Below are 56,112 nucleotides of genomic sequence, written 5' to 3' on the forward strand. Positions count from 1 at the left end.
AGTTTGTGGCGGGCCGCCTCGCGGACGAACCAGGTGAAGTCCTCGAGGGTGCCCAGCCGGGGGTGGACGGTGTCGTGGCCGCCCTCGGGGGAGCCGATGGCCCAGGGCACGCCGACGTCGTCGGGGCCGGCGTCGAGGGTGTTGTTGGGGCCCTTGCGGAAGGTGGTGCCGATGGGATGGATCGGGGGGAGGTAGACGACGTCGAAGCCCATCGCGGCGATCGCGGGCAGCCGGCGGGCGGCGGTGCGGAAGGTGCCGTGCGGTTGGTCCGCGGTGCCCTCGGAGCGGGGGAAGAACTCGTACCAGGACCCGAACAGGGCACGCTCGCGCTCCACCAGCAGCGGCAGTGGCTCACTGGCGGTGACCAGCTCCCGCAGCGGGTACCGGGCCAGCACCGCGTCCACCTCCGGCGTCAGCCCCGCCGCCAGCCGGGTGTCGCTCGGAAGGGAGTCGTCCCGGAGTGTCTTCGCCGCCGCGAGCACGACGGAGCGGCCGTCGCCCTTGGGCACTCCGGCCGCAGCCCGCTCGAACAGGTCGCCGCCCTCCTCCAGCACCAGACCCGTGTCCATCCCCGCGGGCACCTTGATCCGCGCGTGGTGCCGCCAGGTGCTGACCGGGTCTCCCCACGCCTCGACGCGGTAGGTCCACCGGCCCACCGCGTCCGGGGTGATCTCCGCGCCCCACCGGTCGCTGCCGGGCGCCAGCTCCCGCATCGGCGTGAACGGTCCCCGCCGGCCCTCCGGATCCTTGAGGACGACATTGGCGGCCACCGCGTCGTGCCCCTCACGGAACACGGTCGCCGACACCTCGAACGACTCCCCGACGACCGCCTTCGCCGGCCGTCTGCCGCATTCGACGGCCGGCCGGACATCCCGTACGGGGATGCGTCCGACGGTCCGGGTCGCCTTCATGGATCTGTACCTCCGCCGTGCTCGACGCCGGGCCGCGCCCGGTCGTGGGACGAAATGGAGGCGGGAAGGTCCTTTACCCTCCCGCCGGGGACCGCCGCTCGGCCGTCGGCGGACCCCGCCTGACCGCGGTGACCGGACGGGGCCGGTCGTTCTGTTCCTGCGGGTAAGTGGCGGGAGTGGTGCGCAGGTACCGTTCGGCCGCGTCGGCCGCCTCCCGCGCGCAGCGCTTGCCCATCAGCACACAGAGGGTGTGGCCCGAGTCCTCGAACGTCGTCCGTACCGTGCGGTCGGTGGGGGCGGCGAGCATCACGCGTTCCCAGGCCCGGTAGCAACGCAACTGCCGGGCGACTTCGGCTCTGGCGGGTAGCAGCACGGCGCCGTTCACCTCTCCGTGGCTCGTTGGGGACGTTTCTTCCGGCGGTCGGGCGGCGGCCGTGCGCGTGGAGGGCACGGTCCCGCGACGGCGGTCGAGGGTTCTTCACACATGGTGCACGATCAGTAACTGTGCGTCCTGTTGGACCTTGGTCCGGTACGGCGGGCCGGGTGGCGTCCGAGGCCGGTGCGAACTGTGCCCGTCCGGCGCAGCGGCCACCCCGGCAGTGCGCTCGTGTTGCACGGATGGGCCAACCCGGTCACGCTGATGGTGACTCAGAAGCGCCAGCCGCTCACATTTCGTGTTCGGGGCTCGTCCCGCAGGGGCGAGGGGAAATCGGGAGCTTCGCGGTGAGGAGCCAACGACGATGAAGACCGCAGTGCCCTGCTACTACCACCTCGACGTGGAAGTCGGCCCGGAGCGCGTGGAACAGGTCGGCCGCATCCTGGCCGCCCACCTCCGGCACTGGGACCTGGAGAACCTGATGGAGCCCGTCTGCCGCGGCACCGAGATGCTGCTGCGCGCCATCGACGAGCACGCCACCGACAAGAACACGTCGATCGAGATGTGGTGGAACGGCCAGCACCTCATCACCGCCATCGGGGGCCACGACCGCGCTCTGCGCCCCGACCAGGAACTGCGCGGCTGCCTGGAACACATCGCCGCCAGCAGTGACGGCTGGGGCTGCTGCGCCACCGCGACCGGCAGCAAGGTCATCTGGTTCTCGCAGCGGGCCCGCGCCGATGAACGCGTCCCGCTCGTGCCCACCGCGCCGGACCCGAGGGTGAGCGAGGGCCTGGACCTGCCCCGCGTGGTCACCCTCGCTCAGCTGGCCGGCCTGGTGCGTACCCCCGCCGGCCTCTTGGAGGCAGCCCGGTGACCCGGAGGAACAACAGACAAGGGGCGCCCGCGTGGAGCGGGCGCCCCTATCCGCTGGGCGCGGTCCATGACGGCGAGGGCACCAACTTCGCGCTGTTCAGCGAGGTCGCCGAAGGTGTCGAACTCGTCCTGGTGGACGACTTCGGCCGCCACACCACCGTCCCGCTGACCGAGGCCGACGGATTCGTGTGGCACGGCTACCTGCCCGGAGTCGGCCCGGGCCGGCGTTACGGCTACCGGGTGCACGGGCCGTGGGCACCGACCGCCGGGCACCGCTGCAACCCGGCGAAGCTGCTCCTCGACCCGTACGCCACGGCCGTCGACGGGCAGATCGACAACCACCCCTCGCTCTACGAGCGCCGGCCCGACGGCCCCGACCCGGCCGACAGCGCCGGACACACCATGCTGGGCGTGGTGACCGACCCGGCGTTCGACTGGGGCGACGACAACAGCCCCGGCCGTCCGTACGCCGACACGGTGATCTACGAGGCCCACGTCAAGGGTATGACCCGCACCCACCCGGACGTCCCCGCCGAACTGCGTGGCACCTACGCCGGACTGGCGCACCCGGCGGTGGTCGGCCACCTGACCTCGCTGGGCGTCACCGCGGTGGAGCTGATGCCGGTGCACCAGTTCGTCCAGGACGGTGTGCTGCAGGGCCGGGGCCTGGCCAACTACTGGGGCTACAACACCATCGGCTACTTCGCCCCGCACAACGCCTACGCCGCCCACGGCGCCCGGGGACAGCAGGTCACCGAGTTCAAGACGATGGTCCGGACCCTGCACGCGGCGGGGCTCGAGGTCATCCTGGACGTCGTCTACAACCACACCGCCGAGGGCAACGAGAAGGGTCCCACCCTCTCCTTCCGCGGCATCGACAACTCCGCGTACTACCGGCTGGTGGACGGCGACTGGTCGCATTACTACGACACCACCGGCACCGGCAACAGCCTGCTGATGCGCCACCCCTACGTACTCCAGCTGATCATGGACTCGCTGCGGTACTGGGTCACCGAGATGCGTGTCGACGGCTTCCGCTTCGACCTCGCGGCCACACTGGCCCGGCAGTTCCACGAAGTGGACCGGCTCTCCGCGTTCTTCGACCTCATTCAGCAGGACCCCGTGATCAGCCGCGTCAAGCTCATCGCCGAACCGTGGGACGTCGGCGAGGGCGGCTACCAGGTGGGCAACTTCCCGCAGCTGTGGTCGGAGTGGAACGGTAAATACCGGGATGCAGTAAGGGATTTCTGGCGCGCCGAGCCGCACACGCTCGGTGAGTTCGCCTCCCGCCTCACCGGTTCCTCCGACCTGTACGCACACAGCAGGCGACGGCCCCGCGCCAGCGTCAACTTCGTCACCGCGCACGACGGTTTCACCCTGCGCGACCTCGTCTCGTACAACGACAAGCACAACAAGGCCAACGGCGAGGGCAACCGGGACGGCGAGAGCCACAACCGGTCCTGGAACAGCGGGGCGGAGGGCGACACCGACGACCCGTCCGTGCTCGAACTGCGAGCCCGCCGACAACGCAACTTCCTTGCCACACTGCTCCTTTCCCAGGGCATTCCGATGCTCTCGCACGGCGACGAAGTGGGCCGCAGCCAGCGCGGCAACAACAACGCCTACTGCCAGGACAACGAGATCTCCTGGACAGACTGGAAGCTGACCGAGGAGCAGCGCGCCCTGCTGGACTTCACCCGGCGGGTCATCTCCCTGCGGGTCGCCCACCCCGTGCTGCGGCGCCGCCGCTTCTTCCACGGCGGGCCGGCCTCCCGTGCGGGCCGGGGCCTGCCCGATCTGGTGTGGCTGCTGCCGAACGCCGAGGAGATGACCGACGCCGACTGGCGGCGCCCGGACGCGCACAGCGTCGGCGTCTTCCTCAACGGCGACGCCATCGCCGAACCGGATCCGCGGGGCCGGCGCCTGGTCGACGACTCCTTCCTGCTGCTGCTCAACAGCCATTGGGAGCCGGTGGACTTCCGCCTTCCGGCCGCTGCCTACGGCGAGCGCTGGACGGCGCTGATCGACACCGCCGACCCGGACGGCCTCCCCGACGAATCGGAGTACAAGGCCGGTACCGGGCTGACGGTGGGCTCGCGCAGCCTGGTGCTGCTGTCCCGCCCGTCGCAGACCGGGAAGTGAGGGACCGCGGTCCTTTCGGGGAGAGGCGCCCGAAAGGACCGCCGGCGTCCGGCCGGGAGGGTCAGCGGCCGCGGCGCGCGGTCACCGTGAACAGGGCGCCCTCGTTGTCGCGCAGCACGGCCTCGTCGTCGCGCAGGGCCACCACACTGCCCCCGTGCCGCTCGGCGGCGGTGGCGCAGGCGTCCACGTCCGTCACGGTGAAGTGCACCTGCCAGTGCGGCCGGATCGTCGGATCGGGCGCCGATCCCAGTGCCCCCGACTGGATGCAGGCGAGTACGTACCCGTCCCCGCGCAGCACCACCTCGTCGCCCTCGTAGACGACCTCCGTGCGGCTCGTCCCCGTCGCACCCCAGTCGAAGACCTCGCCGTAGAAGATGGCGGCGTCGAAGGCGTCCCGGGTGTGCAGCCGGACGAAGGAGGGCTGGGACCGCTGCCAGCTGAGCCAGTCGGTGGACAGCTCGCCCTCCCACACCCCGAAGGTCGCGCCGTCCCGGTCGGCCAGCAGCGCCGCGCGCCCCGGTGGCAGCGAGATCGGACCGACCGCCAGCGTGCCGCCGCGCTCCTGCACCCGCGACACCGCCTCGTCCGCGCTGCGCGCGGCGAAGTACGGGGTCCAGGCCACGGCCATCCGCCACATGTCGGCGACCGCGGCGACGCCCGCCACCGGCGTGCCGTCCTTCAGGGCGATCCGGAACCGCTCGCCCAGCCGGGCCGGGCGCCACCGCCAGCCGAGGACGGCTCCGTAGAACTCCTCGGTCGTCCCGAGGTCGCGGCTGGTCAGACTCACCCAGCAGGGCGTCCCGTAGACGGAGTGCGTCGAGAAGACGTCCGTCGCGCCGGAGGGGGAGGGCATGTCGTGGTTCGTCACAGTCGCGTCCCGATCGCTGATCTCGTCGGCCTGGCAGGCACTCGTGGAATCCAGTGTCCGGCCTGTGCGGCTCCGGGCGCCTGCCGAGTACCCCGGCGGTGGTACCCGGACCGGCGGGGCGGCGCCCGCGAACACCCCCGGTGGCACAGGACGGGACGAGTGACGACGATGGAGGAGCCGGACACTCGCTGAAGGCGCCCGAACACGGGTGCGTGCGGCGCGGGAGCGGCACACCGGACCCGGAGGTGACCATGCCCACGGACGGGGAAACGGACCGGATCCTTCAGCTGGAGGAAGAGGTGCAGCAGCTGAAGGAGGCGGTCGTCTCGCACGCGGTGGTGGACCAGGCGATCGGCGTGATCGTCGTCCTCGGGCGGGTGTCGCCCGATCAGGGGTGGACCGTGCTGAGGGAGGTCTCCCAGCACACCAACGTCAAGCTCCGCGACATCGCCGGGACGATCGTGGCCTGGGGGCGCACCGGTGTGGTGCCGCCCGGGATCCGGGCGGAGCTGGAGAAGACCTTGGACCGGTTCAGCCGGCCTCCGTCCGCAGTTCCTCGCGCACCTGGGCGAAACAGCTGCTGAGCAGCCGGGACACATGCATCTGCGAGATGCCGAGCAGCTCCGCGATGCTGCTCTGCGTCATGCCCCGGAAGAACCGCAGATAGAGGATGAGCCGCTCACGTTCCGGAAGCGCCTCGAGGCAGGGGCGGACCGCCACCCGGTCGACGACCGTGTCGTAGGCAGGGTCCGGACCGCCGAGCGAGTCCCCGAGCGCGTAACCGTCCGTGCCCGGCATCTCCGCCTCCAGCGACAGCGCGGTGAAGCATTCCAGGGCCTCCGTGCCGGTGCGCACCTCGTCCTCGGTCAGCTGGGCGTACGCGGCGATCTCGGCGGTCGTCGGGGCCCGGCCGGGAGTGGTCTGCGCCAGCTCCTTGGCGGCGTGCCGCACCCGGTTGCGCAGGTCCTGGACCCGGCGCGGCACGTGCAGGGTCCACATGTGGTCACGGAAGTGGCGCTTGACCTCCCCGGTGACGGTCGGCACGGCGTACGCCTCGAAGGCGGTGCCGCGTGCCGGATCGTAGTGGTCGACGGCTTTGACCAGGCCCAGGGCCGCCACCTGGTACAGATCCTCCAGCGCCTCGCCGCGCCCGCGGAAGCGGACGGCGATCCGCTCGGCCATGGGCAGCCAGGAACGGACGAGCCCGTCCCGCAGCGCTTTGCGCTCCGGGCCCTCCGGGAGCCGGGCGAGGCGGACGAAGTCCTGGGCGGTGTCCGGGGCGTCGTGGTGAGGATGCGGCTTCGTGGTACTGCCGGCGATACGCATGTCGCGCACCTCCCTGAGCAGGTGCCGGGTGGACGGGCACCGTGGGAGCGCGGACTCGGACCACACGGAGGAGACCCGGGGGCGGCGAGCCGGTTCCCACGGTCGTGCCTCCGGTCCGAAGCACTGGAACCTCTTATTCCCCCGAGCCGCCGTGGTGAAACGGTTTCCCGGATTCGATGCGGGGAGCGGGGCGGGGATTTCGGGAATCGCACGCTGTGGAATCGGGGGAACTCGGCGCGTGACACCCCGGAGGGCGACCGGGGCCGTGGCGCCGGTGGGAATGCGCCGCGAACCGGCGGCACGGGTCGCGCCCGCCCGGCCCGGTGATCGCCGGCCCGGGTGCGGCGATCACCGCGGACGACGTGATGTGCGGCACGCCGCCGAGCGGGCCGGGCGGCCGGTCCGGCGGATCGTGCCAGCGCAGCGCTTGATCGGCGGGCGGCGGGGACGAAGTGCCTGACCACGGCGCATTCCGCTCATTTGACAGCGCGCCGAGCCCACAGATAGGAAGCAGCGACAGAAGTCGAGAGGGTGCACCGTGTACGAGCCGAACGTGGTCGGGGACTGGCAGGAGTACGACGAACATGCCGGTCTGCGGGTCCGCGTCCACCGTCTGGAATCGGGCGAGCCGCCCCGGGGACGGGACGACGCCGCTGCAGGGCTGACGTACTTCAGTGTCCGCGTGACCGTCGAGAACCGCGGCGAGCGGAACGTCGGAATTCATCTCGAGGACGGTCAGATCGATGTACGGATCGGCCCCGACGGGGAGAGCGCCTTCCTCGACTGGCGCAACTCGCAGTTCATCGAGGGATTCGACGTCCATCCGTTGCGCCGCGCCACCGCCGTGCTCTACGCGGCCGCCCCCGAGGCGTCCCTGAGCCATGTAGACGTCCAGGTGCAGCTGCGGGTCGACGAGGAGTGGACCGGCCGCCGCCTGTGGTCCGGCGGCATCGGCGCGTACGAGGGGACCGCGGGGACCCCGTCGGGCGGGGTCCGGGAAGGCCTTGCGCAGCAGATCGGCGTGTTCCTCCAGAAGCAGGCCGAGGAGGGCGGCGCCTGAACCGGCGTCAGTGCGGGATGCCGTCGATGATCTCGCGGGCTCCCTGACGCAGCAGGGCAACGGCGACCGAGGTGCCGAGCGTCGCCGGATCCAGCCGGCCGGCCCACTCGTGGGCGTTCAGCCGCACCTTGCCGTCCGGGGTGAAGACACAGGCCCGCAGAGACAGTTCGCCGCTCCGGTCGGCCCGCGCGTACCCGGCGATCGGGCTGTTGCAGTGTCCCTGCAGCACATGCAGGAACATGCGTTCGGCGGTGGCCTCCCGATGTGTGTCCGGATGGCCGAGGGCGCTGACCGCGTCGATGAGGGACGTGTCGTCCTGACGGCACTGGAGCGCGAGGATGCCCGCGCCGATGGGCGGCATCATCGTCTCGGGGGAGAGGACCTCGCTGATCACGTCGCGGCGGTCGATGCGCTCCAGGCCGGAGACCGCGAGCAGCAGCGCGTCGGCCTCACCCGCGGCGAGCTTCGCCAGCCGCCGGTTGGCGTTTCCGCGGAACGGTACGCACTCGAGGTGCGGATGGGAGACGGCCAGCTGCGCGACGCGGCGCACCGAGGAGGTGCCGATCCGGGTCCCGGCCGGCAGCTCGTCCAGGGTGAGTCCGTCCAGGTGCACGAGGGCGTCACGGACGTCGTCCCGCTCCAGGAACGCGGCGAACACGGTGCCCGCGGGGAGCGGGCGGTCGGCGGGCACGTCCTTGACGCAGTGCACCGCGAGGTCCGCCTCGCCGGCCAGCAGTGCGGCGTCGACCTCCTTGGTGAACGCGCCCTTGCCCTCCACCTGCGACAGGTCGCCCAGCCACTTGTCGCCGGTGGTCCGTACGGGGACGACCTCGGTGCGCACGCCGGGCAGAGCGTCAGCCAACTCGGCCCGGACGCGCTCCACTTGGGCGAGCGCCATGGGCGAGTCGCGGGAGACGATACGGATCAGTTCGGGGACGGACATGGCGACACGATAGACCCTTTGGCCCGAGCGCCGGTGCAGGGCGGGCGGGTTCGGGAGTCCGGACGACGGATTCGTCCGGACTTCCGGTGACGGACGGTCGGATGTTCGGGCGGGAGAGGGCTCCGGGGTCAGGCGTTCGGGTCGAAGGGAATGCCGGACGGCTTCGCCGCGGCGAGATGGGAGGCGAAACTCCCGTCCTTGAGACCGAAGTTCGCACTGCCGAAGTTGTACTGGACGAGCTTGTCGCGCAGCCCGGCCGGATAGCCGTTCCAGCCGACCAGCGGCGGGTACTGCCAGGTGCCCTTGTGGTTCTCCGGCGGTTCGTCGCCCGCGCTCGCGAGCCGGAAGCAGTGCGTGCTGATGCCGTCCTTGTGATACACGATCTTCGGGTGCGTCCCGTCGAAGCGGACCGCCGACCTCGCGTGGATCGAGAACGAGCCGTGGTTGGAGGTCGAGACGTACTGGGCCGTGTCGTTCTGCACCCACACCACGACATGCTCCCAGTCGTGGCGGTGGCCGCCGAGGCTGACGCCCGGCAGTGCCTGGTCCTTCTCGAAGTACAGGGCGTAGACGACGGCGCACCATCCGTTGTTGCACTTCGAGCGCGAGTAGCCGTTGGTGCTGTCCAGGTCCGGGGCGTCACGGCAGTTGCCGTTGAGGGCGCCCGTCGGGTTGAGTCCGGGGTTGATCGCGCCGTCCGGGCCGATCGCGGGTGTGGGGTAGCACCCGTCGGTGTCGTAGTCGTAGGCGGGCTGGAACGTCCGGTCGAGGGAGTCGGCGTTGGCCGGCAGGGCCGGCGGCGGTGCTGCGAAGGCGGTGGCGGGGAAGGCGATGACGAAGGCGAAGGCACCGGCGAGACCGGTCAGCCATCTCCTGCGGTGCGTTCGGAACGTGCTCGACGACACTGCGTCCTCCTCGGAATGCGGGCGCATCCCAACGACTGTGGGGGGCATGGGCGTTCAGCATCGCGATTGGATGCGTCCATGCCAAGTCTGCGTGGGCGTACCGATGGTGAAGTGCTGCCCAACACTCGTGGAGCCGCCGCCGGATCGCTCCATGTCGTCCGGGATGCCGCCATCCGAAATGCCGGCCGCCGCCTCCTCGGGGGAGAGGTCCGGCAGGATCCGCGGCCGGTGTGGCCGGTGCGGCGTGCCGTGTCGGGTGCTGTGGCGCACCTGGCCGGCCGGTGGCGGCGCCATCCGGTGCGCGCCCGCGGATTGATTGAGTTACGCAATGAGATGGTAAAGTGGGTGCATGCACGCATCCTCGGTCCCCGACGTCCCCGCCTCACCGGAAGTGGCCGAGATCGAGCGGGCGCTCATGCGCATCACCTATCTGGGCTCCCGCGCCCGTCAGCACGAACGTCTGATGGCCCTGGCGGGTGTCCCCCTGGACCGCGCCGCCGTCGCGCTGCTGCGGCAGGCGGCCGACACCGAACCGTTGCGGCCGGGCGAGCTGGCCGCCCGCCTGGGCGTGGAGGCGTCACACGTCACCCGCACCGTGCAGCAACTGCAGAAGTCCGGCCACGTCACCCGGGTCCCGGACCCCGACGACCGCCGCGCCCACCGCGTCGAACTCACCGGGACGGGCCGGGAGGCCATCACCCGCATCCGTGCGGTCGGGGCGCAGGCCATGCAGGTGGCCCTGTCGGACTGGTCTCCGGCGGAACTGCGTCAGCTCGCCACGCTCTTCCACCGCATGGTCGACGACTTCCTCGCCCACGCCGCCGAAGAGGAAACGGAACCGCGCGGCGGCACCCCCGCCGGAGCCGCCTGACGCATCCCCGCCCTGGTGGCCTCCGTACTTACCGTCCGGTAATGTCGCGTGGCAGGCCACTGGAGGAGGAACCGTGTCACGGTCCGATCGCTCACCCCTGCTGCTCGCCGGTCTGCTGGCCGCCGCGGGCACCGCCCATCTCGCCGCCCCGCGCCAGTTCGACCACATCGTGCCGCGCTCCCTGCCGGGCTCGCCCCGGGCCTGGACCTATGTCAGCGGCGCCGCCGAGCTCGCGCTGGCCGCCGGAGTGGCGCTGCCGCAGACCCGCAGGGTCGCCGCGCTGGCCACGGCCGCCTTCTTCGTCGGGGTGTTCCCCGCCAATGTGAAGATGGCCGTCGACTGGCGCCGCCGCCCCGCGCCGCAGCAGGCCGCCGCCTGGGGGCGGCTGCCCCTGCAACTGCCGCTGGTGCTGTGGGCGCGGGGCGTCGCCAAGGGCGCGGAGGGCGCGTCGTGAGCGGGAGCCCGGGCAAGGGCGACACGGTCGAGGACTTCGTCCTGCCGGACGGGACGGGCACTGTCCGCAAGCTGTCGGAGCTGCTCGCCGAGGGGCCCGTGGTCCTGTTCTTCTACCCGGCCGCACTGACCGCCGGCTGCACCGCGCAGGCCTGCCACTTCCGTGACCTGGCCGCCGAGTTCGCCGCGGTCGGCGCACGGCCGGTGGGCATCAGCGGTGACACCGTGGAACGGCAGGCGGAGTTCGCCGGGCGGCACTCGCTCGGCATGCCCCTGCTGTCCGACGCCGACGGCGTCGTCCGTGAGCGGTTCGGGGTGAAGCGGGGCATCTCCCTGGCGCCGACCAAGCGTGTCACCTTCGTCATCGGGCAGGACCGCACCGTCCTCGAGGTCGTGCGCAGCGAGCTGCGGATGAACGTGCACGCCGACCGCGCGCTCGCCGCACTCCGCGACCACCGGGCATGACCCGCACCTGACGGGCGACGGGCGCACGGCCCGCGGCCGGACCGCGCGTGCGGCCGCGGACCACGGGCCCGTCGGGAGGCGGTGGTCAGAACTCCTCGTGCACCTCCGGATCCCCGCCGATCCGCCGGTGAGCCCGGTCCGCGATGGTGTGCATCTGGGCGTCGTCCAGCGTGAAACCGAAGACGTCGAGGTTGGCGCGCTGCCGCGCGGGGTCGGCCGACTTGGGCACGGGCAGCGCCCCGAGCTGGATGTGCCAGCGCAGCACCGCCTGGGCCGGGGTGACCCCGTGGGCCTCGGCGACGGCGGCCACGGCCAGGTCGTCCAGGAGCTGCGAACCCCGGCCCAGCGGGCTCCAGCTCTCGACGAGCACACCCTTGTCCGCGTGGTGGGAGCGCAACTCCTCCTGGGGGAAGAACGGGTGCAGCTCGATCTGGTTGACCGAGGGCAGCACCCCGGTCTCCTTCTCCAGCCGCTCGATGTGGGCCGCCGTGAAGTTGGAGACGCCGATCGACCGTACGAGACCGTCCTGGCGCAGCTTGATCATGGCCTTCCAGGAGTCGACGTACTTGTCGACCCGGGGGAGCGGCCAGTGGATCAGATACAGGTCGACGTACTCCAGGCCGAGACGCGCGCGGGACTCCTCGAAGGAGGCGAGGGTCTCCTCGTAGCCGTGGTGGCGGCCGGGGAGCTTCGTCGTCACGACGACCTCCTCGCGCGGGACGCCGGCGCGGGCCACGGCACGGCCGACACCCGTCTCGTTGCGGTAGTTCGTCGCCGTGTCGACAAGGCGGTAACCCGTCTCCAGGGCCGCGGCCACGGACTGCTCGGCCTGCGCGTCGTCCATCGGCCAGGTGCCGAGACCGAGGGCGGGGATCGTCGTGCCGTCATTGAGCGTGTGGTTCGGGATGCTGATCACGAGGGGACCTTCCTGATCGACAGTGTCGTTCTCCTCCAGCCTCACCGACCGGGCGGTCAACGATCAACCTGACGGGCGGGCCGGACGGACGACACGGACGTATCCGAACCGGTGCCGGCCGGGGACGGACCGGCGGAGGGGGAACACATGACGACGGGCGGGAGCGACATGGACGGCACGAAGGGCGTCGGGCGGGGCACGGGAGGGGAGCGTCGCACGGGGGTGGCGCCCGACACGGGTACGGATGTCGAGGTGCGTCCGGTCGCCGGGCACATCGGCGCCGAGATCACCGGTGTCGACCTCGCCGACGGGCCCGGCGACGCCGTGATCGCCGCCATCCGGGCGGCGGTGCTGCGCTGGAAGGTGGTGTTCTTCCGGGGGCAGCGCCTGGATCACGCCGGGCATGTGGCACTGGCCCGGCGGTTCGGCGAGCCGGTCGTCCTGCCCCGGCGGGGCAAGGCGTCGCCGCCCGGCTTCCCGGAGGTCGAGACGACCGCAGACCGGCTGGAGCTCGGCGGGCGGTTCGGCATGGAACACGACGAATGGCTGCGGCGCCGCCGCCACACCCTGCTGCGCGGCTGGCACTGCGACCACGGCGCCCGGGTCGACCCGCCCGCCGCGACGATCCTGCGCGCGGAGGCCGTCCCGCCCTACGGCGGCGACACCACCTGGTCGAACCTGGCTGCCGCCTACGCCGGACTGTCCGCCCCGGTGAGGGAGTTCGCCGAGCGGCTGCGCGCCGAACACCGGCTGGGGGTCGGCTACCAGCCCCGGTCGGGCGACGACGCCTATGTGCGCCACCTGCTGGACCACCAGACCGCCACCGAGCACCCCCTGGTGCGGGTCCACCCGGAGACGGGGGAGCGGGTGCTGTTCGTCAACGGCTACTACGTCGAGCAGATCACCGGCCTGTCCCGGGCCGAGAGCCGGGCGGTCCTGGAGATGCTGCTCGAGCAGGCGACCCGGCCCGAGTACACGGTGCGTTTCAGGTGGGAGCCGGGCAGCGTGGCGTTCTGGGACAACCGCGCCACCATCCACCTCGCCCCCGGCGACACCGCCCACCTCGACCACCCGCGGATCATGCACCGGGTGATGCTCGCCGGTGACGTACCGGTCGGAACCGACGGCCGCCCCTCGGAGCCGATCACCGGGACCGCCCCCGGACACTGGTGACCGACCGGCCCTGCCCGGCGGCTCGCGCCGGAGGGCCGGTCACGTCAGCGGGATGGTCACCTCGTCCTCGACCGGCGGGGCGACCTCCTGGGCGAGGTTGCCGGTGGCGGCGTGGCAGCGCAGCCGGATCGCGTCCGGGCCCACGTCCAGCCGCAGGAAGCACTTGAAGAACGGCGGTGTGTAGGTCGCCGAGCCGGGCGAGAGCAACTGCGTGTAGGCCTTGCGCACGGGCAGCCTGAACCGCTTGCCCCGGTCGGGCCGCCGGCCGGTCCCGAGCAGCCCGGCGACCAGCCGCACGCGCCGGGTGACCCGGGCCGGCCTGCTCGGCACACGGGTCGGACCGATGCCGAGACGTTCGGCGATCACGGCCGTCGCCTCGGCCTCGCTCAGGGTGAAGAAACGGCGCAGCCGCGTCCGGCGCGCGTAGAGCGCGCTGTAGAAGGCGAGGGAGTCGCCGCGCAGCGGGTAGCAGCGGAAGTCCTGCTCGGTGACGCCGGCGACGTCGACGCGCGGGATGGTGTGGGTGGCGTGCGTGAAGGCGCCGCCACCGCCCGCCACCACGTACTGGAGGGTGCGGCCGTCGTCCAGGTGGACCGGATAGCGCTGGTAGTTGTGGATGTCACCGCCGATCGCGGCCACATAGTGGTGGTCCGGGTCACGGACGATGTCGTCGACCGTTCCCCCGCCCTCGACGGGACAGGGATGGTGCGCGCCGTCCACGTACAGCGGCGAGCCGGTCACGAGGATCTTCGGGCGCGGCCCCCGGGACACCTCACGCAGCCAGGCTCCCTGTTCGGCGTCGACGGTTCCCAGCAGGCCGGTGTCGATGCCTATGATCCGCACCGGTCCCGCGTCGATCGCCCAGTACGGGCCCGGCTGCACCGCCTGCTGCTCCGGGCCGGACCGCATCTCCCGTGCCTCGGCGAGGCGTTGGCCGTCACCGGGTCGAGGCCGGTGCCACAGCAGGGAGCGCAGCCAGGCCCGGGTGAGGGGGCGCGGTGCGGGCTCGGGCGGCAGGGGAGGGGCGTCGTCGCAGAAGACGCGCATGAACCCGCCGAGGTCCTCGTACCAGTCGTGGTTGCCGGGTACCGCGTAGATGGGCGCCCTGTAGTCCTGGTACGGGCGGAAGAACTTGCCCCCGTAGCCGTCGGCGCTGCCCACGGGATAGATCACGTCGCTGGCCAGCACGGTGAACGCGGTGTCCCGGCCCTCCTTCAACAGCCCCGGTACGACGGCGTACTGGGGCTCGCCGCCCTCGCCGGTGTCGCCGATGACGAGGAAGGAGAACCGGTCCGGACCGTCGTGCCGGATCACCTTGTCGGCGGGCGCGCCGGCCGCCGCCCGCTGGGCCACCCACCGGCTGCGGGTGCGGCCCGTCGGGTCCCCGAGCCAGGAGGCCAGAACCCCGTTGCGGGCGGCCCACAGCATGCGCGGGTCGAACCAGGAGATCTTTTCGGCCCCGGACGGCAACAGCCGCCGGTACTCGCCCCGTTGACCGGTACCCCAGCCGGCGCCCTCGGCCGTGTCGCGTGAAGAGTCTGACATCGGAGCACCGTAACAACGGTGCCGTGGGAGGCCGGAGAGCGGGTACGGGCAGCGGGTGTGGTCGGTGGCATGCCGAAGCGGAGCTGTACCGTGCGGAATTGAAGGCACCGCTCGTATGGTGCGCCTCGACAGGGCTCTCGGAAGGCGCGGCGGGGCAGGTCCGTCAGAAGGTGCGGTTCAGCAGGTCCAGCAGCGCGGTCCAGTGACGCTCGTCCGCCTCCTTGTCGTACGCGGCGGTGTCCGCCTGGGTGTAACCGTGCCGGGCCCCGGTGTAGACCTCGCATCGGTGCCGGACCCCGGCCGCGGTGAGCGCCTGCTCCAGCCGCTCGATCTGCTCCTCGGGCATCGACGGGTCCTGGTCCGCGTGACCGAAGTACAGCTCCGCGGTGATCCTGTCCGCCAGCAGATGAGGACTGTCCGGCATCTCGGGCGCCAGCCGGGCCCCGTGGAAGCCGGCCGCGGCCGCCACCCGGTCCGGATAGGTGCCCGCCGTATGGAGGGAGAGCACCGCCCCCATGCAGTAGCCGGTCACCGCCACGGGACCGTCGGTCGCCGAGGGATGGCCGGCCAGCCACCGCAGATACGCGCCGGCATCGCGCATGGCGAGTTCCGGCGTCAGTTCCCGCATGATCGGTTCGAGGCGCCCGAAGATCTCCGGCCGTGCCCTCGGATCGATGAATTCGGGCAGTTCGACCACCGGACTGCGGCCATGACGGTAGAACACGTTCGGCACCAGGACCGCGTACCCGGCCTCCGCCAGCCGGTCGGCCATGGTCCGCAGCCGCGGCCGCAGTCCGAAGACGTCCATGTAGAACAGGACCGCCGGCCGGGGACCCCCGTCGGCGGGATGCGTCAGATACGCGTCGGCGGTGCCGTCCTCGGTCGTGATGTCAACGGTGCTTCCCTGGACGGCGGTCATGGCCGGCGGACACCTCTCCGTGGGACGTCGAAGGGGGACCCGCGCCCGCGGCGAGCGGGGCGGATCATGCCCCATCGTGACATGCCCGGACCCGGCACTTCGGCCCTGTCCGGTTCAACACGGCGCAAGGGGCGCTTCTTTGGGACATCCTGCGCCCGCCCGGCGCGCGTCACCGCTCCCGTGGACCCTGGTGGCCCGTATCGGGGCGGTTCACCGTCTCGCCGTTACTCGAACCGCGAGGTGTCGCCCGCGCCCCGCCGTACGATTTCGGCCTCGCCGCCCGAGAAGTCGATCACCGTGGTCGGTTCGGTGCCGCAGTCCCCGGAGTCGAGCACCGCGTCCACCACGTGGTCGAGCCGGTCCTTGATCTCCCAGCCCTGGGTCATCGGTTCGTCCTCGCCGGGCAGCAGCAGGGTGCTGGACAGCAAGGGCTCGCCCAGCTCCGCGAGCAGTGCCTGGGTGACCACGTGCTCGGGGATGCGCACGCCGACGGTCTTCTTCTTCGGATGCTGGAGCATGCGCGGCACCTCCTTCGTCGCGGGCAGGATGAACGTGTAGCTGCCCGGCGTGGACGCCTTGACCGCGCGGAACACGTCGTTGTCGATGTGTACGAACTGGCCGAGCTGAGCGAAGTCCCGGCACACCAGGGTGAAGTGGTGCCGGTCGTCCAGCTTGCGGATGGTACGGATCCGGGCGATGCCCTCCCGGCTGCCGAGCCGGCAGCCGAGCGCGTAACAGGAGTCCGTGGGGTACGCGATCAGAGCGTCGTCGCGAATGCTCGCGGCGACCTGGGAGATGGTGCGCGGCTGGGGATTGTCGGGGTGCACGTCGAAGTACTTCGCCATTCACCGAGCTTATGCCGCCCGCACGGCAGGACCGCGCACGCCCGGCCGTACCCGGCCCGGCCCCGGCCGTGGGCGGCCCAGGTGCCGGCGGTGTGCCCGCGGTGTGCCGACGCCGTACAGGGCCTTCCCCTCCACCCCGTCCGCCCGGGATGAGCTTGTCGCATCCGTGGGGTAACGTCCGGGGCCGGGCCGAAGAGGTCCGGCACACGAGGGGAAGACCGAGGTGGCAGCCCGTAAGGACGGAATCCCGGAGCCGGAGACGGCGGCCGGGGAACAGCCCGGGTGGGCGCAGGAACTGCTGGAACACCTGCGGCCGGCGGGACGCGACGTCCGCAGGGTCGTCGACTGGCTCGCCGTCACCGTGCACGGGGCGGTGGCCCTCCGGGACGACACCGGCATGCTCGTCGCCGGGACCGGGCTGGCGCTGGACGAGAACCTCGTCGCCGACGTCACCTCCGGCCGGATCGCCTCCGCCGCCTGGGAGGAGGGCGAGCGGCACCTGCGCCTGGTGAAGGTCGGGCACCCCGCCCGGACCTGGGCACTGGCCGTCTCCCTGGACACCCCGTTCGACCGGCACAGCGCCGATGTCGTCACCCACACCGCCCAGGTGATCGAGCTGCTGCTGACCGCGGGCGAGACCACCGCGGCCGGGCAGCGGCTGCGCCGTGCCAGTGCCGATCTGCGGCTGGCGATCCTCCAGCTGCTCATGGTCGAGGACACCGTCGCCGCCCGCAGGGTGGCCGCCGGGCTCTGGCCGGGCCTGCTCGACGCCGACACCGCGTGCGTCTACGTCGTCGAGTCCGAGCCCGCCCGCCGCGACCGCCTCGCCGAGGAGTGCCTGGACACCACCGAGGAGGAGGCGCTGGTCGTGCGGTGCCCGGCGATGGACGGGCACGTGATCGTCGTCAGCCCTCGCGAGGCGACCGCCGGCGATCTGAAGTCCCTGGTCGAACGGCACCCGGACACCTTCCTCGGCGGCAGCGTCCGGCAGAGCCTCGCCCGGACCGCCACCGCGTACGGGCAGGCCGTCAGCGCCCTCGCCGTGGCGCGTTTCCGCCCGGACAAGACGGCGGTGTACGCCGAACGCACCCATCCCGAGCGGCTGATGGACCCGGCGGCGCTCCGTGACTGGACGGCCCGGCTGCTGCGGCCCCTGGACACCGTGCCGCACCACACCCGTGCCGAACTCCTCGCCACCACCCGACTCGGCCTGGAGTTCACCGCCGTCAACACGGCGAAGATCCTCGGCGTGAGCCGCAACACGGTGCGTGCCCGCATGGAACGCGTCGAGAACATGCTGGGCACCGACTTCGACGACGTCACGGCCCGTGCCGTCGTGCACCTGGCGCTGCACACCCAGTTCAACCTCCAGGACACGCAGGCGGACAGCGCCTCCGAGGCGCCGTCCGCCCCCGTTCTCGCACACCTGGTGTCCGGGCCCGCCGTCCGCGCCTGGGCGGGGGGACTGCTGGAACGCCTGGACCAGGACGCCCGCCCCCTGCGCCGTACCCTGCGCACCTGGATCACCGCCGGCGGCAACGCCGAGCGGGCCGCGCAGCTCCTGGGCATCCACGCGCAGACCGTGCGTGAGCACGTGCGCAGCGCCGAGCCGGTCCTGGAGCGCCAGCTGCTGGCCGCCGGCACCGACCTGTACGAGGTCGTGCTCGCCCATCTGGCCCTGGGAGATCTGGAAACACCGGTGTTCGCGGGTCCGGTGTCCACGTCCCCACCAGGGTGAAGGGCGGTCCGCCGCCCCTGTTGCGGCCGGCTCGCGCGGGGTGAAACGGGTCGTATCGGACTCAGTTGTGCACGGCTGAGTCCCGCGGCCGTCGCAGCGGGCACCGGTGCTATACACAGCCGCGTCGCCATTCACATAGGTTCGTCGTGCCGCGGGAGCACGACCGGAACGGGGGACCGGTCGCGCTCCCGCGCGCCGGGTACGCCCACGGTGGCTGCCGGGCCGGCTCCGCCGTCCGTGACGCCTCCGCCGCGATGACGGCGTCCAGGAGCGTGCGGGAGCGCCGCAGGTCCTCGACCGTGCGGTCGATGCGGTCCCGCCCCACCGTCAGCCCGCTCATCAGGAGAGCGTCCGCCGCCACGGACGGGCCTCCGCCGCTCCGAGCCGCTGCTTCGAGTCGCCGGTCCGGGTGATGCACGGCAGCATGGCCCTCGTACGCATGCTGCGGCGGGAGGTGCGCGAGGCGCACGGTCTCCGCCGTCCGGCGGCGGACGTTTCAGTGAGCGGGCCACCGACGCGTGAGCGACCACGCGGTCCCCGGGAAACCGGGGACACCGGGACAGGGCCACGGGCTGCCGGGACGCCGGAGCACCGCGCCGTCCACGGCGACCGGCCCGCGGCCGCGCGCCACCGTGCCCCGGCCCGCCACCAGTCATGAGCAGCCGAAGGAGTCCACGATCATGACGGACGTTTCGAACCGGGGTTCCGCTCCGGGCGACGACCGCAAGGTACTCACCAACCGGCAGGGTCATCCGGTCCACGACAACCAGAACCAGCGCACGGTCGGCGCCCGCGGGCCCGCCACGCTGGAGAACTACCAGTTCCTGGAGAAGGTCAGCCACTTCGACCGGGAACGCATCCCCGAGCGAGTGGTGCACGCCCGCGGGGTGACCGCGTTCGGTCATTTCGAGGCGTACGGGACCTGGGGCGACGAGCCGATCAGCCGCTACACCCGGGCCAAGCTGTTCCAGGAGCGCGGCAAGCGCACGGACCTGGCCGTCCGGTTCTCCACCGTCATCGGCGGCCGCGACTCCGCCGAGACGGCCCGCGACCCGCGCGGCTTCGCCGTGAAGTTCTACACCGAGGAGGGCAACTGGGACCTCGTCGGCAACAACCTCGGTGTCTTCTTCATCCGGGACGCGATCAAGTTCCCCGACGTGATCCACGCCCTCAAGCCCGACCCGGTCACCTTCGAGCAGAAGCCGCGGCGCATCTTCGACTTCATGTCGCAGACACCCGAGTCCATGCACATGCTCATCAACCTGTTCAGTCCGCGTGGGATCCCCGCCGACTACCGGCACATGCAGGGTTTCGGCGTGAACACGTACAAGTGGGTCAACGCCGAGGGCGAGACCAAACTGGTCAAGTACCACTGGATGCCGAAACTGGGCGTCCGTTCCATGACCGAGGAGGACGCCGCGAACGTCCAGGCCGGCTCCCTCGGCCACGCCACCAAGGACCTCTACGAGGCGGTGGGGCGCGGCGAGCACCCCGAATGGGAACTGCTCGTCCAGATGATGGACGACCACGACCACCCGGAGCTGGACTTCGACCCGCTCGACGACACCAAGACCTGGCCCGAGCAGGACTTCCCGCCGAAGCCGGTCGGCAAGATGGTGCTCGACCGGATGCCGGAGAACTACTTCGCCGAGAACGAGCAGATCTCCTTCGGCACCGGTGTCCTCGTCGACGGCCTGGACTTCTCCGACGACAAGATGCTCGTCGGCCGGACCTTCTCCTACAGCGACACCCAGCGCCACCGCGTAGGCCCGAACTACCTCCAGTTGCCCGTCAACCGGGCCAAGGCCGCCGAGGTACGCACCAACCAGCGGGACGGTCAGATGACCTACCACGTGGACGCGGCCGGGGAGAACCCCGAGGTCAACTACGAACCGTCGATCACCGGCGGCCTGCGCGAGGCCCTGGAGCCGTCGCACGACGAGCAGGGGCCGGAGATCCGGGGCTGGCTCACCCGCAAGCGCATCCCGCGCGCCAACGACTACCTGCAGGCGGGCCAGCGTTATCTGCTCCTCGAGGACTGGGAGCGCGACGACCTGGTGAAGAACTTCGTCGACCTGATCTCCCAGTGCGACCGGGCGGTGCAGGAGCGCATGGTGTGGCACTTCCTGCTCGTCGAGAACGATCTCGGCCGCAGGGTCGGCGACGGCCTCGGCATCGCACCGAAGGACGTCGCCGGCCTGAAGCCCCTCGCGGACCAGGATCTCACCGACGAGGACCGCGAGCGGCTCGCCAACCTGGGCGACAACCCGCCGCGCGACGTGCGGGGACTCACCATGACCCACTGCGTCCCCGACGAACGGCACGTGGTGACCCGCTGAGCATCCCTGGATCGGGAGGTACGGCGGTACGGCGTGCACCGGTGACGGAACGTGCCGGTGCGCGCCGGCGTGTTCCCGCCTGCCGTCGGCGAGGGGCGCGACCGCCCGTGGGCCGTGGGCCGTGGGCCGTGGGCGAGCGGCGCGGCCTCGTGGCGGCCGTCCCGGTGCGCCCCCTCCGAGCCCCGGCATGTGCCCCGACTCGTCACGCGGGACGGTGAAAACGCCCGGCCCACCGATCGAAAGGACCGGTGGGCGGGGACCACTCGGGTCATGACCAGCGCATCGTTCTCCAGCACCCTCACCCTGCCCGCCTCCGTGTGCGACCAGGCCGCACAGCACCTGGAGCAGGCAGCCAAGCGGACCGTCGACGGGGCCGGGATCCCGTTGAAGGCGTTCCGCGCGGCGGCCGACAGCGACTACACCTTCCCCGTCGCCGTGGTGGAACAGGCCGCCGCCTGCCTGCTCGTCCTGGCCACCGAAACGGCACAGACGGTACGGCCGTCGGCGCTGCGCGCCACCATCAGCGTCGCCCTGAGCCTGCGCGACGCCGTCCAGGCGGTGCACCGGCCCGCGCTCACCACCCGCTTCTGGTGAGGCCGCCGGACGGGCGACGCGGAGCAGGGTGTCAGAGGCGCTGCCACAGGGCCGGCGTGCCGGCGGGCGCCCACGCTCCCTGGGCCTGGTGCGTCTGCAGGCACTGGTAGCGCACGCCGTCGCGGGTCACCGTGACCCCGGCCGGGTAGACGCGGCCCGCGGTCCACGGGCCCTCGGCGCCGTCCTGCGGATCCGGCGCCGCGGTCTGCGCGGGGGCCGTGGTCAGGGTCAGGCCGAAGTCGGCGAGGATCGGGTTGACCGGCTGGTAGAACGTGGTTCCGCCGCGCGTGCAGTCACCGGAGCCGCCGGAGGTGACGCCCTGCGCCTGGGAGCCCGCGACGAAGGGACCGCCGGAGTCGCCCGGCTCGGCGCAGACCGTCGTTTGGGTCACTCCGTCGACTGTGCCCTCGGCGTAGCTGACGCTGGTGTCGTGCTGCCGGATGGTCCCGCAGTGCCATCCGGTGGTCGAGCCGGACCGGCACACCGCCGCCCCGACGAGCGCCTCCACCGAGCCGGTGACCTGAACCTCCTGGCCGCCCTGCGCCTTGACACCCGGCGTGGCCGTCCACACGTCGTTGGTGCCCACCCACGCCATGTCCCTGCCGGGGAAGACGGAGTCCTGGAAGGTGCCCTGCGCACTCAGGTCGAACCCGGTGGTCGTGTCACCCCGGTCGCCGCAGTGGCCGGCGGTGGCGAAGCCCTGCTGCGCGTCCCTGGTCACGGAGAAACCGACCGAACAACGGGCGGTGCCGTTGACGTAGTAGGCGTCGCCGCCGGTGATGTCCTGCAGCAGCCGAGGCCGGACCGTGGACACGCGGATGGTCACGTCCTGCTCGTCGACCCCGGCGGCCTCGACGAAGGCGGCACCGGCCGACACCGTCCGCGCCTGGACCACGAGCCGGTTCGCCGGTACGTCCACGTACCACAGCGGCGTACCGGCGGTGTCGCGGGCGGCGGCCGCCGCGTCCAGCCTGTCCTTGGCGGCCCGGAGACCGGCCGGCGCGCGGGTGACGACGACGGCCTCGGCGCCCTGTGCCTCGATGGCCGTTACGTCCTTGGCGTCGGTGGTCGCGACGCTGAGTTCGTCGGAGGCCGCTCCGCGCACCCATGCGCCGGCGAACCGGTCGCCCAGGGCGTTGCGCAGGATGCCCGCGCGGGTGCCTGCCTCCGCCTCGTTGGCCAGCCGTTCGGACGCCTGCGCCGGGGTCAGGCCCAGGTCACGCTGGAGTGCGCCGAGCATCGGCGCCGACACGCGGTCGGCGCCGAGGGCCCGGGCCGTGCCGGCCACGGGCTCCGGAGGGGGCGCGGACCCGGCCACCGCAGCGGAGGGGAGGACGGTCAGGACGAGACCGCCGAGCGCGGCCAGGGCCGTTCGGCGTGCGGTCCGGGCATGTCTGAGGGCCATTCGGTGCGTCTCCTCCGCCTGGGGCGCCATAGCTGCCGTGTGGCTGTCCGGCGGTGTGGCTGTGGTCGGCCCCCGGGCTCCCGCCGGCCCCGGGGCGCCCGGTACCGCACTTCGCGGCGGTACCGGGCACGACCGGCACGTCCTCTTGTCCGAGGACGCTCCTCCGTCTGGTGACCGAGCGCGCCGGACACGCGGGCCGAACCGGATCGAACAGCCGGACAGGCCATAGGCCTTGCCCGCGCCGTCCGACGCGATGTCAGAAGCGGCACGCTTTCGCGCTTTGGTGAGTCCGCGGGCGCCATGTGCAGTACCCGGGCGCGACGGCGGACATCTGGCATGGTCGGACATGCCCCTGGCCAGGGCAGGGGCGGGCACCCGGTTCGCGCCGGCCCGGCGGCGGGCCCGGGGCGGACAGCCGAAGACCCCTGGGGGAACGGGAGCACCCCTGGCGCACAGGAGAAGCAGTCCGGTGACTTCCGTATGAAAATGGGACAAAAGTAGGGGCGTTCGTCGGTGCCCCTCGAGGATGCGTCCGTGGAGGACGGCATGAACCAGCACGCGTCTCGTTCGTCGGAGCTTCCGCAGCCCCTGCGGGCCGTTGCCTCGGGACTGCGCCACGTGCCGGGCGCGGGCCATGTGGGCAGGGCCGCCGGTGGCGCGCTGGACGCGATCGGCGCGGTGTCCCCGCGCGGTCGCCGGATGGCCGTCCACGCCGGGGCCGGAGCACTCGGCGTGGCGGGTGTCGTCGAGTGGCCGGTGGCCCTGACCGGCGCTGCCGCGGCCTGGCTCACCCAGCCGCGCCCCGGCGGGCACCCGGTCATCGCATCACCGAACGGTGGCGCCCCGGCCGACGGGAACGAACAGCACCGCACACGCACCAAGGCCGCAACCGGCGACGACCGCGGCCCCGTGTCCGAACCGTCCGCGGGCCAGGGACCCGGCGACCGGCTGAACCCCTCCCGTCACCGGCCCGAACCGGCAAAGCCCCCCGTCCGCGAACAGCCCGCCAAGGAGGGCGGCAGCGCGACGGCGTCCGCACTCAGGCAGGTCGCCGAGGCCACCGCGCGGCGGGCGCCGCCGCCCTCCTCGTCACACACGACACGCGCGAGGCCGCCGAGGCCGTCCTCGCCGGATCCCCCAAGGCGGCACGCCACGGCCCCGCCGCCTTCCACGCGGCCCTCGGCACCTTCCTCGCCCGGTCCGGGATGCTCGTACGGAGCGGGGGGCGGCTGCGACAACTCGAGACCGCCGACGCCCTGGCCCCGTACGCCGGCCTCTCCGCGCACCCGCTGCCCGGCACGATCACCGACGAGGACGCCGTACTGCCGGCCGGCATCCTCCCCACCGCCCACGAAGCGGGCGTGCAGCTCGGCGGCGTGTGTCCCGGGGACACCGTCGTCGTGGTCGGCGCCGGTCCCGTCGGCCTCGCCGCGATCGTCACGGCCCGGCTGTCCGCACCCGAACGCGCCGTCGCCGTCGATGTGGCCGCGGCCGCCTCGAGGCCGCCGGGGCACTGGGCGCCGACGCGGTGGCCGAGGCCGGCGAAGACCCCGGGCAACCGGCCGCGGACCTCACGGAGAGGGCCGGCGTGGACGTGGTCGTCGAAGCGGTGGGCCGTTCCGAGAGCTTCGGGCTGTGCACCCGCATGGTGGGATCCGGCGGACACGTGGCCAGTGCGGGCGTGCACGGCGGCCCCGCCCCGCTGCACCTCGAGGACCTGTGGAGCGGGAACGTCACGCTCACCACCGGGCTGGTCGACACCCGCTCCACCCCGACCCCGCTGAGGACGGCGGTGGCCGACCCGATGCCAGGCAGACAGCTGAACCACCCGCACCTTCCCGCTCGACCGCGTGCAGGAGGCGTACGACGTCTTCGGCAACGCCGCCGGGACCGGTGCGCGCAAGGTCGTTCTCGGCGGCGAGCGGCGCGAGATCGTCCCGGCGTACACGGTCCGACGGTCCGGCGTCGGAGGGCGAGGCCCGACGGCCGCCGCGGTCCCGGGCCGTTTTGGACTCCGGGCCGGGACCGTTCGGCCCATGCGCCGGGCGGCCGGGCGACGGACCCTGGAGAGGTGGCGTGCAAGGAGGTGACATCCCATGGGGAGGACGCGTGGTGCGCGGCCCCGCAGGGTGTGGCTGTGGCGCTGGCGGAGCAACCCGCTGCGGCGCCGCAGCGACCTGGTCGAAGCCTGGCTGCTGCTCGCCACCCTCCTTCTCACCCTGTTCGCCGGGGCGGTCACCGGCCTGGCGACGGCGGGGGCGGTGGACCGGTTCCTCGCGGAGCGCCGTGCCCAGTCCCGCACCGCCCCCGCCGTGCTCGTCGAGGACGCGGCCGACGCGTCGCCCTCGCCGGTGACCGAGGACGGCAGCGGAGACGGCCGCGTATGGGTGAAGGTGCGGTGGACGGCCCCCGACGGCACCGGCCGCGCGGGCCGGGCCGAGGCCGGCCCCGGGGACAAGGCGGGCAGCGTGGTCACCGTGTGGACGGACGACGCGGGGCGCCTCGTCTCCGAGCCGCCCAGTGGGGCGGACGCGCGCTTCCAGACCGTCATGGCCGGCCTCACGGTCACCGCGGCCACCGGGGTAATGGTCGTGCTCGGCGGAGGGCTCGTCCGGTCCCGGATACAGCAGCGGCGCTCAAAGGAGTGGGAGGCCGAGTGGCGGCTGGTCGAGCCGGCGTGGCGCAAGCGGATGACGGGGTGAGGGCCGGCGGGTGAGGCGCGGTGCGGTCGGCGGAGGGCGGACGCCGGCTCGCCGGAGCCGTGCCTACGGGGCCTGGGGGTCCTCGCCGCCCTCGCGCCTGCAGTGCAGGAAGAGGTGGGGTTCCGGCGAGGCCTCGGGGTGGGTCGGGGTGAACATCACGCTCTTCTCGGACAGCACCGTCAGCCCCGCATCGCGCACCAGGCCGATCACGTCCTGGGCGGCGAAGCTGGTGACCCGCACGTTCTGCCCCATGAAGACACCGTCGAAGCCCTCCACGTCCAGGGGCACGGTCGCCAGCGCGAACAGGCTCCCCGGCCGCAGCAGCCGGGTCAGCCGCCGCAGCAGGCCGGACTGCTCGGCACGCGACATCTGGAGCAGGGTGAAATACAGGCATACGGCGTCGAACGAGCCCTCCTCGAGAGGTAGTTCGCGGATGTCACCGCAGCGGAACTCGGCGTCGGGCACCTGCCGGGTCGCGATCTCCACCATCACCGGCGACACGTCGACCCCCAGCACCCGGTGACCGGCCGCGGCGAGCGTCGAGGCCGTGGGCCGGCCCGTCCCGCTGCCCACGTCCAGTACCCGGCCGGCGGGCGGGAGCCGTTCCAGCAGCCACTCCAGGGAGGCCCGGTGCGTCTCGGAGGCGGCGAACGCCTTCTCGTAGTCGCTGCCCAGCGCGTCGAACACCGCTGCCGCTGGTGACCTGCGATTCTCGTCGACCAAGACGCACCCCCGTCTCCATGCACCGATGCCGCGCATCGTGCCATTCCCGGCGGGCCCCCACAACCGTTCGCCGCTCCCCCCGGTGCGTCGGACCGGCTTGCGGGGACACCGGCCGGCACGGCAGGGTCGGGGTGTGCCGACTCTGTTGATCGTTCATCACACGCCCTCTCCCCACTGCCAGGCGATGTTCGAAGCGGTTCTCTCCGGTGCCACGGCCCCGGAGATCGAGGACGTCCGAGTGGTACGGCGGGCGGCCCTGTCCGCCACCGCCGGCGACGTCCTGGAAGCCGACGGCTATCTTCTCGGCACCCCGGCGAACCTCGGCTACATGTCGGGGGCGCTCAAGCACTTCTTCGACCAGGTCTACTACCCGTGCCTGGACACCACCCGGGGCCGGCCCTTCGGCTACTACGTGCACGGCGGCAGCGACGTCACCGGGGCGGTACGGGGCATCGAATCCGTCACGAAGGGCCTCGGCTGGCAGCGCGCCGCGGACGCCGTGACCGTCACGGGCGAACCCGACAAGGCCGCCGTCGAACGGTGCTGGGAACTGGGCGCCACGCTTGCCGCCGGCCTCATGGACTGACGTCCGGGCCGCGCCGGCCCTCCCCGCCGCGCTCACCGCGCACGGAGTGGCCGGAGACCGGCGGCGAGATTGTGGGAGCGCTCCCATTCGGTGCAGGATGCCGGGCATGACCTCGCCTCCCTCGATTCGTCCGTACCGCCGCGAGGACCGGCCGGCCCTCGACGACATCTGCGTCCGCACCGCGCACAACGGGCGGGACAGCCGCCCCTTCTACCGGGACCCGAGCATCCTCCCGGCCGTCTTCGCCGCCCCCTACGTGCATCTGGAGCCCGGACTGGCCTTCGTCCTGGACGACGGGCAGGGGCGTGCGGTCGGCTACATCCTCGGGGTCGCCGACACGGAGCGCTTCGCCCGGGAATTCCGGACCGAGTGGCTGCCCCTGGTCGCCGACCGCTATCCCGAGCCGTCCGGGCCGCCGGCCGCTTTGGACGAGGAGACGGCCTGGCTCCTGCACCACCCCGAGCGGATGTCCGTCCCCGAACTGGCCGCCCATCCGGCTCATCTGCACATCGACCTGCTCCCCGACTGGCAGGGCCTCGGCCACGGCCGGGAGCTGATGCGGGCGCTCCTCGAAGCGCTGGACGACCGCGGGGTGCCGGCGGTCCATCTCGTCATGGCGAAGGCCAACAAGCCCGCCAGGGCGTTCTACGACCGGATGGGCTTCCATGAGATCGAGGCACGCGTCGGCGATTCCGTCACCTGCCTCGGCCGCTCGACCCGGGACCGCGGCCGGCTGTGACGGAGAGGTCGCGGCCGGCTTCGGGCGGCCGTGACCTCTCCGTGCGTCGAACGGTGTCGAACACGCCATGGCCGCTGCGGAAGTGGCGCAAACGGGTGTTGCCGCTCCGCTTCATGGGGCGCAGCCTGTGGTTCTGGGAGCGCTCCCACGAGTGTTCCCGTATGCGCTCCGGCGCGCATGCCTCCGCGCCCGCGCCTCCGCACGCGGCACTTCGGTGTCCGTGCGTCCCCCCACCAGGAAGAAGGAGATCATGAATTGGCATGGTCATGACCTACGTGTACGTATCGCATCGCGTCCCTCGCTCGTCCTGAGCGTCCTCGTCGCCACGCTGCTGTGCCTGGTCCCCTGGAGCGGCACCGCGGCCGCGCACGGCTCGGTCGTCGACCCGGCGTCCCGCAACTACGGTTGCTGGCTGCGCTGGGGAAGCGACTTCCAGAACCCGGCCATGGCGGACGAGGACCCCATGTGCTGGCAGGCGTGGCAGGACAACCCCAACGCCATGTGGAACTGGAACGGCCTCTACCGCAACGGCTCCGCCGGTAACTTCGAAGCCGTGATCCCGGACGGGCAGCTGTGCAGCGGCGGACGGACCGAGGGCGGCCGCTACGACTCCATGGACACGGTGGGCGACTGGCAGGCCGGCGATGTGGACGACAATTTCACCGTCCAGTTGTACGACCAGGCGAGCCACGGCGCGGACTACTTCCGCGTCTACGTCACCCGGCAGGGCTTCGACCCCACCACCCAGCCGCTGACCTGGGACGACCTCGAACTGGTGGCCACCACCGGCTCATACGGTCCGAGCCAGAACTACTCGATCCCGGTGAGCACGTCCGGCTACAGCGGCCGCCACGTCGTCTACACGGTCTGGCAGGCCTCGCACATGGACCAGACGTACTTCCTGTGCAGTGACGTGAACTTCGGCTGACCAGCCGTTCCTCGCACTGCCCGGCCCCCGGAGTCCCCGCCGTACACGCCGAGTCGGGCGGGACCCGGGGGCTCGGGTGTGCCCGGGGGTTCCTGAGATTCTTCGAAGAAACCGTGAGGCACTTGAACACGGCGCGGAGCACCTACGTATGAGGCGTGGGAATTTCATGCCCCCCCCCGCGACTGAAGCGTAGGAGTACTGCCTTGGCACGCAACACACGCAGACGCCCCCGAGGGCCCCAGCGCGCGACCTTCGCGGCGGTCGCGCTGATCCTGGGCGGAGGGGGGTTGATGGCGGCCAATGTCTACGCTTCCGCGACGGAGGACGACGCCGACGGAGCCGGTCGGACGCGGGTTCTCGGTGGCGCCACCATCGACTGCCCCGACGTGGGGACCAACCTGACCACGGTCCCCGAGAAGGCGCGGCCGGCCGTCGACAAGGAACTCGCGGCGCTGGACGAGCAGATCGCCCAGGCCTATCAGCGCCTGGCGGAGTCCGCCCCGGCCATTCAGCAGGACCCCGGCGTCGCCGGCGAGAAGGTGATGGGCCCGCTCGAGGAGGAGCGCACCGCGACCCTCGACCGCATCTCGGGCGCCATGGAGCAGGAGGGCGACCGCCCCGAGGGCCTCGGTGAACTCGCCGACTGCTCCGTGGTCGACTCCGGCAACGCGTCCGCCCAGCCCGGTGGGGGCCAGGGCGGGAACGGCCAGGACGGGAACGGTCAGGAGGGCGGACAGGGAGAAGAGGGCGCGGAGGGCGAACAGGGCGGCGACGAGGGCGCCGGCCAGGAGCAGGGCGGCGGAAACGGCGGCCAGGCGGGCAACGGGCCCGTCGCCGCGGACTTCGTGGACATCCAGAGCATCCAGCCCAACGTGGCCAAGCCCGCCGACTCGGCCGACGCCTCGAAGGGCACCTTCGTCAGCAGCTGCGGCGTCAACGAGAACGGCCTGTTCAACTCGGACAACGTGATCGCCGCCCCGGGTGTCACCAACGGCGCGCACCACTTCCACGACTACATCGGCAACCAGGCCACCAACGCCTTCTCCAGCGACGAGGAGCTGGCGGCGGCCGACACCACCTGTGAGGACCAGGGCGACAAGTCGTCGTACTACTGGCCCGTGCTGCGACTGCAGAACGGCACCGAGGAGCAGGACGCCGATTCCCCCGGTGGCGGCATCGAGGGCAACGCCGGCGAGATCGTGACCCCCAAGGAGGTCACGCTGACCTTCGTGGGCAACCCGCAGGGCGAGGTCACGGCCATGCCGAGGCTGCTGCGCATCATCACCGGTGACGCCAAGTCCTTCGTCAACGGCCCCGCCAACGCCAACGCGTCCTGGAGCTGCACCGGCTTCGAGGACCGGCAGCTGGCGGACAAGTACCCGCTGTGCCCGCAGGGCAGTGACGTGGTCCGCACCTTCGACTTCCAGAGCTGCTGGGACGGCCGCAACATCGACAGCGCCAACCACCGTACGCACATGGCGTTCGTGGACGCCCAGGGCAACTGCCCGTCCGGCTTCACACCCGTGCCGCAGTTGGTCCAGCGCATCGTCTACGACGTCGACGCGCCGAGCCTGGACGACGGCGGAGCGACGACCCCGCTGTTCGCCGTGGACTCCTTCCCGGAGCAGCTGCACAAGCCGGGCACCGACCACGGCGACTTCATCAACGTCTTCGAAGAGGATCTGATGCAGGAGATGGTCGACTGCATCAACAGCGGCCGCGCCTGCGGCGCCGGCGGCGGCGAGCAGCCGGGTGAGAACCCGGACGGGGAGCCCACCGAGGCGCCCGAAGCCCCCGACGAGGGCGGTGACGACAACGGAGGCAATGACAACAGCGGTGACGACGGTGCCGGGCAGCCGGGCGACAACGGCGGTAACGACAACGGCGGTAACGACAACGGCGGCGACCAGCAGGAGAATCCCTCGGAGCCCCCGGCCGACACCCCGGCCACCGAGGAGCCCCCGGGTGACGGCGCCACCGTGCCGCCCGGCGACGAGCAGCCCGAGGTCCGGGCCTCGGCCAACGGCGACGACGCGGCAGGCACTGGCCGGAACGACGACGGAGCCGGCCAGGCGACCCCGGGCGTGGGCACGGCGACCAACGACGGCGGACAGCAGGCCGCTGCCGCGGACGCCACCGGGCCGCAGGCCGTGAACGGTGGTCTGGCCGACACCGGAGCACAGCTCTGGCCGGCGGCGGTGGGCGCGGCCCTGCTCGTCGCGGGCGTCGTGCTTCTGCGTCGCGTGCGACGCACCTGATCATCCACACCACGGCTCGGCCGATCCGGCACGGTGGGGCCGAACCCGGACGTCCCGCCGGGTGAGGTGAGGGCGCGGTACGACGGCGGCAGGTCCCCGGGAACCTGCCGCCGTCGCATGCCCGGCACCCGGGTGTCGGTGCCGCCCGGCCCCGCCCACTGCCCGGGCGTCCGGGACGGCGCCGGCAGGTCCTCGCCCTCCGTATCGATGTGCGGCAGGACCCGGTCCAGCCGGACGAGGCGCTCCGGGGCCTGTGGTCCGTGAGGTCAGGGCCCCGCCGCCCGGCGATACGCCGTGAGCAGCAGCGCCACGTCGTCCGGCCGGTCCTTTGCCCTGCGGGCCGTCCTGACCAGCTTGTCGGCGAGCTCCTCCACCGAGTCCGTACCGCTGTGCGCGAGCGTGCGGCGAACCGCCTCGATCCCGGTCCCGATGTCGCTGCCGGGCTGCTCCACCAGCCCGTCGGTGTACAGCACGAGGACGCTGCCGGGCGCCAGGGTGAGCGCCGTGACCGGATAGAGCGCGCTCGCCTCGACGCCCAGCATCACGCCGCCGACGAGATCCAGGGTCTCGGTCCGGCCGTCGGGGTGGCGCAGCAGCGGCGGCGGATGGCCGGCGCGGACCGCGAAGGCACGGCCGGTGTCCGGATCGAGTTCGACGTAGCAGCAGGTGGCGAAGGCGTCCGCCTCCAGATCGGCCAGCAGCCGGTTGGTGTGCGTGATGACCTCCTGCGGCGGGTTCCCGCTGGCCGCGAAGGCGTGCACGGCACTGCGCAGCTGCCCCATGACGGCCGCGGCCTGGACGCTGTGCCCCTCCACGTCCCCGATCACCAGCGCCACCCCGCGCTCGGTCCTGATCACGTCGTACCAGTCGCCGCCGATGGCCATGCCCTGGGTCCCCGGCAGATAACGGCCGGCGCTGACCAGCCCTTCGATCGAGGGCAGCCGGTGCGGCAGCAGCCCCTCCTGCAGGCCCCGCGCTACGGCGGACTCCTCGTCGTACAGCCGGGCCCGCTCCAGCGCCTGGGCTGCCAGCCCGCTCAGCGCGGTCAGCGCGGACCGCTCGTCGGCAGTGAACCGGTGAGGGGTCTCCCAGCCGAGGATGCACGAGCCGACCGGACGGCCGGACGCGACCAGCGGCAGGAACGACCAGGCTGCCATCCGGTCCAGGGAGATCCCCGGATACGCGCTGCTCAGCGCCTCCGGGGAGTCGAAGAACAGCGGGAGCCGCGTGGTCAGGGCATGCACGCCGGGCAGCTCCGTTTCGAGGGGGACGCCCTCGAACGCGTTGAGGAAATCCTTCGGATAGCCGGACTCCCACAACAGGTACATCCGTTCGTCGCGGACCGTGTACAGAGCCAGCTCGCGGGCCCCGAACGCGGGTAGCAACTGCTCGGCCACCGCCCGGCACACGTCCCTGACGGTGACGGCCTCGGTGAGCACACTGGCCATCTGCACGACGTGGTACAGCGCCCCCGCGCGGGGTGCGGCGACCGCCCCCGGCACCGGTGCGGCGGGATCCGCGCCGGGCGGGGCGTCCCCCGCCGCACCGCCGGAGGCCCGCCCCAGGGCTGTTCCGGGGTCCGCTGCGGCTTCGGACACCGGCCCGGCCGCGGTTCCGGCGGGCGGTCCGGTGCGGAAGACACGGCCGGTCAGACCGTGCACCCCGGGGTAGAGGACGAAGCCCAGCCAGGCACCGTCCGGGTCCCGTACCGGATAGGACACCGGCTCCTGCGACAGCATCGCCGCGCGGTAACGGTCCTCGTAGTCCGGGTCGCGCAGCCAGGTGATCACCTGCCAGGGATAGTGGCCGAGCAATTCGTCCCGACCGCGGCCCAGCAGCTCCACACAGCGCTGATTGACATAAGCGACCCGGCCGTCCTGGTCGAGCGAGAACAGCCCGTCGGGCAGCCGCTCGGCGGCCTCCACCGCGGTGACCCCGCCCGCCGCGTCGACGAGCGCCCCCACCAGGAGCCCGCCCGCCGGCCCCGCCCGTACGACATGCCCCCACAGCTCCACCGGCCGGTAGCGGAACCGGCCGTCCTCCGCGCTCTCGTCCAGCACCCGGAAGTGCCGTGACCTGATCCGCAGACCCGCCCTCGCGTCGCTCCGGCACGCCCTCAGCTCGTGCAGGTCGTCCGGGGACACCTGGGCCTCGATGTCCGCCGTGGTGCCGCCGAAGTCCTCCCGGGCGAGCCCGAGCAGCGCCAGCGCCTCGTCGTCCGCCCACCACCGGTCACTGTCCAGATCCCACTCGACCATGCCGAGCCGCAGAGTGTGGGCCGGCGGGGTGGGCAGCCGCACGCTGACCGGCTGGTCGTCGTACTCGGTCCGGTACGCCACGGCTTCCGCGGCCGCCGACGTGCCGGTGTCCGCGTCCGTGGGGGCGGGGGCGGGGGCGGGGACACGCCGGACGAACTCGGTCAGACGCTCCTCCATGCTCCGTCCCGCATCGTGCAGTACGCGCGCCACCGCCGCCGCGCCCATCGGTTCCCGCGTCGCCGACCGCAGCACGACTAGGACTCCGACGGTCTCCCCGTCCACCGCCACCGGCTGGTAGGCGGAGGCGAACGAATACGGCAGCGCGGCGGTGAACTGCGGGAAGCGCAGCATCGTCGCCCGCTCGTCCGGCAGCCACAGCCGCCCGCCCGAGCGGTACGCCTCGGCCATCGGCAGCGCGCCACCCACCGGCACCCGCCACCAGGGTTTCAGCAGAGACCGCGGCACTCCGGCCACCACGCACAGCACCAGCGAACGCCGGTCGGGCGACCGCAGGTACACCAGGCCGCCATACCCGCCGAGGGCCTCGACCGCCGCCACCACGGGCTGCGCGAGCACGTCCTCGATCCGCTCCGCGTCGCCGGCCCCGCCCGGAGCCGGGCCGGGACCGGGCCGGTCTCCGGCCGGTACGGCGGCTGCCTCTTCCATCTCGCGTCCTCCCGGTGCGGACGCACAGGACGTCATTCGCTCCCCACCAGGATGTGCCATGCCCGGTGCTCCGGCGCGGCGGGGAACGGCCCCGGGCCCGTCCCCAAGGCGCCCGGCACGAACCGGACGCGCTGTGGACGTGCCCCGGGTGTGAACGGTATCCGGCCCGAAGAGCGCAACCTTTGGGCGAACCCGGTCGTCTCACCTGATATCAGCAGGATGCAACCCCTGGGGGTATAAAATCATGCAAACCAGAACCACCTGCGTGACCCTGGCGCTCGTGGGCGCCGCGCTGAGTGCGGCGGTGGTCCCCGCCGTCGCCGCCCCGGCCGTCGCTCCGGCGGCGACAGCCTCGTCCGCGGTGTGCCCCACCGGCTGGGGCAGCCAGGCCAAGAGCGACACGGCCGACACCGCCACGACCACAGTGGTGCGCGATGTCAGGACCGGCCGCCACGACTGCTACGACCGGATGGTCGTCGATCTGCCGGGCGCGGGCGGCAGCGACAGCGCCGTCGGGTACACGGTCCGGTACGTCGGCCGGCTGTACCAGGACGGATCCGGCATCCACGTCCCCGTCGCCGGCGGCGCCGTCCTCGAAGTGCGGGTGGCCGCACCGTCCTACGACCCCGAGACCGGCGATCCCACCTATCCGGCACGCGCGGGACAGCCGCTGCCGGGAGTGAACCCGGCCGGGTACCGCACCTTCAGGGACGCCCGGTTCGGCGCCAGCTTCGAGGGCGACACCCAGATCGGGCTCGGCGTGCGCGCCCGGCTGCCGTTCCGGGTGCTGCAGCTCCAGGACCGTCTTGTCATCGACGTCGCCCACAACTGGACGGGCGCCCGCTGACTCGCCGCACCGCCCGGCCGGAGCGGACGCGGGGCAGGTCCACAAGCCATGCCTCCGCTCCGGTACGGGCGGCGATTGTCAGTGGTGGATGCCACCCTGCCGGTATGGACGAGCTGGAGTTCATGCGCGGCCGGGTCTACGGGGCGGACCACGACGATCCGGGACCGCGCGACGGGCGGTTGTACGTGGAGCTGGCCGGCGGGCCGCTGGACGGCCTGCTGCTGGACATCACCGACCGTTCCGAGACGGAACTGCGCGGCGGTGTCGGGCTGCCCACCGAGATAGGCCGCTACGGCGCGGGCGGCCGTGCCCTGTACGTGCCCCGCGCCGGGAGCGGGAGTGTGTTCGACTGGAGGGGGGACGTCCCGTGAGGCTCGAGACCCGAGGTGCGGAGGGAAGACATGAGGCGTGCGCCGTGATGTCGCGGCTCGCGGGTACCGGAGGGGGAGCGGGGCAGACGTAGGGGCAGGCGACGTCGTGGGGCGTCGGCCGGTCGTGCGCCGGCCGGTCGTGCGCCGGTCGGCGGTCGCGGGCGCAAGGAGGCGGTGCGAGCCATGGGACTCCTCTCGGACAACGGCCGCGTGCTGCGCGACCGGATCGGTGATGCGATCTTCTCCCGGGTGGCGGGACCGGACGGCCCCGAGAACCGGGCCCGTATCCACGGCACGCCCGGCCCGCGCTGGTTCGGTCCCGAGCGCCCGGTCCGGCAGGTGCACGGGGACGCCTCGATGTTCATCGGAGGGCTGTCCGCGCTGCTGCTCCAGTCGCTCCATCCCCTGGCCATGGCCGCTGTCGCGGGGCACTCGGGGTTCCGCGGCGACCCCTGGGGGCGCCTCCAGCGGACCAGCACCTTCCTCGCCATGACCACCTACGGTCCGGCCGACAGCGCCCAGCGGGCCGTCGACCGGGTACGTGCCGTGCACGAGACCGTGCACGGCATCACCCCCGACGGTCAGGAGTACTGCGCCGCCGACCCCCATCTGCTGTGCTGGGTCCACATCGCGGAGGTCGACTCCTTTCTCCGTGCCCACCAGCGCTTCGGCGCCCGGCCGCTGGACGCCGCCGGCTGCGACGCGTACGTCGAGGACATGGCATGCGTCGCCACCGCGCTCGGCGTACCCGACCCACCGACGAACCGAGCCGAGCTCACCGACCGGCTCGCCGCCTACCGGGGCGAACTGCGCGCGACCCCCGAGGCACGCAGTACGGCGCGCTTCCTGCTGCTCAACCCGCCCGTGCCCGTCCTCGCGCGGCTGCCGTACGGCGCCCTCGCAGCGGGCGCGGTGTCCCTGCTGCCGGTCTGGGCCTCGCGCGCGCTGCGGCTGCCCCGGGTACCGCCCGCCGAGGACGTGCTCGTCCGCCCGCTCGGCACCGCCGTCACCGCCGGCATCCGCTGGGCCCTGGCGTCCGGTGAGCGCGCACGGAGCGGGCAGGAGGGCCGACTGCCGGGACCGTGGCAGGGCACCGCCGGTTGACATGCCCGACCGTGGGCACTCGGTGCCGGCCGGTGCGCCGAGGGCTCACACGTCCGGCGCGTTCGTGCGGTTCTGCCCCCGGGAGGTCGTCGTGGCGGTTCGTCATCGTCTGATCAGAACGACCCCGCAGACCGTCTGGGAGGCCCTCGCGGACGGCAGGCGCCATGCGGACTGGGTGGTGGGAACCTCGTCGTCCGAGCCCGTGCGGGGGCAGTGGCCCCAGCTCGGGTCTGCGATCCGCTACGAGACCCGGACCGGGCCCCTCCGCCTGGCCGGCGAGACGGTCGTCCGGCGCTGCGAGCGGGGCGAGGCACTGGAACTCGAAGCGTGGGAGGGCCCGCTCGGCACGGCGCGGATCGCCGTCCGGCTGCGGCCCTGGGGGAACGAGTGCCTGGTGACCGTCGACAGGCATCCTTTGCGGGGTGCCGACGGCGGACTGCGCCGTGCGGCCGCGAAGGCGCTGATCCAGATCCGCTACGGCGCCATGCTCGCCAGGCTGGCAAAGGCCTGCGAGGCCGACGCCGCCGAGTGGGAACGCCGCCGCCCGCTCGGCCAGGTCGTCGTGCCGGAGCCCGGCCGCACCGGCGCCTGAGCCCGGGACGCGCCCCCTGGTGCCCTGACGCCCTGGTGCTTCGGCCGGCCGGGCCTTCGAACTGCCGGGCCGCCACCGCTCAGAGCGGAGGCGATGAAGGCGACGGTGTCGCGTCCTGGACGGCGCGGTGGACGGCGCGTGCCAGCCGTGCGCCCCACGGGGAGCGGGGTCCGGCGAAGGCGTGCGGCGTCTCGCCGGGAGAGGGAGTGCGGGCGGCGACGCACACCGCGTCGGTGGGGGTGCCCGAACAGTCGTGACCGGCCTCCACCAGGGCCTGCACCTTCGCCTCCGTCGCGGTGGCCACCGCGTTGACCAGGGCGGCGTCGGTGAGGGGCACCGGCAGGGCCACCACGATGTTGATCGTGCCCGGCGCGTGCGCGTCCTCCGTGCCGTCCTCCCCGGTCGCCCTCCCGGCCTCGGGGACCGCCGCCCAGCCCCGTACGTCGACGCCCGACGTGACGATCGCCTCCGCGCCCCCGTCGTGCGCGTGGGCGTAGGACGCGACGTCGGCGGCCGTCATCAGACCGACCCCCAAACCGAGCGCTCCCGCGCCGGTGGCGAGGTCGGCGAGGTGACGGTCGGGGTCGGTGCGGCGGTAACCGTGGGAGACCTGGGCGTTGAGGACCCAGGACCGCTCGCCGATGCCGCCGCCCAGGACCGCGCTGCTGATCATCCTCATGCCAGGCCCGGGGATCCACAACAGGGCGTGCAGTGGTCCGCCGTCCTCGACACGGGTCAGGCGGCGCGGGCACAGCAGGCCGGTGGAGGTGGGGGGCGGGAGGACGGCGGTCACCGGACGGAACTCCTCGGGCGGATCGGGGTCGGCCGATCGTACGTCGGGGTGACCGCCCCGCCCACAGGAGGCCCGCTCAGCGCTCCGCTTCCGTCTCCGGTGCCCCCTGTGGCCGCGGCCCCCGGAAGCAGGCGGTGACGGACTTGCCGTGCGGGCAGGGGCGGGTCTCCCACTCGTCGGCCAGGGCGTCGACGAGAAGCATGCCGCGTCCCCCGGTGCCCTCCGTCCCCGGGCTGCGACGGGCCGGCAGCTCGGCCGAGGTGTCATGGACGGAGATGTGCAGACAACGGTCGTCGCGGGACAGGGTCAACTGGGCGTTGCTGTGGGCGTGCCGGTGCGCGTTGGTGACCAGCTCCGACACGGTCAGCAGCACGGCGTCCGCCGTCTCGGGCGCCGTGGTGGTCCAGCCCAGGGTGTCGAGGTACTCACGGGCCCAGTCGCGCGCCGCCTTCACCTCGGCGCCCAGCGGCAGAGTACGCGCCCAGCCCACTGCGCGTACCGACGATCCGTCCATGAGAGTCCTTCCTGATCACGCCCGCGCGGCTCGGACCTTCCCGGCCACCGGACCGCGCCGACGGCGGCGGAGCCGGTCAGCGGCGACCGCCGCGGAGCTTGCCCAGCAGCCGCTGCGCCTGCGCCCGGCGCCGGGGATCGGCCGCGGCACGCCGTGCCTGTTCGGTCGCGCGCCGCCCCTGAGGGCTTTTGGCGAACCGCCTGATGCGCTCCACGATGCCGGCCATGAGGGCTCCTTCCACGGGACCGCGCTCCGGTGGCCAGGTCGGCCGTCCGGTGATTGCTCGGCGGTCCCTTCTCGGTCTCTTGTCTCGTCTTCGTCCTTGCCGGTTCCTTCCCCTTCACCTACCCGCTGAAGGCGTACTCAGCCCTGCGGACGGCGGGACGGTCTCACGTCTGCTTCAGCGGCTCGTACACCTCGGACGCCAGCCCGAACGTCCACGCCACTCCCTCCCGCGCGGTCCGTGTCGTCGGCGGCACCCGGAGCCAGTACGTGCGGTGGGTGCCGTCGGGCTCCGGCGTGGAGTTGACGACCTCCACCATCACGACCGCCTCGTCGCCGTCGAGTTCGACCCGCCAGAGGGTGCCCGTCTCGTCCCGGTGGACGGGCTGCGCCCCGGAATCGGTCAGGTAGCGGTCGTAGCCGTAGTACTCGAGCATCACCCTGCGCAGTTCGGCGTTCTCCTCGGCCCGGATCCGCTCCGGCGTGAGGGCGCGCAGTTCCTCCAGGAAGGCACGCTCCACCGGCATGCCGCGCCAGGCACACAGGGCGAACCCGTCGGGGAACTCCAGCGCTGGGCCGTCCCCGTGGTCCAGCCTGCCCGCCTCGTCACGGTGCAGGGCGACCGGGCGCTCGCACACCACCGCCACCTTCTCGAACGGCCACCACCAGCCGGCGCTGCGGCACACCTGGGCCGGACCGTCGAGCGGGGACGGGCCGTCGGCGTCCAGGGCGGCCAGCCACGGCGCGTCGTGCTGCCCGAGCAGCGCGTCCAGCAGAATCAGTCGTATCTCCGTACGGGCGTCTGCGTCGTCGGCCGCGAGATCGTCGAGCACCCCGGTGCGGATCCGGTCCACCAGCGTCTGCGTGGAGTCCCAGAGGGCACCGCCGGTCGCCGACCAGTGGCGCGCCCAGCCGGCCGCGCCCAGCCGGGCGTGCAGACGCGCGCGTTCGGCGGCCCAGGGCGCCGTGCGCACCGCCTCGCGCACGCTCGCCCCGAAGTCCGTGCCCTGCCGCACCAGCGTCACGCCCTCGCGCGGCGAGCCGGCCCAGACCACCCGCTCCGGCTCCGGCAGCCCGGCCCGCCGGTACGCCAGCCGGACGCCCTCCTCGGCCGCGGTCCGGTCGGCGCGCACCGCGCTCGCGGCCCACACCCGCCAGCGCCCCGGGCCGCCCTCCGCGCGGTCCCCGCCCGCCGCCGGTGCAAGGCCGCCGGTCACGGCCGCCACCCCGTTCTTCCGCTCCGTCGTCGTCATTCCCAACGTCCCCTGTCGCGCTGCTCGTTCGGTCCGTGCTTCTTGGTACCGCTTGTCCGGTGCTTGTCGTCCCTGCCGCTCAGTCGGCGACGATCCGTACCGAACCGGGGATGTACTCGCGCTGCCGGATCACGCGGTACCACCCCTTCGGCAGCGGGATCGTCGCGTGCTCCTCGTGCACCACCCGGCCGCCCTCGGGCAGATGCAGCAGCAGCGGTCCGAAGGGGCCCGGCTCGCTGACCAGTTCGCCCTTGCCGACGACCGCGTGCGCATGCCCGGTGACCTCTCCCAGGGCCAGCACGAGCCGGCCCCGGACATCGCGCGGCTCCTTGGGCGCGTCGGGGACGTGCGCGGGTACCGCCTCGTCCGCGACGGGCACGATCAGCACGTCTCCCTGCCGGTACATGGATCTCCCCTCCACCCCGGCGCACGGTGCCCCGGAGTCCATGCGAGGACCGTACGAGCCACCACTGACAACGCACCTTCCGAGGCCCTCCGCCGGGTCTTGTCAGTCGCTGTTGGTAGAACTGCTGCACGCACCGTCAAAGGGCCGCTCCCGGCCCGGGTTCCGTGACGGCGCCGGACCTTCCACCAGCACTCGTCCCTCACCCGCATCACACGTCAGGAGCGGCTCGCATGACCATCGGTGGCAACCTCGAGAAGCTGTACGGCCTGCCCGCCTTCTCCTTCCCCGGACCGTCCGGGACGACGACGGGGCTGCCCGAGCCCGACGCGGTGGCCTGGCGGATCGCCACCGGCTCGTACGACGCCGAGGAGGCGTGGGAGGCGGCCTTCGCCCGGTTCTGCGCCCACGTCGACACGACCAGGGTGCGGGCGCTGATCGTCGGCGCCTGGGAGGACGCGTACGACTCGGCCCCGTCCGGGATCATCCAGGCGCTGCTGGCCGCGCGTGACCGCCTGCCCGCCCTGCGGTCGGTGTTCCTCGGGGACATCACGTTCGAGGAGTGCGAGATCTCCTGGATCAACCAGACCGACGTCACCCCCCTGCTGGCCGGCTTCCCCGCCCTGGAGGAGTTCGGGGTGCGGGGCGGCCAGGGGCTGGGGTTCCCCGCTCTGCGCCACGAGGCGCTGCGCTCGCTGACCATGGAGACCGGCGGTCTCCCGGTGGAGGTCGTCCGGGGCGTCGGGGCCAGTGAACTGCCCGCGCTGGAGCACCTCGATCTGTGGCTCGGCACCTCGTGGTACGGCGCAGACAGCGAGGCCGCCGATCTGGAGCCGATTCTGTCCGGTGACCGCTTCCCGCGCCTGCGCCACCTCGCCCTGCGCAACAGCGAGATCCAGGACGAGGTCGCCGCCGCCGTGGCGTCCGCCCCGGTGGTCGCCCGCCTCGAGGTGCTCGACCTGTCCATGGGCACCCTCAGCGACGACGGCGCCGTCGCTCTCCTCGGCGGTCAGCCACTGACGCATCTGAAGAAGCTCGACCTGCACCACAACTACCTCAGCGAGCCCCTCCGGCAACGCCTGAGCGAGACCTTCGCCGCCGCGGGCGTCGAGGTCGACCTCGACCCGGACGACGCCGAGGCGGACGAGGACGACGACGGCACCGTCCACCGCTACGTGTCCGTCGGGGAGTGACGACCGCGTGACGCAGGCCCAGCCGCCTGTCCCGGTACCCGTCCAGGCCGGGGCGCCCGTCTCGGCGGCCGGCCCACCCGTGCGCTTCGCCGTCGTGGGCAACCCGGAGAACCGCAGGGTCGCCCTCTTCGCCGAGGGCGTACGCGCGGCCGGCTTGCCCGCCCCGCGCATCGTGCCCTGGGCCGACGTCCTGCGTGCGGACGGGGCGGACTTCGCGGCCGACGAGATCGTCCGGCTCGACTCGCCCGGCGAGAACCCGGAGGTCGACCGGCTGCTGCGGGACATCCAGGACCCCACGAGGGTCGAGGGCTCGGCACGCGGGTACGCGCGGTTCACCCGGGCGACGCGGGGACTGCGGGGCGGCGTCCGCCTCGACGACACCGACGACCTGGCCGTCCTGTTCGACAAGCGGCGCTGCCACGCGATCCTCGACGCGGCGGACGTCCCCGTGCCCCGGTCACCCACCTCCGGAGAAGACGCGGCACCTGTCCGGGGCTGGGCCGACGTCCGGGCGGTCATGCGCGAGCACCGGATGCCGAGGCTCTTCGTCAAGCTCGCACACGGTTCCTCGGCCTCCGGCGTTCTCGCCGTAGAGTCGTCGGCCGCCGGCCGTATCCGGGCCACCACCTCCGTCGAACTGGCTCCGGACGGAGCCCTGTTCAACTCCCTCAGGCTGCGCCGCTACGAACGCGAGCGGGACATCGCCGCGATCGTCGACACGCTGGCACCCGACGGACTGCATCTCGAACGCTGGCTCCCCAAGGCCGCACTGCGGGGCCGCGTCGCCGACCTGCGGATCGTGGTGGTGGCCGGCCGTGCGACCCACGCCGTGGTGCGCACCAGCAGCTCACCGCTGACCAACCTCCACCTCGGCGGAAGCCGCGGCGACCTGGACGCGGTCCGGGAGGCCGTACGGGCGGGAGGCGGACGCTGGTCCGACGTCCTCGCCGTGTGCGAGCGGGCGGCGGCCTGCTTCCCCCGCACCCTGTGCGTGGGCGTCGACCTGCTCCCGGCCGTCGGCTGGCGCCGGTTCGCGGTCGGCGAGGTCAACGCCTTCGGTGATCTGCTGCCCCGCCTCACGGGCCTGCCGGGCAGCGGAGCGGAGGGCCTCGACACCTACGCGGCGCAGATCGCCGCCGTCCTGCACCGCACCGGCACCGCGGACGCCCCACAGCACCCGAGCCACCGGCACCACCCGCAGCACCCGCGTGATCCACACAGAACAGGAACCACCATCCATGCCAGCGCCTGACCCGACGCCCCCCGCGCGCGCAGCGCGCACCCCGCAGGCCGCAGGCCCCATCACGTCTCCGGCGCCCCGACCACCGGACCGGCACGAGCCCGACATGAGCGGGATCGTCGGCAGCCACGACATCCTGCTCATCACGCTCGACACCCTCCGCCACGACGTCGCCGCCGAACTCGCCGCCACCGGCCGCACTCCGAACCTCGCCCGCCTGCTGCCCGGCGGCCGGTGGGAGGAGCGGCACGCCCCGGGAAGCTTCACCTACGCCTCGCACCAGGCGATCTTCGCCGGCTTCCTGCCGACGCCGGCCACCCCCGGCCCGCACCCCCGTCTGTTCGCGGCACGCTTCGCCGGCAGCGAGACCACGGCCGACGGCACCTTCGTGTACGACACCCCGGACCTGGTGTCGGGCCTGGCGGAGGAGGGCTACCGCACGGTGTGCATCGGCGGAGTCGGTTTCTTCAACCGGCAGGGCCCCCTCGGCTCGGTACTCCCGGGGATGTTCCAGGAGTCCCACTGGGAACCGGAGTTCGGCGTCGCCTCGCCCACCTCGTTCGAGGCCCAGGTGACCCGCGTGGAAGAAGTCGTACGGGAACTGCCCGACGAGCAGCGCCTGTTCCTCTTCGTCAACGTGGCCGCCCTGCACCAGCCGAACTGGTTCCACCTGCCCGGCGCCACCCGGGCCGACGGTGACACCCGCGCGACGCACGCCGCCGCCCTGGAGTACGTCGACCGGCACATCGGCCGCCTCTTCGCCGCCGCGAGCAGCAGGCGCCCCTGCTTCGCCGTCGTCTGCTCCGACCACGGCACCGCGTACGGCGACGACGGCTACACCGGCCACCGCATCGGCCACCCGTCCGTGTGGACCGTGCCCTACGCCCACTTCCTCCTGGACCACACCCCTGCCGAGGCCGCCCGATGACCACCGTCACCAGCCCCCACCCCCGCACCGGCGGCACGCACCCGGCGAGCCCGTACCAGAACTACGTCTACGCCTACCCGCACAAGACCGCCTACCGGCGGCTCCCCGACCGTCCGCTCCTGCGCGACCTGTGGGCCGCCGAACCCAAGGACGCCCTCTCCCTCTACCTGCACATCCCGTTCTGCGAGGTCCGCTGCGGCTTCTGCAACCTCTTCACCCGCATCGGCGCCTCCGACGGCCTCACCGGCGCCTACCTGGACGCCCTGGACCGGCAGGCGACCGCAGTGCGCGAGGCCCTGGGCGAGCAGAACGGCGTGCGGTTCGCCACCGCGGCCTTCGGCGGCGGCACCCCCACCTTCCTCACCGCCGCCGAACTCGAGCGGCTCTGCGACATCGCCGAACACCGCATGGGCGCCGACCTGCGTGCCGTCCCCCTCTCGGTGGAGGCCTCGCCCGCCACGGCCACCGCCGACCGGCTCGCGGTCCTCGCAGCGCGCGGCACCACCCGGCTGAGCCTCGGCGTCCAGAGCTTCGACGACACCGAGGCCCGCGCCGCCGTACGCCCGCAGCGCCGCGCCGACGTCGAGGCGGCCCTCGGCCGCGTCCGCGACGCGCGCATCCCCGTCCTCAACATCGACCTGATCTACGGCATCGACGGCCAGACCGAGCGGAGCTGGCTGCGTTCCCTGGACGCCGCCCTGGCCTGGCACCCCGAGGAGCTCTACCTCTACCCGCTCTACATACGCCCCCTGACCGGCCTCGGCCGTCGCGCGCCGGAGACCGACCCGGTCTGGGACGAGCAGCGGCTGCGCCTGTACCGTCTGGGCCGCGACCACCTCCTCGCCCGCGGCTACACCCAGCAGTCCATGCGCATGTTCCGCCGCGCCGACGCCCCGCCGCAGGGCGCCGACGACTACGCCTGCCAGACCGACGGCATGATCGGTCTCGGCTGCGGCGCCCGCTCGTACACCGCCGGCCTGCACTACTCCTTCGACTACGCCGTCGGCATGCACGAGATCCGCGGCATCATCGACGACTACGTCCTGCGCCCGGCCGCCGACCTGGCCCGAGCCGAGTACGGCCGGGTGATCGGCACCGACGAGGCCCGCCGCCGTCACCTCATCCAGTCACTGCTCCAGGTGGACGGCCTCGACACCGCCGACTACCGGGCCCGGTTCGACAGCACGCCCCGGGACGACTTCGGCACCGAACTGTCCCGGTTCGCCGACCGCGGCTGGCTGGCGGACGGCGGCCCGCGCGCTCCGTTGCTGCGGCTGACCCCGGAAGGGCTCGCCCACTCCGACGCCATCGGACCGGAGCTGTTCTCCCCGGCCGTCCGGACCGCCATGGCCGCCTACGAGCGGAAGTGAGACCCCACCCCATGAACCACCTCATGACCAGCCCTTCGAACGGCCCCCTGGACCTGACCGTGCTCTACCGCGGTCCGCTCGCCTCGTGCGACTACGACTGCCCGTACTGCCCCTTCGCCAAGCGCCGCGACAGCCGGGAGCAACTGCGCGCCGACCGTGTCGCCCTGGAGCGGTTCACCCACTGGGCCACCGCGCAGACCGGCGACCGCCTCTCCCTCCTCTTCACCCCCTGGGGCGAGGGCCTGGTCCGTTCCTGGTACCGGCGCGCCCTGACCGAACTCTCCCACCGGCCGCACATCCGCCGGGTCGCCGTCCAGACCAACCTCAGCTGCCGTACCGACTGGCTCGCCGACGCCGACCTCGACACCCTCGCCCTGTGGTGCACCTACCACCCGGGGCAGACCCCGTACGACCGCTTCCTGACCAAGAGCCACGAACTGGCCCGCCTCGGCGTCCGGTTCAGCGTCGGCATCGTCGGCCTGTCCGAACACCTGGAGCCGGCCCGGCGGCTGCGCGCCGAACTGCCGGACCAGGTCTACCTGTGGGTCAACGCCGCCGAGGGGCGCACGTACGACGACGCCGAGGCGGACGTGTGGACGGCACTGGACCCACTGTTCGGCTACAGCCGCCGCCCGCACGCCAGTGCGGGCCGGCCCTGCCGCACCGGGGAGTCCGTGATCTCCGTCGACGGCGAGGGCACGGTCCGCCGCTGCCACTTCGTCCGCACCGAACTGGGCAACCTCTACGACGGCAGCTACCGGCAGGCCCTGGCCCCACGCGCCTGTCCCCTCACCAGCTGCGACTGCCACATCGGCTACGTCCACCTCGAGACGCTGCCGCTGTACGACGTGTTCGCGGGCGGTGTCCTGGAACGAGTCCCGGCGAAGCCCGCGCGACGTGGATCGGACGACGGGGTGGGTTTGCCGCGGGACTCAGCGGCAAGTCGGTGTTCATGAGTGAACAGAACAAGAACCCGAATCAGAAGACCACCTCCACCCGGGCCGCCGCGGCCAAGGCCCAGAACGCCACGGAGAAGGCGACCGCTCCCGCCGAGCGGGCGGCAGGCGGCGTCGCCACCAAGGTGGGTGACGCGGCGTCAGTGGCCAAGTCGGGCGCCGAGCGCGCGGCCGGAGCGGCGAACGGCGCCGTGCAGAGCGCGGCCAAGGGCGTCGAGGCGGGCCGTAAGGCGGTCGTCGCCACCTCGGGTCAGGTCGCCACGACCGCGGTGACCGCCTGGACGGTCCTCTCCAACCGCAAGCTCGTCGCCGCCGGTGTCGGAGCCGGCCTGACCGTACTGAGCGCCGCGTCCTACGCGGTGGGCCGTCGCGCGGAACGCCACGCCCACGGTCCTCTCACGCGGATGACCGGCGGACGCATCTGACCCGGGGCGGGGCGGGGCGGGCGGGTCCACTCGCGCGGTGCGGCCTCGAAGAGGAAGGATGTGTCCGCAAGCGCAGAATCAACCCCTGCCAAGGAGTGGGCACATGCAGCACGAGCGAGCGGGCGGTCCGGCCGGTCCCGAGGATCTCGTCGACGTCGCCCGGCTGGTCACGGCGTACTACGCGGTGCACCCGGACCCGGAGGACGCGGGGCAGCGCGTCGCGTTCGGGACGTCCGGGCACCGCGGCTCGTCCCTGGCGGGCGCGTTCAACGAGGACCACATCGCCGCGACCAGCCAGGCCATCTGCGAGTACCGAGCCGAACAGGGCACCGACGGCCCGCTCTACCTGGGCGCCGACACCCACGCGCTCTCCGAGCCGGCCAGGGTGACCGCTCTGGAGGTGTTCGCCGCCAACGGTGTCACGGTGCTCATCGACAGTGCCGACGGCTACACGCCGACCCCCGCGGTCTCGCACGCGATCCTCACCCACAACCGCGGCCGCGCCACCGGCCTCGCGGACGGCGTCGTCGTCACCCCGTCCCACAACCCGCCCGCCGACGGCGGCTTCAAGTACAACCCGCCCAGCGGCGGCCCCGCGGGTTCGGAGGCGACCACCTGGATCCAGGACCGGGCGAACGCCCTGATCCGTGACGGTCTCAAGGGTGTCCGGCGCATTTCCTACGCCCGTGCCCTCGCCGCCCCCGGCACCGGTCGTCACGACTTCCTCGGAACCTACGTCGCCGACCTGCCGGGGGTGCTGGACCTGGACGCGATCCGGACGGCCGGCATCCGTATCGGGGCCGACCCGCTGGGCGGGGCGTCCGTCGCCTACTGGGGCCGTATCGCCGAGCAGCACGGCATCGACCTCACCGTGGTCAATCCCCTCACCGATCCCACCTGGCGGTTCATGACGCTGGACTGGGACGGCAAGATCCGCATGGACTGTTCGTCGCCGCACGCCATGGCCTCCCTCATCGCGCAGCGGGACCGCTTCGACCTCGCCACCGGCAACGACGCGGACGCCGACCGGCACGGCATCGTCACCCCGGACGCCGGCCTGATGAATCCCAACCACTACCTCGCCACAGCCATCCAGTACCTCTACGCGCACCGCGAGCAGTGGCCGGCCGGAGCCGGCGTGGGCAAAACACTGGTGTCGTCCGCGATGATCGACCGGGTCGCCGCCGACCTGAAGCGCGAACTGGTCGAGGTGCCCGTCGGCTTCAAGTGGTTCGTCGACGGGCTGGCGGGCGGCACTCTCGGCTTCGGTGGTGAGGAGTCCGCCGGCGCCTCCTTCCTGCGCCGCGACGGTTCGGTGTGGACCACCGACAAGGACGGCATCCTCCTCGCGCTGCTCGCCTCCGAAATCACCGCGGTCACCGGGAAGACGCCCTCCGAGCACTACGCCGCGCTCACCGCCCGCTTCGGCGAGCCCGCCTACGAACGGATCGACGCCCCGGCGACCCGGGAGGAGAAGGCCCGCCTGGCCAAGCTCTCGCCCGCGCAGGTCACCGCCGACACTCTCGCCGGGGAGGCGGTCACCGCGGTGCTCACCGAGGCCCCCGGCAACGGCGCGTCCATCGGCGGCATCAAGGTGACCACGGCCAACGCCTGGTTCGCGGCCCGCCCGTCGGGCACCGAGGACGTGTACAAGATCTACGCCGAGTCCTTCCAGGGACCCGGCCACCTCCGCCGGGTGCAGGAGGAGGCCAAGGCGGTGGTGCTGTCGGCACTGGGGGGCTGACGGGTTGCGCGCCGGGCGGGGGCCGGCGGCGCGTCAGCCGGCCTGTACCGCCGACGTGGTCGGGGACGGGGAGGCGGGGCCGGACGGAACGGACGTCGCCGTGGGAAGCTCCGCGGGGACGTCCTCCGACTGCTGCAGCACCGTGTCGCCGGGTCCCTGGTCCGGGGCGCCCGCGCCGGTGGACAGCTGGGACCACGCGCCCAGGGCCAGCGCGATCGCGGCGGCCGTGCCGATCACCCGGCAGACGCGGCGCGCTCTGGCCCGCCCGTCCAGGTCCCGCCACGACGGGCCCTCCCACGGGTCGTCGGGGTGCCAGAGGTCACCGACGGCGCCCGTACTGCCGGCCCCCGGTCCCTCCGCGTGTCCGCGGGCCGGCCGCGGCTGCCACCCCGACACCCGCTGCAGGGCGGAGGGTTCGACGGGGGCGGTGGCGCGGATGGCGCGTTCGTTGTCCGTGAGGAACCGCTGCCAGACCTCGTCCGGCACCGACGGCGTCCCGTCCCCGTCCTCCGGTGTCTCGCCGTCAGGTCGCTGCGCGGTCACGTCCGTTCGTTCCTCTCCGGTGCGGGAGCCCGCCGACGACACCACGGCTCACTCGCACCAGGACCCCGGGCAGGATCATCCCACAGCACGAAATCGCCGGGCCAGGGGCCCGGCGCCCCGGATGCCCTCGTCCGGACCGGTGGGACCCGATTGTGCAAAAGGTCAGAGGCGGGGCCGGGACGTGGCTCGACAGCGCTGGGGCAGGTCATGACCGACGGGAAACCGCCGACGAGCCAGACCGTGTCGTCCCGCACGCCGGGCGCGGGCCTGCTGCCGCTGATGGCGGTCGGCCCCGGCGGCCCGAGGCCGAGCGCCGTCTTCGCCTCGATGGGCGGCGCCGAGGAGTTCTACGTCTCCTGCTTCCAGGAGTCCGGCCGTGCCGAGGCCGAGATCGAACCGGACGTACGCGGCTGGCCGGCCGGCTTCTACGCGGCACTGTCCGCCGACACCATGCCCGCTGCGGACGCTCCGGGGCCGTACTTCGCCGCTCCGGGCGGCACCCCGCGCGACCGGGTTTCCACCGGCCCGCGGCCCGCCTGGCTCGGCGAGGCCGACCTCGACGTCCACGCCGAGGAGTTCGAACGCACCGGGACGAGCGGAGCCCTGGCCCGTTACCGGAACATGGACCGCGACCGGGAGGACCTCGCCGGCCGCACCGGCGCACCTCTCACCCAGCCGTCCCTGTTCGTCGGCGGTGGTATGGACGCGTCCACGGCCTGGATGGGCGACGCCATCAAGGCCTTCCCCGTCACACTCCCCGGGCTGCTGGCCTCCCGCATCCTCGACGACTGCGGCCACTGGGTCCAGCAGGAACGGCCCGAGGAGACCAACGCGATCCTCACGGACTGGTTCGCGGCGCTGCAGGCAGCCTGAGCGTGCGGGAGCGGACGGCCGGGCTTCAAATATGCATGCTAAATTCCTATTTAAGAGGCTCCGCGCACAGGACGCACAGGACGGTGACACCCGATGACGGCAGACGGCGGCGACCCCACCCCCGAGCACGGTGACGACGACCCGCTGCCCCGGATGCTGTGCGACACGGCCGCGCTGGCGGCCCTCGGGGACGCGCCGGCCGGCGCCCTGTGGCGGCTCGCGGAGTCCGGCCGGCAACTCGACGCCAACGTCGTACGCATCCCGCCCGGCCGGCAGGTCGACACGCACCGGGAGCCCGACCTCGACGTCCTTCTCCTCGTTCTGGCCGGCGAAGGCTCACTGACCGCACCCGACGGCACGCAGCCCTTGCGCGCGGGCACCCTGACCTGGCTCCCGCACGGCTCCACGCGCGCGCTCGCCGCCGGCACCCAGGGACTGACCTACCTGACCGTGCACCGCCGCCGCCCCGGCATGCGGATCAAGTCCCCCGGCGCGGCGGCACCTTCGGCCGGCCGGCCCCACAGGCGGTGACCGGACGCGTCTTTCGTCCGGAGGGTGTAACTCGAGCCAACAAAGTGATAACAGCAGACAACTTCTGAACGCTTCAAGCGGTCTAGTCCGCCATGAAGATCTCTTTCCTGATCCACAACGCCTATGGCATCGGAGGCACGATCACCACCACGTTCAACCTCGCCGCCGCGCTGGCCGAAGGGCACGACGTGGAGATCGTCTCCGTGCTGCGGCACCGGGAGCATCCCCACCTCGCCCCGCACCCCGACGTGCGGCTGCGGCCCCTGGTGGATCTCAGGCAGGAGAAGGACGACCCCCGGCACCGAAGACCGGCCAAGGTGTTCCCCTCGGCCGAGTACCGCCACCACCAGTACAGCGAGCTGACGGACCAGCGGATCGCCGCGTGCCTGGAGTCCATCGACGCCGACGTGGTCATCGGGACCCGGCCGGGACTCAACGTGCACCTCGCGCTCCAGGCCCCGGAGCACGTCGCACGGGTCGGCCAGGAGCACCTCACCCTGGACAACCACCCGCCCCGGCTGCGCACCGTGCTGCGCCGCGCCTACCGCCGCCTCGACGTGCTCACCACCGTCACGGAGGCGGACGCCGACTCCTACCGGCGCAAGATGCGGCTGCCCGGCGTACGGGTGGAGGCCCTGCCGAACAGCGTCCCCGACCCCGTCCTGCCCGCCGCCGACGGCACCGCCAAGGTGGTCGTCGCGGCCGGCCGGCTGGTCCCCGTCAAGCGCTACGACCTGATCATCCGGGCGTTCGCCCGGGTCGTCGCCGCCCACCCCGACTGGCAGTTGCGCATCTACGGCAAGGGCGAGGAACAGGCCGCGCTGCGCCGCCTGATCGAGTCGCTCGGCCTGTGGAACAACGTCTTCCTCATGGGCGCGGCGACCCCGATGGAGGCCGAGTGGGTCAAGGGATCCATCGGCGTGGCCGCGTCCAACTTCGAGCCGTTCGGCATGACCATCGTGGAGGCGATGCGCTGTGGACTGCCGGTCGTGAGCACCGACTGCCCCTACGGCCCCGGCGAGATCATCAAGGACGGCGTCGACGGCCGGCTCGTGCCCGTCGGTGACGCCGACGCCCTCGGCGCGGCCCTGCTGGAGCTCGTCGGCGACGACGAACGCCGCCGCCGCATGGGCAGGGCAGCCCTCGACAACGCCCGCCGCTACGCCCCCGGCCCCGTCGTGGCACAGGCGGAACGCCTCGCCGGAGAGGCCGTGGCGGCCAGAAGCACCGGCCGGCGCCCCGCACCGGAAGAGGGCCGGGCCCACCGGACCCTGTCCGGCCAGGGGCACGCCGCCGCCGACCTCGCCCTCGCCGCCGCCTCCGAGGCGCTGCGCACCCTACGGAAGGGACGCCGATGAGCACCGCCGCACAGGGCGCGGGCGCACCGCGCGCCCACTGCACGGTCGACGCCGACGGCCGGACCACCTTCCGTGTCGCACTCCGCTCGGCCGGACGCCCCCGGCTGGCCCTGGTGCCGAGAACGAGGAAGAACGCGCCGGAACCGCCGACGCACCTCCTCGACCTCGAACCCCACGGCGGCGACGAAGGCGGCCTCCGCGCGGTGCTCGACCCGCTGCCGGCCCTCGCCGAGGGACGCTGGGACGCGTACCTGATGAGGGAACCGGACGCGGTGAGGGAACGGCTGCGCCCCGGCCTGCGGGACCTGCGCGCCCTCGTCGACGGAAGCCTGCGGGAGCGGCCGTCCCCGGTGGCCGTCCGGGTGCCCTACGTCACGAAGGACGGGTTCCTCGCGGTCCGGGCCTGGCTGCGCGCCGCCCACGCCGAGGCCGGCCGCCTCGACCTCGCGGACGGTACGATGACGGTCCACGCACGCCTGCACGGCGCCGAACTCTCCGACGATGCCGCCGCGTTGCTCCGGCTGCGCAGTGACAGGAGCACGACGTGCTCCTTTCCGCTACGGACCGAGGGCGGCGTCTTCTCCTTCACGGCACCCTTCGGGGAGCTGACCGGCAGGACGCCCGGCGACCAGGTCTGGGACGCCTTCCTCCGGCCCGCCGCCGATGCCCCGCTGGTCCGGATCGGTCGGCTCCTCGACGACCTGGCCGACCGCAAGACGGTGTGCGTGTACCCGGCGCTCACCGTCGGCGAAGCCGTCGTGCGCCCGTACTACACCGTCGACAACGACCTCGCCGTCGAGGTGACCGCCGTGCACTGAACCGGCCCCGTTCCGGCGTGTGACGAGCCGCACATGTGGGGGCGGGCCACGTGTTCCGCGTCCCGCCCGCCCTCGTCCGTCCCGGTCCGGCACTGAGGAAGCCCTCGTCACCGGCGCCCGCCCGGCAGCCCCCCGCCCACCCCCGGCAACCCGGCGGAGAAGGCCCCGCGCCCCGCGCGATCGTTATGATGGCCGGTATCGTTCAAACGAACATTCAGGCTCGGGAGGTCTCATGCGGGAGCCGGTCGATCTGCGCAGGCAGCGGATCCTCGCCGCGATCGAGGCCAGGGGATCCGCCCGGGTCACCGACCTGGCCTCCGAACTCCAGGTGTCGGTGGTGACGGTCCGGCGGGACGTCGAGGAACTGGCGCGCGAGGGCCGGCTGCGCCGCGGCCACGGCGTCGTCCGGTCCACGTTGCCGGCCCAGGAGTTCCCGGCCCGCAACCTGCCGGGAGGCGAACTCGGCGAATTCTCCCCGCAGAGCCCTCCGGACGGGGACGCGGTAGCCGTGGTGGTTCCGGAGCGGCACTCGTACCTGTACGAGGCCCTGCACGGCGCCCGCAGCGTGCTGGAGGCGGCCGGCCGGCGCATCGCGCTGCACATCGCACCCCATGTGGCAGGCGCCGAAAGGCCGTTGGTGGAGCGGGCGCTCGCGGACGGCGCCGCCGGCCTCCTTCTGGCCCCGCGCTGGCGGACGCGCGCCGACGAGGAGGCGGACCAGGACTGGCTGGCCGCACTGGACGTGCCCGCGGTACTGATGGAACGGCGACCGTGGCCGGGCAGTGCCCTGCACGCGATGGACTCGGTCTGCTCCGACCACGACTACGGCGCCCGCCTCGCCGTGGAGCACCTGGTGGGCCTCGGTCACCGGCGGTTCGTGTTCGCCACCCGGGAGGACAGCCCCACCGCGCGCACCCTGCGGTCCGCCTTCGCCCGGATCGCCGAGGAGCATCCGCTGGTGGAGGCCGCGGCCTGGACGCTGAGCACCCCGGACGCCGGTCCCGGCGGGCCCTGCCCGGACGCCACGCCCGCAGACCTGTACGCGCGGCTGCGCGCGGTGGGGGCCACGGCCGCGGTGCTGCACGGGGACGTGGACGCGCTGATGCTCGTGCACCAACTGGCGGACAACGGAGTGCGGGTGCCCGAGGACTGCTCCGTCGTGGCGTACGACGACGTGGTGGCCGGACTCGGCACCACACCCCTGACCGCGGTCGCCCCGCCCAAGGCGGAGGTGGGCCGGGCCGCGGCCGAGCTGCTGCTCCAGCGGCTCGGCGCGCCGCGCGGCGCGCCCGCACCGGTGGTCCGGCGCACCGAACTCCTGCCGACGCTGACCGTCCGCGGCTCGACCCGCGTCCTCATGGTGAACAGGGCCTGACCGTACGGACGAACAGGTCGCGCGGGTGACCTCCACGAACAGGCACGGAGGACACCCGTCACACCGAATGAGCGTTTGACCGTTTTACTTTCCTCTGATCGATCTATTGACCGTTTGTGGGTCGGGCGTTGACGATTCCCGTGTCCCGAACAGTCGTGTCTCCGACACGCAGGAGCCGCGGGAGGCACCATGACCGATCGGCACCGCCGTCGATCCGTGCTCGCCGCGATGGCCGCCGCACCGCTGACAGGAGCCCTGGGCGCCTGCAGCGGGGGAGCAGCGGACGCACCGTCGCGCAGCAGCACAGCGAAGAGCGGCAAGGCCACGCGCATCACGTTCTGGTCCGCCCTGCGCGGCAGCCAGGAAGTGGTCGACGCGTTCAACCGCACCCATGACACCGTCCAGGTCGACTTCCAGCAGATCCCCACCGGCGGGCAGGGCGGCTACGCCAAACTGAGCAACGCCGCACGGGCCGGCAACGCCCCCGACGTGGCCACCATCGAGTACCCGCAGGTGCCGGGCTTCGCCATCGACGGCGTCGCCCTCGACGTCACCGACCTCGTCGGTGACACGCTGCGCGACGGACTGCTGCCCCAGGCGTTCGACCTGACCACGTTCCAGGGGCGGACGTTCAGCGTCCCGCTCGACGTGGAGCCGATGGTCATGCTCTACCGCGCCGACCTGTTCGACCACTACGGGTTCGAGGTCCCGCGCACCTGGGAGGAGTTCGCCGCCCTGTCCGGCGAGGTGCGCCGCAGAACGGGCGACCGGCGGCTCTCCCTCTTCCCCACGGACGGGTCGACGCAGTTCGCCGCCTACTCCTGGCAGGCGGGCGCCCAGTGGTTCGACACCCGCGACGGCGCCTGGAACGTCTCCCTCGCCGACGCCCCGACCCGCCGCGTGGCCGCCTACTGGCAGGGCCTCATCGACCGCGACGAGGTCTACATGAACGCCTCCGAGAACCGGCAGTTCGACGCGCAGATCGCACAGGGCCTGATCCTCACCCGGCTCCACGGTGCCTGGGACGGCGGCGCCCAGATGAACGCCCGCCCCGGGCAGCGGGGCCAGTGGCGAATCGCCCCGCTGCCGCAGTGGGACCCCGACCGCCCGGCCGTCGGCACCCACGGCGGTTCCACGTTCGCCGTCACCAAGGACAGCCGCCACCCCGAGGCCGCCATGGAGTTCATCGCCTGGCAGGTCTCCCACCCCGACGCGCTGCGCGCCCGGCTCTCCAGCGGCACCAGCAGCCAGTACCCCGCCGCCACCGCCCTCGTCGACGTCGGCAGGGAGGCCTTCGACCGGTCGTACTACGGCGGCCAGGACATCTACACCCTCTTCCGCCAGGAGGCGGAGAAGATCCGCGACGGCTGGGTCTGGGGGCCGCGGATGACCGCCACCGGCAAGGTGATGCAGGACTCGTTCGCCCGGGTCGGCGGCGGACGCGGCTCGCTCATCGACTCGATGCGCGCCGCCCAGAAGGGCACCATGCCCGACCTGAGGGCGCTCGGCCTGTCCACCACCCAGCACAGCACCTGAGCCGCCCGAAAGGCAGGTGACCCATCCCCATGACCGCGCTCACCGAGCAACCCGTGCGGGCCCCCGCACCCCCCGCGCCCATCGCCGGCCACGCCCGCAGGACCGCCCGGCGCCGCCGGCTGGGCGCCTGCGGTGTGCTGATGACGCCCTTCTTCGCCCTGCTGCTCGTCGTCTTCCTGATTCCCGTCGGCACCGCCGTCCACCTCAGTTTCTACAGCGACGACCAGCCCGGCCTCGGCTTCGGCCCCGAACGCACCGTCTTCGTCGGGCTGCGCAGCTACGCCGCCGTGCTGACCGACCCGACCTTCCTCGGCGGACTCGGCACCGTCGCCCTGTACTGCCTGGTCTACCTCCCGCTGATGGTGGCCGGAGCCCTCGTCCTCGCCCTGCTGCTCGACTCCGGGGTGGTCCGGCTGCGCGCCTGGGCCCAGCTCGGCCTGTTCCTGCCGCACGCGGTGCCCGGCATCATCGCGGCCCTGATCTGGCTGTACCTCTACACCCCAGGCATCAGCCCGGTCGTCGACCTGCTCGCCCGCGCCGACATCACCATCGACTTCCTGGGCGTGCACACCGTCCTGCCGTCCATCGTGAACATCGCACTGTGGAGCAACCTCGGCTACAACATGGTGATCTTCTACGCCGCCCTCCAGGCCGTGCCCCGCGAGGTGATCGAGGCGTCCGTCGTCGACGGCGCGGGCCCCGTGCGCACCGCCCTCCAGGTCAAGACACCCCTGATCCGGGCCTCCATCGTGATGGTCGCCATGTTCACCCTGATCTGGGCGCTGCAGCTGTTCACCGAACCGGTTCTGCTCAGCCAGTCCTCACCGATGATCAACTCTCGGTTCTCGCCGAGCATGTACATCTACGACGCGGCGTTCAACCGCAACAACTACAGCCTCGCGGCCGCCGCCTCGGTCGTCCTGCTGATCTGCACCCTGGCCCTGTCCTACGGCGTCACCCGCATCACCAGCCGCCACGCCGGCGAGGAGGCCCGATGAGCGCCACCGACAGCACCCTGCTGCGCCCCCGGCTGCTGGGGCGGGCCACCGTCAGAGCCGTCGTCGGCCTGTCCGTCCTCTACACCGTGCTGCCCGTGCTGTGGCTGGTGCTGGCCGCCGCCAAGGAGCGCGACGCGCTGTTCGGCAGCGACCTGCTGTCCCTGACCGGCTTCGCGTTCCTGGAAAACCTCAGCGGTCTGTTCGCCATGGAGGGCGGCCAGTACGGGCGCTGGTACGTCAACAGCCTCCTGTACGCGGTGCTCGGCGCGGCCGTCGGCGCGCTGGTGAGCGTCGCCTGCGGCTACGCCTTCGACAAGTACCGCTTCCGCCACAAGGAGAAGCTGTTCGGGCTGGTCATGGCCGCCGTCATGGTGCCGCAGACGGTACTCGCCCTGCCCCTGTACCTGGTGGCGTCCGAGGTCGGCGTCGTCAACACCTTCTGGGCCGTGTTCATCCCCGTCCTGTTCAACCCGTTCGGCGTCTACCTCGGCCGCATCTTCAGCCAGGGATATGTGCCCGACGAGGTGCTGGAGGCCGCCCGCATCGACGGCGCGGGCGAACTGACCACCTACTTCAGGGTGGCGCTGCGGATGCT

General features: G+C 72.7%; 53 protein-coding genes and 2 pseudogenes (1 of these 55 only partly in view). 36 read left to right on the top strand and 19 right to left on the bottom strand.

Annotation, left to right across the window (positions count from 1 at the left end):
* A partial coding sequence (locus ACFWVE_RS11025) for a maltotransferase domain-containing protein (protein WP_384010785.1) occupies positions 1-911 on the bottom strand: 911 nt, incomplete at its 3' end.
* A gap of 73 nt (positions 912-984) precedes the next feature.
* Positions 985-1,284 (bottom strand): DUF5133 domain-containing protein, encoded by a 300-nt coding sequence (locus tag ACFWVE_RS11030; protein ID WP_384010789.1) that lies wholly within the window; start codon positions 1,282-1,284, stop codon positions 985-987.
* A 367-nt stretch (positions 1,285-1,651) separates the two neighbouring features.
* Between ACFWVE_RS11030 and ACFWVE_RS11035 the strand changes: the two genes are divergently transcribed.
* Together ACFWVE_RS11035 and glgX are read left to right on the top strand one after the other, a co-directional pair.
* The gene (locus tag ACFWVE_RS11035) at positions 1,652-2,164 is read left to right on the top strand and encodes a pep a2 (protein WP_384010793.1); all 513 of its coding nucleotides are present in this window, start codon (positions 1,652-1,654) and stop codon (positions 2,162-2,164) included.
* Positions 2,161-4,305, top strand: coding sequence for a glycogen debranching protein GlgX (gene glgX / locus ACFWVE_RS11040; protein ID WP_384010797.1), 2,145 nt, complete (start codon positions 2,161-2,163; stop codon positions 4,303-4,305). Before ACFWVE_RS11035 ends, glgX begins: the two co-directional genes overlap by 4 nt.
* Before the next feature lie 61 nt (positions 4,306-4,366).
* Here glgX and ACFWVE_RS11045 read toward each other — a convergent pair whose 3' ends face one another.
* Positions 4,367-5,158, bottom strand: coding sequence for a VOC family protein (locus tag ACFWVE_RS11045; protein ID WP_384010801.1), 792 nt, complete (start codon positions 5,156-5,158; stop codon positions 4,367-4,369).
* A 260-nt stretch (positions 5,159-5,418) separates the two neighbouring features.
* Here ACFWVE_RS11045 and ACFWVE_RS11050 point away from each other — a divergent pair, with 260 nt between their 5' ends.
* Positions 5,419-5,757: an ANTAR domain-containing protein gene (locus tag ACFWVE_RS11050; RefSeq protein ID WP_384010805.1), complete on the top strand. Its 339-nt coding sequence runs from the start codon at positions 5,419-5,421 to the stop codon at positions 5,755-5,757.
* Here the strand turns inward: ACFWVE_RS11050 and ACFWVE_RS11055 are convergent.
* Positions 5,705-6,499, bottom strand: a complete 795-nt coding sequence (locus ACFWVE_RS11055) for a SigB/SigF/SigG family RNA polymerase sigma factor (RefSeq protein WP_042166548.1) — start codon at positions 6,497-6,499, stop codon at positions 5,705-5,707. The two genes, ACFWVE_RS11050 and ACFWVE_RS11055, sit on opposite strands and share 53 nt — an antisense overlap.
* A gap of 538 nt (positions 6,500-7,037) precedes the next feature.
* Between ACFWVE_RS11055 and ACFWVE_RS11060 the strand changes: the two genes are divergently transcribed.
* The gene (locus ACFWVE_RS11060; RefSeq protein WP_384010813.1) at positions 7,038-7,559 is read left to right on the top strand and encodes a hypothetical protein; all 522 of its coding nucleotides are present in this window, start codon (positions 7,038-7,040) and stop codon (positions 7,557-7,559) included.
* Between the two features lie 7 nt (positions 7,560-7,566).
* Here the strand turns inward: ACFWVE_RS11060 and hemC are convergent, their stop codons facing one another.
* Positions 7,567-8,502: a hydroxymethylbilane synthase gene (gene hemC, locus ACFWVE_RS11065; RefSeq protein ID WP_384010817.1), complete on the bottom strand. Its 936-nt coding sequence runs from the start codon at positions 8,500-8,502 to the stop codon at positions 7,567-7,569.
* 128 nt (positions 8,503-8,630) lie between these two features.
* A complete protein-coding gene (locus ACFWVE_RS11070; RefSeq protein ID WP_384010822.1) occupies positions 8,631-9,407 on the bottom strand; it encodes an NPP1 family protein in 777 nt (258 codons plus the stop codon).
* A gap of 349 nt (positions 9,408-9,756) precedes the next feature.
* Between ACFWVE_RS11070 and ACFWVE_RS11075 the strand changes: the two genes are divergently transcribed.
* The 3 genes from ACFWVE_RS11075 (at position 9,757) to ACFWVE_RS11085 (ending at position 11,196) form a co-directional block, all read left to right on the top strand.
* Positions 9,757-10,278: a MarR family winged helix-turn-helix transcriptional regulator gene (locus ACFWVE_RS11075; RefSeq protein WP_384010827.1), complete on the top strand. Its 522-nt coding sequence runs from the start codon at positions 9,757-9,759 to the stop codon at positions 10,276-10,278.
* A gap of 73 nt (positions 10,279-10,351) precedes the next feature.
* Complete coding sequence (locus ACFWVE_RS11080) at positions 10,352-10,732, top strand: hypothetical protein (protein ID WP_384010831.1); 381 nt, start codon at positions 10,352-10,354, stop codon at positions 10,730-10,732.
* Positions 10,729-11,196, top strand: a complete 468-nt coding sequence (locus ACFWVE_RS11085) for a peroxiredoxin (RefSeq protein WP_384010834.1) — start codon at positions 10,729-10,731, stop codon at positions 11,194-11,196. The genes ACFWVE_RS11080 and ACFWVE_RS11085 overlap by 4 nt, the downstream gene beginning before the upstream one ends.
* Before the next feature lie 85 nt (positions 11,197-11,281).
* Here ACFWVE_RS11085 and ACFWVE_RS11090 read toward each other — a convergent pair whose 3' ends face one another.
* Positions 11,282-12,112: an aldo/keto reductase gene (locus tag ACFWVE_RS11090; RefSeq protein ID WP_384010838.1), complete on the bottom strand. Its 831-nt coding sequence runs from the start codon at positions 12,110-12,112 to the stop codon at positions 11,282-11,284.
* A 147-nt stretch (positions 12,113-12,259) separates the two neighbouring features.
* On the opposite strand from ACFWVE_RS11090, the gene ACFWVE_RS11095 reads away from it, so the two are divergent.
* Positions 12,260-13,285 carry a TauD/TfdA dioxygenase family protein gene (locus ACFWVE_RS11095; protein ID WP_384010844.1) on the top strand — a complete coding sequence of 342 codons (1,026 nt, stop codon included), beginning with the start codon at positions 12,260-12,262 and terminating at the stop codon, positions 13,283-13,285.
* A gap of 39 nt (positions 13,286-13,324) precedes the next feature.
* Here the strand turns inward: ACFWVE_RS11095 and ACFWVE_RS11100 are convergent, their stop codons facing one another.
* From ACFWVE_RS11100 to ACFWVE_RS11110, 3 genes are all read right to left on the bottom strand, one after another.
* Positions 13,325-14,830 (bottom strand): metallophosphoesterase family protein, encoded by a 1,506-nt coding sequence (locus ACFWVE_RS11100; RefSeq protein ID WP_384010847.1) that lies wholly within the window; start codon positions 14,828-14,830, stop codon positions 13,325-13,327.
* Between the two features lie 163 nt (positions 14,831-14,993).
* On the bottom strand, positions 14,994-15,749 hold the full coding sequence (locus tag ACFWVE_RS11105) for a dienelactone hydrolase family protein (protein WP_384010853.1): 756 nt from the start codon (positions 15,747-15,749) through the stop codon (positions 14,994-14,996).
* Between the two features lie 224 nt (positions 15,750-15,973).
* Entirely contained in the window at positions 15,974-16,594 is a 621-nt protein-coding gene (locus tag ACFWVE_RS11110) for an L-threonylcarbamoyladenylate synthase (protein ID WP_383813330.1), read from the bottom strand.
* Between the two features lie 223 nt (positions 16,595-16,817).
* On the opposite strand from ACFWVE_RS11110, the gene ACFWVE_RS11115 reads away from it, so the two are divergent.
* From ACFWVE_RS11115 to ACFWVE_RS11125, 3 genes are all read left to right on the top strand, one after another.
* Positions 16,818-18,332, top strand: coding sequence for a helix-turn-helix domain-containing protein (locus ACFWVE_RS11115; protein ID WP_384010857.1), 1,515 nt, complete (start codon positions 16,818-16,820; stop codon positions 18,330-18,332).
* A 680-nt stretch (positions 18,333-19,012) separates the two neighbouring features.
* A complete protein-coding gene (locus tag ACFWVE_RS11120) occupies positions 19,013-20,671 on the top strand; it encodes a catalase (protein ID WP_384010860.1) in 1,659 nt (552 codons plus the stop codon).
* Between the two features lie 270 nt (positions 20,672-20,941).
* A complete protein-coding gene (locus ACFWVE_RS11125) occupies positions 20,942-21,265 on the top strand; it encodes a hypothetical protein (RefSeq protein ID WP_384010863.1) in 324 nt (107 codons plus the stop codon).
* 31 nt (positions 21,266-21,296) lie between these two features.
* On the opposite strand, the gene ACFWVE_RS11130 is transcribed toward ACFWVE_RS11125, so the two are convergent.
* On the bottom strand, positions 21,297-22,670 hold the full coding sequence (locus ACFWVE_RS11130) for a trypsin-like serine protease (protein WP_384010866.1): 1,374 nt from the start codon (positions 22,668-22,670) through the stop codon (positions 21,297-21,299).
* A 1,262-nt stretch (positions 22,671-23,932) separates the two neighbouring features.
* On the opposite strand from ACFWVE_RS11130, the pseudogene ACFWVE_RS11135 reads away from it, so the two are divergent.
* Together ACFWVE_RS11135 and ACFWVE_RS11140 are read left to right on the top strand one after the other, a co-directional pair.
* Positions 23,933-24,613, top strand: a pseudogene (locus ACFWVE_RS11135) (zinc-binding dehydrogenase); the annotation flags it as partial.
* 153 nt (positions 24,614-24,766) lie between these two features.
* A complete protein-coding gene (locus ACFWVE_RS11140; RefSeq protein WP_384010870.1) occupies positions 24,767-25,372 on the top strand; it encodes a hypothetical protein in 606 nt (201 codons plus the stop codon).
* A 63-nt stretch (positions 25,373-25,435) separates the two neighbouring features.
* On the opposite strand, the gene ACFWVE_RS11145 is transcribed toward ACFWVE_RS11140, so the two are convergent.
* Positions 25,436-26,131: a class I SAM-dependent methyltransferase gene (locus ACFWVE_RS11145; RefSeq protein ID WP_384010874.1), complete on the bottom strand. Its 696-nt coding sequence runs from the start codon at positions 26,129-26,131 to the stop codon at positions 25,436-25,438.
* Between the two features lie 97 nt (positions 26,132-26,228).
* Between ACFWVE_RS11145 and ACFWVE_RS11150 the strand changes: the two genes are divergently transcribed.
* The 4 genes from ACFWVE_RS11150 to ACFWVE_RS11165 all read left to right on the top strand — a co-directional run bounded on the left by ACFWVE_RS11150 (position 26,229) and on the right by ACFWVE_RS11165 (position 30,606).
* Complete coding sequence (locus tag ACFWVE_RS11150) at positions 26,229-26,681, top strand: flavodoxin family protein (RefSeq protein WP_384010880.1); 453 nt, start codon at positions 26,229-26,231, stop codon at positions 26,679-26,681.
* Positions 26,682-26,787: 106 nt separating this feature from the next.
* Complete coding sequence (locus ACFWVE_RS11155) at positions 26,788-27,420, top strand: GNAT family N-acetyltransferase (protein ID WP_384010883.1); 633 nt, start codon at positions 26,788-26,790, stop codon at positions 27,418-27,420.
* Between the two features lie 250 nt (positions 27,421-27,670).
* Positions 27,671-28,348, top strand: coding sequence for a lytic polysaccharide monooxygenase (locus ACFWVE_RS11160; protein ID WP_384010887.1), 678 nt, complete (start codon positions 27,671-27,673; stop codon positions 28,346-28,348).
* A gap of 290 nt (positions 28,349-28,638) precedes the next feature.
* Positions 28,639-30,606 carry a DUF1996 domain-containing protein gene (locus ACFWVE_RS11165; protein WP_384011072.1) on the top strand — a complete coding sequence of 656 codons (1,968 nt, stop codon included), beginning with the start codon at positions 28,639-28,641 and terminating at the stop codon, positions 30,604-30,606.
* A gap of 266 nt (positions 30,607-30,872) precedes the next feature.
* Here the strand turns inward: ACFWVE_RS11165 and ACFWVE_RS11170 are convergent, their stop codons facing one another.
* A complete protein-coding gene (locus ACFWVE_RS11170; RefSeq protein WP_384010889.1) occupies positions 30,873-33,530 on the bottom strand; it encodes a SpoIIE family protein phosphatase in 2,658 nt (885 codons plus the stop codon).
* Between the two features lie 244 nt (positions 33,531-33,774).
* On the opposite strand from ACFWVE_RS11170, the gene ACFWVE_RS11175 reads away from it, so the two are divergent.
* The 4 genes from ACFWVE_RS11175 to ACFWVE_RS11190 all read left to right on the top strand — a co-directional run bounded on the left by ACFWVE_RS11175 (position 33,775) and on the right by ACFWVE_RS11190 (position 36,444).
* Positions 33,775-34,377: a hypothetical protein gene (locus tag ACFWVE_RS11175; RefSeq protein ID WP_384010894.1), complete on the top strand. Its 603-nt coding sequence runs from the start codon at positions 33,775-33,777 to the stop codon at positions 34,375-34,377.
* Between the two features lie 104 nt (positions 34,378-34,481).
* Positions 34,482-34,748: a hypothetical protein gene (locus ACFWVE_RS11180; RefSeq protein WP_384010900.1), complete on the top strand. Its 267-nt coding sequence runs from the start codon at positions 34,482-34,484 to the stop codon at positions 34,746-34,748.
* Positions 34,749-34,931: 183 nt separating this feature from the next.
* Positions 34,932-35,852 carry an oxygenase MpaB family protein gene (locus tag ACFWVE_RS11185; protein ID WP_384010906.1) on the top strand — a complete coding sequence of 307 codons (921 nt, stop codon included), beginning with the start codon at positions 34,932-34,934 and terminating at the stop codon, positions 35,850-35,852.
* A gap of 91 nt (positions 35,853-35,943) precedes the next feature.
* Positions 35,944-36,444: an SRPBCC family protein gene (locus ACFWVE_RS11190; protein WP_384010910.1), complete on the top strand. Its 501-nt coding sequence runs from the start codon at positions 35,944-35,946 to the stop codon at positions 36,442-36,444.
* A 79-nt stretch (positions 36,445-36,523) separates the two neighbouring features.
* On the opposite strand, the gene ACFWVE_RS11195 is transcribed toward ACFWVE_RS11190, so the two are convergent.
* The 5 genes from ACFWVE_RS11195 to ACFWVE_RS11215 form a co-directional block, all read right to left on the bottom strand.
* Positions 36,524-37,237 carry an adenosylcobinamide amidohydrolase gene (locus ACFWVE_RS11195; protein ID WP_384010915.1) on the bottom strand — a complete coding sequence of 238 codons (714 nt, stop codon included), beginning with the start codon at positions 37,235-37,237 and terminating at the stop codon, positions 36,524-36,526.
* A 76-nt stretch (positions 37,238-37,313) separates the two neighbouring features.
* Positions 37,314-37,751: an ATP-binding protein gene (locus ACFWVE_RS11200; RefSeq protein ID WP_384010921.1), complete on the bottom strand. Its 438-nt coding sequence runs from the start codon at positions 37,749-37,751 to the stop codon at positions 37,314-37,316.
* A 76-nt stretch (positions 37,752-37,827) separates the two neighbouring features.
* The gene (locus ACFWVE_RS11205) at positions 37,828-37,977 is read right to left on the bottom strand and encodes a hypothetical protein (protein ID WP_384010925.1); all 150 of its coding nucleotides are present in this window, start codon (positions 37,975-37,977) and stop codon (positions 37,828-37,830) included.
* 163 nt (positions 37,978-38,140) lie between these two features.
* Complete coding sequence (locus tag ACFWVE_RS11210) at positions 38,141-39,226, bottom strand: DUF6745 domain-containing protein (protein WP_384010930.1); 1,086 nt, start codon at positions 39,224-39,226, stop codon at positions 38,141-38,143.
* 79 nt (positions 39,227-39,305) lie between these two features.
* Positions 39,306-39,632, bottom strand: coding sequence for a hypothetical protein (locus ACFWVE_RS11215; protein WP_384010933.1), 327 nt, complete (start codon positions 39,630-39,632; stop codon positions 39,306-39,308).
* Between the two features lie 230 nt (positions 39,633-39,862).
* On the opposite strand from ACFWVE_RS11215, the gene ACFWVE_RS11220 reads away from it, so the two are divergent.
* The 7 genes from ACFWVE_RS11220 (at position 39,863) to pgm (ending at position 47,485) form a co-directional block, all read left to right on the top strand.
* On the top strand, positions 39,863-40,822 hold the full coding sequence (locus ACFWVE_RS11220; protein WP_384010936.1) for an STM4015 family protein: 960 nt from the start codon (positions 39,863-39,865) through the stop codon (positions 40,820-40,822).
* Between the two features lie 7 nt (positions 40,823-40,829).
* On the top strand, positions 40,830-42,074 hold the full coding sequence (locus ACFWVE_RS11225) for an STM4014 family protein (protein ID WP_384010939.1): 1,245 nt from the start codon (positions 40,830-40,832) through the stop codon (positions 42,072-42,074).
* Positions 42,075-42,168: 94 nt separating this feature from the next.
* Positions 42,169-42,990, top strand: coding sequence for an STM4013/SEN3800 family hydrolase (locus ACFWVE_RS11230; protein ID WP_384010943.1), 822 nt, complete (start codon positions 42,169-42,171; stop codon positions 42,988-42,990).
* Positions 42,987-44,360: an STM4012 family radical SAM protein gene (locus tag ACFWVE_RS11235; protein ID WP_384010945.1), complete on the top strand. Its 1,374-nt coding sequence runs from the start codon at positions 42,987-42,989 to the stop codon at positions 44,358-44,360. The genes ACFWVE_RS11230 and ACFWVE_RS11235 overlap by 4 nt, the downstream gene beginning before the upstream one ends.
* 47 nt (positions 44,361-44,407) lie before the next feature.
* Entirely contained in the window at positions 44,408-45,316 is a 909-nt protein-coding gene (locus ACFWVE_RS11240; RefSeq protein WP_384011075.1) for an STM4011 family radical SAM protein, read from the top strand.
* Positions 45,313-45,741 carry a hypothetical protein gene (locus ACFWVE_RS11245; RefSeq protein WP_384010949.1) on the top strand — a complete coding sequence of 143 codons (429 nt, stop codon included), beginning with the start codon at positions 45,313-45,315 and terminating at the stop codon, positions 45,739-45,741. Before ACFWVE_RS11240 ends, ACFWVE_RS11245 begins: the two co-directional genes overlap by 4 nt.
* 103 nt (positions 45,742-45,844) lie before the next feature.
* Positions 45,845-47,485, top strand: coding sequence for a phosphoglucomutase (alpha-D-glucose-1,6-bisphosphate-dependent) (gene pgm / locus ACFWVE_RS11250; RefSeq protein ID WP_384010953.1), 1,641 nt, complete (start codon positions 45,845-45,847; stop codon positions 47,483-47,485).
* A 33-nt stretch (positions 47,486-47,518) separates the two neighbouring features.
* On the opposite strand, the gene ACFWVE_RS11255 is transcribed toward pgm, so the two are convergent.
* Entirely contained in the window at positions 47,519-48,028 is a 510-nt protein-coding gene (locus tag ACFWVE_RS11255) for a hypothetical protein (RefSeq protein ID WP_384010956.1), read from the bottom strand.
* A gap of 264 nt (positions 48,029-48,292) precedes the next feature.
* Here ACFWVE_RS11255 and ACFWVE_RS11260 point away from each other — a divergent pair.
* From ACFWVE_RS11260 to ACFWVE_RS11295, 8 genes and pseudogenes are all read left to right on the top strand, one after another.
* Positions 48,293-48,901: pseudogene (locus ACFWVE_RS11260) on the top strand (alpha/beta fold hydrolase); the annotation flags it as partial.
* A 93-nt stretch (positions 48,902-48,994) separates the two neighbouring features.
* On the top strand, positions 48,995-49,432 hold the full coding sequence (locus tag ACFWVE_RS11265; protein ID WP_384010959.1) for a hypothetical protein: 438 nt from the start codon (positions 48,995-48,997) through the stop codon (positions 49,430-49,432).
* 92 nt (positions 49,433-49,524) lie between these two features.
* Positions 49,525-50,790 carry a glycosyltransferase family 4 protein gene (locus ACFWVE_RS11270; RefSeq protein ID WP_384010963.1) on the top strand — a complete coding sequence of 422 codons (1,266 nt, stop codon included), beginning with the start codon at positions 49,525-49,527 and terminating at the stop codon, positions 50,788-50,790.
* Complete coding sequence (locus ACFWVE_RS11275; protein ID WP_384010968.1) at positions 50,787-51,608, top strand: transferase; 822 nt, start codon at positions 50,787-50,789, stop codon at positions 51,606-51,608. The genes ACFWVE_RS11270 and ACFWVE_RS11275 overlap by 4 nt, the downstream gene beginning before the upstream one ends.
* A gap of 232 nt (positions 51,609-51,840) precedes the next feature.
* Positions 51,841-52,983, top strand: a complete 1,143-nt coding sequence (locus tag ACFWVE_RS11280) for a substrate-binding domain-containing protein (RefSeq protein ID WP_384010971.1) — start codon at positions 51,841-51,843, stop codon at positions 52,981-52,983.
* A 189-nt stretch (positions 52,984-53,172) separates the two neighbouring features.
* Positions 53,173-54,519: an ABC transporter substrate-binding protein gene (locus ACFWVE_RS11285; protein ID WP_384010975.1), complete on the top strand. Its 1,347-nt coding sequence runs from the start codon at positions 53,173-53,175 to the stop codon at positions 54,517-54,519.
* 29 nt (positions 54,520-54,548) lie between these two features.
* Positions 54,549-55,517: a carbohydrate ABC transporter permease gene (locus ACFWVE_RS11290; protein ID WP_384010979.1), complete on the top strand. Its 969-nt coding sequence runs from the start codon at positions 54,549-54,551 to the stop codon at positions 55,515-55,517.
* A protein-coding gene (locus ACFWVE_RS11295) for a carbohydrate ABC transporter permease (RefSeq protein WP_384010982.1) crosses the window boundary here: on the top strand, positions 55,514-56,112 show its 5' portion. 265 nt of this gene lie beyond the right edge of the window; the window shows 599 of its 864 coding nt (coding positions 1-599); it begins with the start codon at positions 55,514-55,516; the stop codon falls past the right edge of the window. The genes ACFWVE_RS11290 and ACFWVE_RS11295 overlap by 4 nt, the downstream gene beginning before the upstream one ends.

The organism is Streptomyces sp. NPDC058632 (assembly GCF_042717095.1).
Classification (GTDB): Bacteria; Actinomycetota; Actinomycetes; order Streptomycetales; family Streptomycetaceae; genus Streptomyces.

What these genes read in the sequence shown, in the direction of transcription:
- ACFWVE_RS11130 (WP_384010866.1), bottom strand. Translation starts at nt 22,670, where the DNA reads ATGGCCCTCAGACATGCCCGGACCGCACGCCGAACGGCCCTGGCCGCG.
- ACFWVE_RS11200 (WP_384010921.1), bottom strand. Translation starts at nt 37,751, where the DNA reads ATGGACGGATCGTCGGTACGCGCAGTGGGCTGGGCGCGTACTCTGCCG.
- ACFWVE_RS11045 (WP_384010801.1), bottom strand. Translation starts at nt 5,158, where the DNA reads ATGCCCTCCCCCTCCGGCGCGACGGACGTCTTCTCGACGCACTCCGTC.
- ACFWVE_RS11125 (WP_384010863.1), top strand. Translation starts at nt 20,942, where the DNA reads ATGACCAGCGCATCGTTCTCCAGCACCCTCACCCTGCCCGCCTCCGTG.
- ACFWVE_RS11100 (WP_384010847.1), bottom strand. Translation starts at nt 14,830, where the DNA reads ATGTCAGACTCTTCACGCGACACGGCCGAGGGCGCCGGCTGGGGTACC.
- ACFWVE_RS11205 (WP_384010925.1), bottom strand. Translation starts at nt 37,977, where the DNA reads ATGGCCGGCATCGTGGAGCGCATCAGGCGGTTCGCCAAAAGCCCTCAG.
- ACFWVE_RS11235 (WP_384010945.1), top strand. Translation starts at nt 42,987, where the DNA reads ATGACCACCGTCACCAGCCCCCACCCCCGCACCGGCGGCACGCACCCG.
- ACFWVE_RS11290 (WP_384010979.1), top strand. Translation starts at nt 54,549, where the DNA reads ATGACCGCGCTCACCGAGCAACCCGTGCGGGCCCCCGCACCCCCCGCG.
- ACFWVE_RS11220 (WP_384010936.1), top strand. Translation starts at nt 39,863, where the DNA reads ATGACCATCGGTGGCAACCTCGAGAAGCTGTACGGCCTGCCCGCCTTC.
- ACFWVE_RS11035 (WP_384010793.1), top strand. Translation starts at nt 1,652, where the DNA reads ATGAAGACCGCAGTGCCCTGCTACTACCACCTCGACGTGGAAGTCGGC.
- ACFWVE_RS11185 (WP_384010906.1), top strand. Translation starts at nt 34,932, where the DNA reads ATGGGACTCCTCTCGGACAACGGCCGCGTGCTGCGCGACCGGATCGGT.
- ACFWVE_RS11160 (WP_384010887.1), top strand. Translation starts at nt 27,671, where the DNA reads ATGAATTGGCATGGTCATGACCTACGTGTACGTATCGCATCGCGTCCC.
- ACFWVE_RS11285 (WP_384010975.1), top strand. Translation starts at nt 53,173, where the DNA reads ATGACCGATCGGCACCGCCGTCGATCCGTGCTCGCCGCGATGGCCGCC.
- ACFWVE_RS11095 (WP_384010844.1), top strand. Translation starts at nt 12,260, where the DNA reads ATGACGACGGGCGGGAGCGACATGGACGGCACGAAGGGCGTCGGGCGG.
- ACFWVE_RS11075 (WP_384010827.1), top strand. Translation starts at nt 9,757, where the DNA reads ATGCACGCATCCTCGGTCCCCGACGTCCCCGCCTCACCGGAAGTGGCC.
- ACFWVE_RS11110 (WP_383813330.1), bottom strand. Translation starts at nt 16,594, where the DNA reads ATGGCGAAGTACTTCGACGTGCACCCCGACAATCCCCAGCCGCGCACC.
- ACFWVE_RS11155 (WP_384010883.1), top strand. Translation starts at nt 26,788, where the DNA reads ATGACCTCGCCTCCCTCGATTCGTCCGTACCGCCGCGAGGACCGGCCG.
- ACFWVE_RS11105 (WP_384010853.1), bottom strand. Translation starts at nt 15,749, where the DNA reads ATGACCGCCGTCCAGGGAAGCACCGTTGACATCACGACCGAGGACGGC.
- ACFWVE_RS11270 (WP_384010963.1), top strand. Translation starts at nt 49,525, where the DNA reads ATGAAGATCTCTTTCCTGATCCACAACGCCTATGGCATCGGAGGCACG.
- ACFWVE_RS11175 (WP_384010894.1), top strand. Translation starts at nt 33,775, where the DNA reads ATGCAAACCAGAACCACCTGCGTGACCCTGGCGCTCGTGGGCGCCGCG.
- pgm (WP_384010953.1), top strand. Translation starts at nt 45,845, where the DNA reads ATGCAGCACGAGCGAGCGGGCGGTCCGGCCGGTCCCGAGGATCTCGTC.
- ACFWVE_RS11245 (WP_384010949.1), top strand. Translation starts at nt 45,313, where the DNA reads ATGAGTGAACAGAACAAGAACCCGAATCAGAAGACCACCTCCACCCGG.
- ACFWVE_RS11140 (WP_384010870.1), top strand. Translation starts at nt 24,767, where the DNA reads ATGGGGAGGACGCGTGGTGCGCGGCCCCGCAGGGTGTGGCTGTGGCGC.
- hemC (WP_384010817.1), bottom strand. Translation starts at nt 8,502, where the DNA reads ATGTCCGTCCCCGAACTGATCCGTATCGTCTCCCGCGACTCGCCCATG.
- ACFWVE_RS11280 (WP_384010971.1), top strand. Translation starts at nt 51,841, where the DNA reads ATGCGGGAGCCGGTCGATCTGCGCAGGCAGCGGATCCTCGCCGCGATC.
- ACFWVE_RS11170 (WP_384010889.1), bottom strand. Translation starts at nt 33,530, where the DNA reads ATGGAAGAGGCAGCCGCCGTACCGGCCGGAGACCGGCCCGGTCCCGGC.
- ACFWVE_RS11230 (WP_384010943.1), top strand. Translation starts at nt 42,169, where the DNA reads ATGAGCGGGATCGTCGGCAGCCACGACATCCTGCTCATCACGCTCGAC.
- ACFWVE_RS11165 (WP_384011072.1), top strand. Translation starts at nt 28,639, where the DNA reads ATGGCGGCCAATGTCTACGCTTCCGCGACGGAGGACGACGCCGACGGA.
- ACFWVE_RS11145 (WP_384010874.1), bottom strand. Translation starts at nt 26,131, where the DNA reads ATGCGCGGCATCGGTGCATGGAGACGGGGGTGCGTCTTGGTCGACGAG.
- ACFWVE_RS11210 (WP_384010930.1), bottom strand. Translation starts at nt 39,226, where the DNA reads ATGACGACGACGGAGCGGAAGAACGGGGTGGCGGCCGTGACCGGCGGC.
- ACFWVE_RS11215 (WP_384010933.1), bottom strand. Translation starts at nt 39,632, where the DNA reads ATGTACCGGCAGGGAGACGTGCTGATCGTGCCCGTCGCGGACGAGGCG.
- ACFWVE_RS11120 (WP_384010860.1), top strand. Translation starts at nt 19,013, where the DNA reads ATGACGGACGTTTCGAACCGGGGTTCCGCTCCGGGCGACGACCGCAAG.
- ACFWVE_RS11275 (WP_384010968.1), top strand. Translation starts at nt 50,787, where the DNA reads ATGAGCACCGCCGCACAGGGCGCGGGCGCACCGCGCGCCCACTGCACG.
- ACFWVE_RS11180 (WP_384010900.1), top strand. Translation starts at nt 34,482, where the DNA reads ATGGACGAGCTGGAGTTCATGCGCGGCCGGGTCTACGGGGCGGACCAC.
- ACFWVE_RS11055 (WP_042166548.1), bottom strand. Translation starts at nt 6,499, where the DNA reads ATGCGTATCGCCGGCAGTACCACGAAGCCGCATCCTCACCACGACGCC.
- ACFWVE_RS11265 (WP_384010959.1), top strand. Translation starts at nt 48,995, where the DNA reads ATGACGGCAGACGGCGGCGACCCCACCCCCGAGCACGGTGACGACGAC.